Source organism: Acinetobacter sp. 24-47-67, from assembly GCF_056779735.1.
This window is the reverse complement of the sequence record NZ_JBWYIK010000007.1, coordinates 115344-168755: the sequence shown is the minus strand read 5'-3', so window position 1 is coordinate 168755 and position 53412 is coordinate 115344. Positions and strand designations below refer to the sequence as shown.

The following is a 53412-nucleotide window of genomic DNA, read 5'->3' as shown; positions in this document are numbered from 1 at the left end:
GAAACCTCTTAGCGCTGATGGTAGTGTGGGGTTACCCATGTGAGAGTAAGTCATCGCCAGCTCATTATTCTAAACACCCCCTTCAATACAAGGGGGTGTTTTTTTATATATAAAAATTGAAATAAAGATATAAATACAAATATAAAGGGAAATGTATTTTAGAACTCACTGATAAAGATTTTTATATAGTGAGGAACTAATAATAAAAGCCTTCATCAAATCTTCATTGATCTGTCAGAGGAATGACACCATCATGCCGTTTAATCATGAGTCCTTAATTAAGTGATACATATGGATTTATGAACAAGACACTTTTAAGCACAGTACTATTGTCATTTTTAGCCCTTAGCGGTTGTAATGATTCTGATGATAAGATTACCTCAAATCAACAAAATCAGATAAAGGAACCTACACTTGTTTCATTTGCAAAGCTTGATGTGGCTACCTATGCCGATGGACCAGATTCGGGACTTTATGTTAAAGGTGCAAATGGTATTTATCCACCGTTTAAAGGTCAGCCAGTTCAAGGATTTTCTGGGGCATTAAAAAATGCTGATGGAACGTATCTTGTAATGTCTGATAATGGATTTGGGGCACAAGATAACTCAGCAGACTATCTATTACGTCTTTATAATATTTCAGTAGATTTTAGAACTGCTAAGACCAACTCAAATAACGTTAAAGTACTGTCTCATATACAGCTTCGTGATCCGAATAAGTTAGTACCATTCAAAATTGTCAATGAGAGTACGCCAGAACGACTTTTAACAGGTGCTGATTTTGATCCGGAATCTATACAGCGTGATAAAAATGGCGATATTTGGATCGGAGATGAATTCGGTCCATTTTTACTGCATTTTAGTGCTGATGGTGTTTTAAAGAGTGCTCCGATTGCATTGCCTCATCCTGAAAAAGAAGGAGAAGAGCTTCGATCTCCACAAAATCAACTTCATCAAAGTGCGGCTGAAATAGAAAATGCGCTCGTGAAAAGAAGTGGTGGATTTGAAGGCATGGCTATTTCTCCAGATGGTCAATATTTATATCCAATGCTGGAAAAACCATTAAGCAAGAATGTGCAAAGACATTTATTAATTTCAAAATTTGATATTGCTAAAAAAGCATATACAAATGACCATTACTATTTTGAGCTCGACCCTAAAGCAACAGCAATTGGTGATTTCCAGTTATTTAGTCAAAATGAAGGTGTTGTGATTGAGCGTGATGATACTGAAAATAATATTGGTGGTTTTAAGAAATTAGTTCGCATACAACTGAATGAACCGAAGCAGTTGGTTAATAAGACTGACTTGGTCAATTTAATGGATATTGCGAATCCAAATTTATTATATGGTATGCCACGTGAGGGCGATATTATGACGGGTGAGCGTTTCGGTTTTCCATTCTTTACCATTGAAGATATTGTGATTGAAGGACCTGATTTAATCACAGTGTTGAATGACAATAATTTTCCAGGTTCAAGTGGACGTAATGCAAAACTTGCAGATGATAATGAAATTATTCAGATTAAATTAGACAAAAAGTTATATTAATTGTTCGAGACCTCATGGATTTTGATCTATGAGGTTTTTTATTAAATTAAGTGAAAAATATAATAATGAAATAAGTACTTTAATAAATTCGTATTTGAGTGAGATATCATCATTACTCACCAATAAAATGATGGAAAGACTGATTTTCATAAGTCAAACTAACTTTGGTCTAATGCGATATTTAGATAAAAAGCCTAATTTTGATTGGATTTTAGACTAACGTTCAATTTTTATTAACACAGAATTATGTGAAATTTACCTCACAGACTTTAAGCACACGATTTTGATGCGTCGCTCACAACAATTAAATTCAAAGTTGGTTGGATCGTGCTTAAAGATTATTGAAATACGATCTCTCACAGGAGGTGAGGAATGTCACAGCAAGCAATGAACGTCAATAAAATTATTGACCATGCTAAATTCACACCATTTCACTTCAATGTTGTCGCTTGGTGTTTACTCATTATCCTGTTTGATGGTTATGACTTAGCAATTAATGGCGTAGTTTTACCATTATTGATGGATGAATGGGGTTTAAGTGCTGTTCAAGCAGGCATGCTCGCAAGTACTGCACTTGCAGGGATGATGTTTGGCGCAATGATTTTTGGTTCTTTAGCAGATAAGATTGGCCGTAAAAAAGTCATTATGATCTGTATTATTTTATTCAGTGGATTAACCTTTGCGGGTGGTTTTGCATCCAATCCAACTGAGTTCGGTATTTTGCGTTTCTTGGCAGGTTTAGGGATTGGTGGTGTTATGCCAAACCTTGTGGCTTTGACCTCAGAATATGCACCTCAAAAAATGCGTAGCACCTTGGTAACTACTATGTTTAGTGGTTATGCGGTAGGTGGTGTGATGGCTGCATTATTAGGTTCATGGTTTACACCAAGTTTTGGTTGGGAAATCATGTTCTTTATCGCAGGTATTCCATTACTTTTACTTCCAATTATTTGGAAATTCTTACCTGAATCTTTAACTTTCATCGTAAAAGAAAATCGTCAGGAAGAAGCTCGTCAAATCGTGGCGAAGATTGAACCTAAAGTAAAAGTTGAGAAAGATACAACTTTCGAGCTGGATCAAGTAGATGAGCCTGAATCGGCAACTGTTGTCAGTTTGTTCCGTCGAGGACGCGCTGTAAATACATTGTTGTTCTGGGTTGCATTCTTTACATGCTTATTAACCATGTACGCACTCAGCAGCTGGTTGCCAAAATTGATGATGGCTGCGGGCTACTCAATGGATAATAGCTTGATGTTCATGATGGTCATGAATGTTGGTGCGGTAGTGGGGATCGTTGGCGGTGGTATCTTGGCCGACCGTTACCATTTAAAACCAGTATTGATGTTCTTAGGTTTAATGGGTGCGATTGTGATGAGCTTAATGGGCTTCCAGTCGAATATGCTGTTACTTTACATCTTGGTGTTCTTGGCAGGTGCTGCATCGATTGGTTCACAGATGTTGTTATATAGCTACGTAGCTCAGTACTATCCATTGGCAGTTCGTTCAACAGGGATTGGCTGGTCATCTGCGATTGGTCGTATGGGAGCAATTGTAGGTCCAATCTTGATTGGCGGCTTACTTGGGATGAACTTACCAGCGCATTTTAACTTTATGGCAGTAGGTTTACCTGTGTTGATTACCGCAATTGCAGTGGCTCTGATTATGAATGAAAGTGAATCTGAAAAGATTGGTTCAAGTCAGCCAAGTATTGCCAAAGCTTAAATAATTGAATGATTTAAAAGCCTCCGTAAGGGGGCTTTTATTTTTTTAATTTTTCTATTTATGATTAATTGAAAAATTTTTTAAAGATATATGGAGGGGGAGTTGTGAAATTATTTTTGTCATGTATGGAGTGTTTAAAAGAACAAGGCTTCCCATCTAATAACTTTGCAGTTGTAGATTTTACCGAACAAGGTGCTTATTCAATAACTTGTCCCAAAGGCCATGAAACTATAACAGTACTTCAGCAAATGAAATTCGAGGTGTTATATGAAATAGGAGCAAATGCAATTTTAGATGGATATTATCGTGAAGCTGTATCTTCTTTTGCAGCTAGTTTAGAGCGATTTTATGAGTTTACAATTAAAGTGCTTTTAAGTAAGTCTTGTGATGAGCAAGCAATAGATCAAGGCTGGAAAAAAGTGGCTAGCCAATCTGAGAGACAGTTTGGCGCTTTTTTATTTTTATGGATAAATCATTTTAACTCTTTGCCTGTAGTTTTATCAGACAAAATGGTAAATTTTAGGAACTTAGTTATTCATAAAGGAGTCATACCAACAAGAGAAGAAAGTATAAAATATGGAGAAGAGGTACTAAATATTATTAATACTTTGAAGAAAGAGCTTATAGAAAATTATTCATCACAATTAGAGAAAATAGTTTTTAAACATTTATCCAAGTCATATCAGAATACTAATCCTAATTTACCTTTTACTACAATGTGTCTATCTACAATTGTAAGTCTGTCAAATGTGCAAGAGAGTCACAATAAAAAAACATTAGATGAACACTTAAAATGTTTATCCGATAGAAGGGAAATCTACAAAAGTTAATGCTAAGCAATATTTTTTGTTATATAAACATCGTAAGGTAAGAAGGTAAAATTTAATCTTGCATAGTGGAATTATTATGAACTTCAGCTCCATCTCCCCAATCCCTGAAGATAATAGCGAACTTCATCTTCCTGAACTCATCTATTGGGCTTCATTAGGCGAAATCACAGAAGTTGAAACAGCTTTAAATAACGGAGCTGATGTAAACCAAATTGATGATGAAGGTTATAGCGCACTTCAAGCAGCCGCAGAGAACGGGTACTTAGATGTAGTACAACTGCTAGTCGAAAAAGGTGCAAATGTTGCTTACAAAGGTCAATTTACAGCTTTAGAACTCGCTGAAATGGCAGGCGAGCAAGAAATCGTAGATTACTTAAAAAGTCTGTAAAACATGCAAAATAAAACCCCTAAAAAGGGGTTTTAATCGTTTAAGACTGCGTCAATTCTTTATAAATGGCTTCATTAAATGCAGGAATATCATCAGGACAACGTGAAGTGATGAGCGACCAACCGCCCGTATTACAACGATGCACCTCTTCATCGACCCATTTACCGCCTGCATTTTCTAAATCAATTTTTACTGACTTATAAGACGTCAAATTTTTATCTTTGATACGTTGTGCATCAATTAATGTCCAAGGCGCATGACAAATAGCTGCGATTGGTTTTTGATGGTCAGCAAAACTTTGAATCAATTTTTGAACCTGTGGATGAATTCGCAAGTTATCCGCATTCACCGTTCCCCCAGGAATAATCAGGATGTCATAGTCGTTTGCATTGACTTCATCAAAGCTTATGTCAGGTTGAACTTGATCTGAAGGCTCTTGATCCCCAACCACAGTCTGAACAGATTTCTTTTCTTCAGCAGCATGATAGGTTTCAATCCCTTTTAATTTTAAAAATGCTAAGGGTTTGATTAATTCATCTTTTTCAACACCAAAATTTGCAGTAATAAATAAAGCTTTTGCCATGTTCACATCCTCAATCTTTAAAATTTTGTATGTAAGCGGTTTGCACTAGGATATTCCGTCTTGTAGGAACAGCATAAGTCGCTTGCACTTTGGAAATTACAGTCAGAGTTGTTGCGTGACACACTTTAAAATTAACAAATGGAATTCATGAAAGTGTTGTGAAAGCGAAAAAGCATGATGAATAATTGTTTTACAAGCGTGACAACGTGTAGTGTGCTTAAAAAATTCTATGTGTAAGAAAAAGAAAAGCCCATCTTCCTGATGGGCTTTTCTTCGTATCGGCTGCTTGTAGGTATAACTCCTGTCGTACCTCACGTCCTGATGCTCAAACTTATTATTGTTGTTTTTTGTTTGGGAAACTTCCTGTTTCCTGATGGTTTAAGAATAGTGCAGTGACGTTGATATGCATAGCCGACAATAGAAGAGATGATTGTAGGAAAATGCTTACAAAACTGTCTAAGTGATTCATTTATCGCTCAATAGATCAATTTAGCGTTTTATATTTTCACGAATGAATTGATCACTGTATTTTACCAGCTGATCTAATGCAGGTTGCTCAACAGGGTAGTGCCCACCATTTTGTAAAGTCATCACACGATAAGGTACTTTCAACTGTGTCAAAACAGGTTGGCTCAATTTTAAAGGAGTCCATTGATCCTGTTCAGGTTGAGTCAGTAACACAGGTGCTTGATTAAACTGAGTCAAAGGATATGGTTTTTGGTAATGCATATAGCTGTTTAAAAACTCCACGCTCATGCTATTACCTGCGGATGTCTTGTCAGCCAGCATGATGCGTAAGGCTTCAGGGTCATTGGTGAGTTTTGACATCTTTGATACCAAGGACATAGGTAAGGCGATTTGCTTCAAAGGGGTATGTGCTACTGCTTTCATACTCGGCAAAAGAACAGGGCTTAGAGCACTAAAACGCATAGTTCCTTTTTGAACGTCTTTAAATTCTTGATCGAGAAAGGTCATTCCGATGATGCCATCGACATGTTGATTCTGCATGGCCACATGTAGCGTGAGCATTCCACCTGCTGAGAGTCCATAAAGGAAAATAGGACGATCATCTTTTTGCGCTTGTTCGTTCACAAAATCATTGACCAATTTCACCCAATGATCATAACGAATTTCTTTTTTTGAAGGGTATTGCGTCAGACCATAACCGGGTAAATCCAATGCGAAGGTTTCATACCCTTTTTGGGCAAGTGGACGCCCAAGAATTAAACTCATCTGACGACCATTTGTACCTACGCCATGTAATAAAATGACTTTGGCTGGCGCTTTAGTATTGGGATAAGCATCGACATGTACACGGTAATCATTCCAACTCCAGTAGTACTCATGTGGTTTGTTTTGGTCATTGAGTCGAAATTTCGAAGGGAGTCTTTGTTGTAATTGTTGCCAAGCTGCTTGTTGCTGGTAAGACTGTGGAATTTTAGTTTGAGTCCAAGCCAAATTGGAAATTAATAAAGCCATCATGGTGGCAACGGTTGTGAGTATTATTTTGAGCACGATTAAACGCCTTTCGTTTTTTTCAAACACTATAAAAATGAAAAGCAACTTTGTTTATTACCCAAATCATCAATCGTAAAGGAATCGAGTCAATTGCTAAGCTCAAGTTACTGAAATTAAATGCATATTATTTTTTGTTTAGATTTGGTTGTATGTTAAATGTACAGAAATAGGTCTTAGGTCATCAGTGATGAATAGAAAATTTAAGCAGTTGTATTTGATTGTTTTTTAATCAAGCAAGTTGAGTTGAATTCATGGTAAAATGATCGGCTTTCATCTTTGATCTATTTTTTGATCTTCCATCTGCCAGCCGAGAATTGCTAGCCATGTCTACTGCTTATACCGCTCAGACTGCGCCAAAAGCGTTGTTTGATTACGACAAATATTGGGCGTCTTGTTTTGAACCCGCGCCTTTTTTGCCGATGTCACGCGAGGAAATGGACCAACTCGGTTGGGATAGTTGTGACTTTATTTTTGTTTGTGGTGATGCTTATATCGATCATCCATCATTTGTAACCGGTATCATTGGCCGTGTGCTTGAAGCGCAAGGTTTCCGTGTTGGTATTATTGCCCAACCAGACTGGACGAATGTTGAAGCATTCCGTGTACTTGGTAAACCAAATATTGCTTGGGGCGTATCGGCAGGTAACATGGACTCTATGATCAACCGTTATACGGCTGACCGTAAGATCCGTTCAGATGATGCTTATTCTCCAGATAACCAACCGAATAAACGTCCTGACCGTGCAGCAACAGTCTATTGTCAACGTTGTCGTGAAGCGTTCCCTGATGTTCCTGTTCTGCTAGGCGGTATCGAAGGTTCATTACGTCGTATCGCGCATTATGACTATTGGTCTGACAAAGTTCGTCGTTCTATTTTAATGGATTCAAAAGCCGATCTATTGATGTATGGTAATGGTGAACGCTCAATCATTGAAGTGATGCACCGTCTAGCCAAAGGCGAAAAAATTACAGACATTACTGATGTTCGTGGTACTGCATTTATTATTAATAAGCATAACCGTGCAGCGAAAGCTAAATTTGTTGAGATCGCATCAAATGATGTCGATACCATAGGCCGTGTTGATCCAATCATCAATCCATATGTGATGACCGAAGATATTGATGGCTGTGAAATTGAGAAAGACAAAGGCAACAGCTTAACGCAGTATCAGAATTTCCAAAAAGAAGTGGTCAGCAATCCGATTGTTCGTGAAGGCGACAATTTGGATGCAGATACGCAAATCGTGCAGTTACAGCCATCATCTAAGGCGATTAAGCATAAGTTGCCACCACGTGAATTGGCTGTGATTCGTCTACCTTCTTTTGAAGAAGTTGCCAATGATCCAGTGCTTTATGCCCATGCAAACCGTATTTTGCATCTAGAAACCAATCCAGGGAATGCGCGCGCACTCGTGCAGAAGCATGGTGAGCGTGATGTCTGGATTAATCCACCGCCAATCCCACTAACCACAGAAGAAATGGATTATGTGTTCGACTTGCCTTATGCACGTCTACCACATCCATCTTATGGCGATGCGTGTTTCCCAGCGTTTGACATGATCAAGTTCTCTGTGAACATCATGCGTGGTTGTTTCGGTGGTTGTACCTTCTGTTCGATTACGGAGCATGAAGGTCGAATTATTCAAAACCGTTCTGAAGAGTCGATCTTACGTGAAGTTGAAAAGATTCGTGATACGGCGCCGGGCTTTACAGGCATTATTTCGGACTTAGGTGGTCCGACAGCCAATATGTATCGTTTGGCATGTAAAGATCCAGAAATTGAAAAGAACTGTCGTAAGCCATCGTGCGTGTTCCCAGGTGTTTGTCAAAACTTGCATACTGATCACGCACCTCTTACGCAGTTATATCGTAAAGCTCGTGCTTTACCGGGTATTAAAAAGATTTTGATTGGTTCGGGTCTACGTTATGACCTTGCAGTTTTGAACCCTGAATATGTGAAAGAATTAGTCACGCATCATGTCGGTGGCTACTTAAAAATTGCACCTGAACATACCGAAAAAGGCCCGCTCAATAAAATGATGAAGCCGGGTATCGGGACGTATGATCGCTTTAAGCAGATGTTTGATCGTTTCAGTAAAGAAGCAGGTAAGGAACAATATCTTATTCCTTACTTTATTGCGGCGCATCCGGGTACAACCGATTACGACATGATGAACCTTGCAATTTGGTTGAAAAAGAATGGTTTCCGTGCTGACCAAGTACAAACCTTCTATCCATCACCAATGGCAACTGCGACCACCATGTACTACACCGGTAAAAATCCGCTTGCGAAAGTGGCACGTTATACTGAAGATGTCGACATTGTAAAAGGTGAAAAACGCCGCCGTTTACATAAAGCTTTCTTACGTTACCATGATCCAAATAACTGGCCTTTACTGCGTGAAGCTTTGAAAGAAATGGGTCGTCAGGACTTAATTGGTAATTCTAAGCAACATTTGATTCCGACGTATCAGCCTCAGGGCACGGATGGTCAATATCAATCTGCACGTAAGAAAAATTCAACTGTTGCAGGTGATTCACAAAAACGTACGGGTCAAACTGCTAATCGTGGTCAATCACAAGGACAAAATAATCGTCCGAAGAAAGGCCAAATCTTGACACAGCACACTGGTTTGCCACCACGTGAGACTGGAGATCGCAAAAAACCTTTTGGCGAGGGGAAACCTAAGGGTAAATCCAAACCCAAGTCTCGTGCATAAATGATAATTTCTTTTAAAAGGACGCTGCGGCGTCCTTTTTTGAACATTTTCTATACAATATTTTCGATGATGCTCATTTTATCGGAATATTGGGCTTGATTTGGGTAAGTCTCTTTTTTGTTTTAAAATAATCATTTAAATTAGTAGTTTAGTGAGGTTTTGAGTTTTTCATTTCAGGTGATATTGTATTATCTTCAAATGAAATTTTCATCATTGTCCAACAATTATGTAATAGTGTGATGTGGTTCATGTTTTAAACTATAGCCAATAAGTGCAGAACATGTTTAATATAAGCTTGGTCTGAAGCGCTTTTCACTTGGACTATGCGATGTATAACATCAGCATAATGAAACAATAATAAAAGTTGTGTTTTTTGAAGTAGTTTAAAAAAGAAATTAACGATAAGAATTCAAATAAGGATACTAGTCATGGATATCATGATCATCGCGAGTGTGATCATACTCGCTGTGGTGTTGTTCATTGCTTATAAAGGATTAAAGCATCAACAACCCTCTGATAGCATGCTCCGTCAAAGAGCAGTGTTTAGCCCCTATCAGCAAGTAACTTTCAATCGTCTTAAAGAAATCATGCCAAATGCGCATATTTTGGCACATGTCTCTTTTGACGCCTTACTGACCACAAAGTTACCGCGTACACGCCGTAAATATGAGTCAATGTTTGCTGATTTTGTGGTGATGAATAAGGATTGTAAAGTTCTTGCCATTGTCAGTTTAGAAGATAAATTTTCATTCAAACGTGGACATACTTTACAGTTTCAAAATGCATTACTTGAAACAGCGGGATACAAAGTGATCTCTTACCATGCTGTCCCAGAATATGTGCAGTTAAGACGTGATTTTTTGGATGAATACACTGAGGAAATGCCAATTGAATGGGGAGATGAATCCGTGATTGAGCATAAATTAGAAAAGTATAGTGCTGGGCGATTGGCAGATATTCGCGCATTTAGCTAATCATCTTTGAAATAAAAAAGCATGCTCAGGCATGCTTTTTTTTTATCAAGGTTTCGCGGCAATTACCGTTAGCTCAACAAGAACATCGGGATGATACAGTTTAGCCTCTACGCATGTACGCGGTAGAGCTTGAATATCAGAAACCCATGCATCCCAAACTTCATTGAATGCTGCATAATCTTTTTCAATATCTTTTAGATAAATTGTCACAGACATGATATGGCTTTTATCTGTACCTGCTTCAGCCAATAAACGGTCAATAATGTCAAAGGTTTGTTGTGACTGTCCACGAATGTCGAGCGACGTGTCTTCTGCTAACTGACCTGCCAGATGAACGAAGTGACCAAAAATAGCGACCTCAGAAAAACGTTTTTGAACGTGTAAACGTTGAACAGACATAAAACTCATCCCTTATAGATATAAATATAGATTATGAAACGCAGTATAGGATTTAGAAAGTATAGGGGAATTGGAACTATGAATTCGGTTTAATTGCTGTATCTCTGAAAGTTTATTTTTATGGGAGGAGATCAGAAATATTTGGAGAAAAAAGACATTGTACCCATTCAGATTAGAGTGCCCTGTAATATTCGGATGGATTGTCACGCCAATCACAGGACAAATGTGTTAGATATAGGTCTTCTAACAACATCTCAGCAGACACATGGGTAAATGTATTGCACGATTAGATTACTCTAAAAAGAAAAAAAAGGCGAAAAAAATTGACTTAATTTTGTTCTTTTGCATGAAAACTAGACGAAATTTACAATCCGAATAAATTGAGTTGAGTGTCTTGTTGTTTTTCTGAAAGTTGATACACCCCCACACCAATGAGTCTAAACTGATATTCATCAGGAATATTCATTTCCATTAACAATAATTTGAGTGCCAGTTGCAAATCCTGTATGTGATTGAAAGGTTGTTTAAAGCTTTTAGAGTGTTGTAAAACTTGAAAATTTTTAAGTTTGAGTTTGACGCTGATACCTCTAGCGATCATTTCTTTGTTTTGAAGATTTTGCCAAACACGAGAAAGCAGTGAAGTCCAAAATTGATCACATTGGTTTAAAAAAAGATCTTCATCAAACGTGGTTTCTTTAGAAATTTGCTGTCTTTGGCGTTCGCTTTGAACAGGTCGCTCATCGATCCCTTGAGCATAGAGAAATAATTGTTTGCCATATTTTCCGAAATGATGAGTGAGAAAGTTTTCTTCGACCTGCTGTAAATCCCCAAGTGTTTCGAGTTGCAAAGCTTTTAATTTTTCCTGTGTGACCTTTCCTACACCAGGGATTTTTTTGAGTGGAAGATCATAGATAAACTGTTGCACCTGATTGGGTTTGATCACACAAATGCCATTCGGTTTATTCCAATCAGATGCAATTTTGGCTAAAAACTTATTTGGTGCAACGCCTGCTGAAGCGGTCAATCCAGTATACTGAAATATTTCATCACGAATGTACATTGCAACTTCTGTGGCAGTTGGGATCTGTTGTAAGTTTTCAGTGACATCTAAATATGCTTCATCCAGCGATAAGGGTTCGATGATGCTGGTATATTTTTGAAATATCTTATGAATTTGAGCTGACACATGTTGGTATTTAGAAAAATTTGGCTCAATGACGATCACTTGTGGGCAAAGTTTTTTGGCTTGTGTCATCGACATGGCCGAACGTAAGCCATACTCACGAGCTGGGTATGATGCTGCTGCAACGACGGCCCGTGGGTGATGAGATGCAATGACCACAGGTAAGTGTTGTAATTCTGGACGCTCTCTAAGCTCCACAGAAGCGTAAAAAGCATCCATATCGATATGAATTATCTTTCGCAAAATGTTCAATCAATCATGAGATGCCTTAATTTTAACCCATAATTAAGGCATCGTTGAGCTGATTATTGGGTATGCGTAAGGCTCCGTCAGTAAAGTCACCTTTCGACCTTGATGCTGTGCATGATCAATCACGAGTTGTAGGCTTTTCGGAGAATGATCTGCTATTCGTGGTAGAAACTCTAAAGGTTGTGAAAGTGGTTTAAAGAAATTGTCCCAATGAATTGGTATGACTTCTTTCGGTTGTAACTGATCAATGGTTTCAGCGAGATACTGTTGTTGAAACTCGGGTGATTGTTTTGAAAGCTGAGCAATTCCTAAAAACAAGACATCTACATTTAACTTCTGAAATTGATTAGGAAGTGCACCTGTGCTGGCTTTAACTAAAATTTTGTGATTATTGTGCTCAATCAAGTAGTCAAAGCTACCGCCTTCTTTAAACTCATAAAAACGTGCTGGCTGAGGCAGTGGATGCAGAATCTCTTCACCTAAATCATTGTTCACTGCTGTAGGTGGCGTATGTTGTGAGAGAATCGGCGTAATACGAAATGCACCCAATTGTAGTGCTTGAAAAGGCACAGCCAGTTTCAATTGATGCTCAGGCACTTTGCCGCCTCGTGCTATATTTAATGTACTCAACGAACCAATGATGTGAGTTTTGGGGAGTGAACTTCCGAGTACTGAGATATCCAAAGCATGATCATAGTGACTGTGGGTCACCAATATGGCTTTGAGGCGTTTAAGCTCATGGTCCTGAATCATATTGTGAAGCAGTGTTTGATCACTGGAAAGGCGTTGTAAAGCAATGGTCATGAGAGACGGTCGACTAAAAAAACCATCAATTAGAATTTGTGAATTACCATCATCAAATAGCAATGTGGAAACGCCAAAAAAACGAACATTTAATTTTTGTTCACTGACGGGTTGGTCTATTTTAGCCTTCCATTGATTAAATTCGGAGAGCTTTCCTGATGGTTGCCATAAATAAAAAAACGCAGCCATGAGCGTGACAGCCAAAAGACTAACCACCGTTAAAATCCCTTTTTTAAGCGACATCATGTCATCCTTATAAAGCGTAACTCGCTTGCTTGAGCCAAGTTGCACTCTATTTTTTAGTTAGATCTCTTTAGTTGTAACGTACTGACTGCTTAAGATTTATGGCTCAATTTGATTTAATTTTAGAAATTTTATCCAGTCGTTTTGATCGCCATTAAATACATTCAAATCCACTGGTGTAGAAATACCCTTAATTTTACCTTTATTGGTGTATTGCCAAAAGATCCAATCTGGATTGTCTTTTAATTCAGGTTGAGAGGTGTATTCACGTACCCAGAGTGGGGTATTCGTAAAAGCACCCGCAAGTACGATGTTATAGAAGGCTTTAGAAACATAAAAGATAGGTTGTTTGCCATAATGTTGATGCAGCAAATCGTGCATAACATCGATTTCATGTAACAGTTGTTCTTTGCTATAGGTATTGATGCAATTGCTGTCGTATTCCAAATCAATGACTGGGGGAAGGGCATCTTCTTTACGTGGCACAGAATCAATGAAATTTAATGCCTGAACTTTTCCATCACGGCAAAGTCGATAGAAATGATACGCTCCGACTTTAAAACCATGCTCGCGTGCTTTAAGCCAATGATCCTGAAATTTTCGATCTTTAAAGTCGCCACCTTCTGTTGCTTTGAGGTAGACAAATTGATATTCCTTTTTTGGAATTTGCGACCAGCGAATCTCTTTTTGATGATGTGAGACATCAAATCCTTTGATTGGATACTCTTGAGCTGTTGCTGGTTGAAACGGCAAAAAGAAAAAGCTCAATAATCCGACCATGAGTGCGATCAGGGCTGCACCTAAAAGGGAGGTCCACAAGATAATCTTCTGCGAATAGATATGCTGCTTATTTTTTGAATTCATGAGCACTTAAAGATTGGTGCGAAATATGATTAATATCATAACGCGAATAAACGTAAATGGTAGCGACAGTATCTAGAATCCATATTCATTAGTCATCATCCATTTCTTTCGGAATTTTCCAAAAAATAAACATGGTAATAATATTAATTGAGCCCATTAAAATTAATGTCCATTGGAAGGCCTGTTGCATTTGTGCAGTACCAAGATAAGCGGTGAATACATTGACCAGTGTACCTGCAAGCGCTACACCAATACTCATGGACACCATCATAATCATCGAGAGAAAACTGTTACCACTACTAGCATCTTGTTGAGGCAAATCCTTTAAGGTTAGCGTATTCATAGAAACAAATTGCAGTGAGTTCAACATACCAAAAATGAAGAAATGTAATGTTCTTAGCCATAAAGGTGTTTCGGCTGAGGTGAGGGCAAAACTTGCAATACATAAGCCAATAAGGCAGGTATTGACTAATAACACCCGACGATACCCAAATCGTTGAATAATTTGGCGAATGATCGGTTTTGATGCCAGTGAACCCAATACCGTTGGAATCATAAGTAAACCGGTAATAAATGGTTCAAAACCAAAAGCAACTTGTAGCATTAAGGGGATAAGAAAAGGCATCGCATTGCCGCCTAAGCGGGCAAAAAAGTTGCCTACAATACCAATCGCGAAAATTTGATTTTTGAATAGTTTCCCACGAAATAGAGCATTTTGGTGGGTATGGGCATGCACCATGTACCAAGCACTTGCAGATAAACCAAACACAATAAGAACAATACTCCACCATAGTGGAAGATAGGGGCTAGCAAAATTTTCAATCCCTAAACTTAAGCCAACCATCGCGATGACTAATAACAAGAAGCCAAAAAAATCAAATTTAGCAACATGGGTCTCGGTCACATTTGGCATGGCTTTAAATGTGAGAAAAACTCCAATGAGTCCAATAGGAATATTAATTAAGAAAATCCACTCCCAAGTCACGTACTCCACTAGCCATCCGCCAAGAGTAGGACCGATTAAGGGGCCAATCAGACCTGCAAGACTCATCAGAGACATGGCTGCAAGGAATTGGGTTCTAGGAATGATTTTCAACATTGCAAGACGCCCAACTGGAAGCAGTAAAGCACCTCCAATCCCTTGAATCACTCGGAAAAATAAAAGCTCATTTAAATTAGAAGAAAATGCACATCCGAGCGATGCCAAAGTGAAAATGATAATTGCAGAAAAATAAACATTTCGGACACCAAATCGGTCAGCCAGCCAACCACTGAGTGGAATACAGGCTGCGACTGACAATACATAAGCCACCACGACACTATGCATGTGTAGAGGATCTTCATTGAGGTGATGAGCGATTGCAGGAATCGCAGTATTGATGATAGTTGTGTCTAGACCTTGCATAAAAAAGCCGATCGAAACCAAAAACACCAATAATCTAAACTCAGGCTGTAAGGGTTGGTGTGCTGTGCTGCTCATCTTGTAGGATCATATTAGTAAGTTAATATTTTAAAACAGTTTCTCAGTATCACTTGTGGTTTATTTACGAAGGATTTGCAACAAAATTGCAATCTAATGGTCACAGCATTGTCATCGCATGGTCATAGAGTTGTTGCCAACAACATCATAAGACGATTAAAAAAATGAAGCTAAAGTCTAACGCACTTGTGATCGCAATGTGTGCATTGGGGCTAGGGGCATGCAATGATGACACTAACAATATCACATCAGTACCAGATATTACGCCTGAATCGATTGAACTCACCTATCTCAGTCGTACAGACAGTCGTGGTTTTGCGGTCAGCGCAGCAGAGATACCTGCCTATGATGCACAAAGCCAAAGATTGTTTGTTGTAAACGCAAAAGAAGGCGTGGTTGATATTTTTGATTATCGCCAACCTCAGCAACCTAAATGGATTGGCTCTTTAGATGCTAAATCATATTTAACAGACTCAGAAGTAAATAGTGTTGCTGTAAAAAATGGAATTGTTGCCTTGGCTGTACAAGCCAAAGATAAAACAGATCCAGGAATCGTGGCACTTTTTAATGCCAATGATTCGAGCTTTATTGCCCAAGTTCCAGTGGGTTCTCTACCCGATATGCTGACCTTTAGTGCAGATGGTAAAACCTTATTGGTGGCGAATGAAGGAGAGCCATCTCATGATTATGCGATTGATCCCGAAGGTTCGATTTCAATCATTGATCTCTCAAATTTGAACAAACCAGTTGCAAAAACAGCTGACTTCAAAGCCTTTAACAGTCAAGCACAGCTATTACGTAATCAAGGTGTGCGAATTTATGGTCCAAATGCAACAGTAGCGCAAGATTTTGAACCTGAATACATCACACTCAGCGCAGATGGCAAAATTGCATGGGTCGCATTACAGGAAAATAATGCCTTAGCTAAGGTGGATGTTTTAAATGCCAAAGTCATGGCTGTTTATCCGCTCGGTTTTAAAGATCATGGCTTACAAGGTCATGGTTTAGATGTCAGTGATGCCGATGGTGAAAATGGTCTTGCGAAGATCAATATTCAAACTTGGCAGCATGTTCGTGGCTTATATATGCCAGATGCGATCTCAAGTTACGAAGTCAATGGTAAAACGTATATTGTCACTGCCAATGAAGGGGATGCTCGTGCTTGGGGTGAAGATGATCCTGAATATTGGGGAGAAAAATTAAAGGATAATCCGAGTGCTCAAGGTAATATTAAAAAGGGTTTTGTTGAAGAATGGCGTGTGAAGCATCTAGTCCATAAAGATGGTTTCGATAGACGACAAGGGGAAGATCTGCCACCACAATTAAGAGCACTGGCGAAAGGTGCTGAATTGAATCCTCTGCATTTTGCATATTGTGGAGCGATCGATGGAGATGCTAAAGGATGCCGTGAAGACAAGATGCTTGGTCGTTTGAATATCACTTGGACTGAAGGTTATCAAAAGAATACTAATGGCACACCTAAACTCAATGCTCGAGGCAATTTGGTTTATGATCATTTATATAGCTTCGGGGCACGATCTGTCAGTATTTGGACAGAAAATGATGCACAAACAGGATTAGAGCTGGTTTGGGATTCGGGTGATGATTTTGAACAATATATTGCTCAGCACCATCCTGAGATCTTTAATGCAAACCATGAAGAAGCAGGGATCGATAATCGTAGTGACAATAAAGGCCCAGAGCCAGAAGGCGTGGTGATAGGTCAAATCGGTCAGAAAACTTATGCATTTATTGGTTTAGAACGAGCTGGAGGCGTGATGGTATATGACATCTCCAATCCTGCCCAACCCCAATTTGTGCAATATATTCATTCACGAAAACTTGATGCAACCACTGCCGATATCGAGGCAGGTCAGGCAGGAGACTTAGGTCCTGAAGGATTAACCTTTGTTTCAGCAAAAGAATCTCCAACGGGTATGCCTTTACTGATTGTAGGGAATGAAGTCAGTGGTACTACAGCAACGTATCAGATCACGTTGAAATAGAGCCTGATCGTGTAGATGTATGATAAAAGAGCCATATGGCTCTTTTATTTTTTACTCGTCATGCGTAATGCTTTAAAGTCTTGTTGAATTTAGACCACGAATTGTTCAGGGCATTTCAAGTTTGCGATGGCATTGATGATTTGATGTGAATGCTCGCATACGATGATTTTTGCACGATGTTGAGCAGGTAGAAAACCTTCTTGTACTGCATGATCGAGTTGTGCAATCAAGGCATTATAGAATCCATTGACGTTATAAATAATCATTGGTTTTTGGTGTTGATTTAACTGTCCCCAAGTTGCGATTTCTAAGATTTCTTCAAATGTACCTAAACCTCCCGGGAGCGCAACAAAAGCACTAGCACGTTCAGCCATCATGGCTTTGCGTTCATGCATTGTTCTTACCACGTGAAGTTCTGTTAACTGATTATGGGCAACCTCGTAATCAAGCATAAATTCAGGAATAACACCAACAACTTCACCATGGTTTTCAATGACTGTATCTGCGACTTGTCCCATTAATCCGATACTTGCACCACCATATACGATGCCAAATCCTTGCCTTGCAATTTTTTCAGCCAAAGCAATGGCTTTTTGTTGGTAAATAGGATTATTGCCAAAACGAGAACCACAATAAAGTGCAATAAGGCATTGAGTTGCTTTTGATTTAACTGATGTATCGGTCTCTAAGGTGTTATTAAGAATGCTTGTATTCATATTTATTTACTCACCTTTTTTAAATTAACTTCATCATGTAGTTTAATCTAAGCAAGAAAGGTGACAACTGTATAGATAAATAAGATTTTTTTGAAATATTTTGTAGTTTCATTCCAAAATGATTGATAAAGCCAATCTTGATTCACCGAAAAAATAGTGAATTGCAATAAAATCTTTTCTATACTGAAAATCTGTTCGGCAACCAATACATCAATATGAGTAGTGATCGACATCGCTCAATAGAACAAAATATTATTTATTTTCTAAATTTAAATACTGCATTTATAACTTTGCCTCATCACTTTGGTTTAAATGAATCCCATCTTCCTGAAACGTGGGAGTGTAACTCATGATTTTTGAATGGATGTCTGATCCTTCCGCATGGGTGGGACTCTTAACTTTAATTATTTTAGAAATTGTTCTCGGGATTGATAATCTCGTCTTTATCGCGATTTTGGCGGAAAAACTGCCGCCTGAGCAACGCAATAAAGCCAGAATTTTAGGCTTAACGCTCGCGCTTGGCATGCGCCTAATCCTTTTGGCGTCAATCGCTTGGATTATCACGTTAACGAATCCATTATTCCATATCTTTGATCATCCGTTTTCAGCCCGAGATCTTATTTTGATTTTTGGCGGTATTTTCTTGTTAATGAAGGGAACTTTAGAACTACATGAACGTCTAGAAAGTAAAGTTCATGTTAAAGAAGAAAATCCTGTTCATGCTGCATTTTGGATGGTCATTGTACAGATCGTGGTATTGGATGCAGTGTTCTCACTCGACAGTGTGATTACAGCAGTCGGTATGGTCAAAGATCTTTCGGTCATGATGATCGCCGTAATTATTGCGATAGGAATCATGCTATGGGCCTCTAAAGCCCTCATGGACTTTGTGAATAAGCATCCAACTGTGGTGATTCTGTGTCTATGTTTCTTGATGATGATCGGTTTCTCATTGGTTGTCGAAGGCCTAGGCTTCCACATTCCGAAGGGTTATCTATACGCTGCAATTGGTTTCTCTGTCCTGATTGAGTTTTTAAATCAATTGATGCGCCGTAACCAAGAAAAAACGGTAACAACGACTGATTTACGTTTCAAAACAGCATCTGCCGTCATTCGTATGCTTGGTGGTAAGTCAAAAACGGCAGATGCTCAATCGGCAAATACGGATGATGTTTTGGCTACCCAAGCGTTGGTAGAGGAAATGTTCTCGGATGAGAATGCTGTATACCAAAGCGTGATGTTGCAAGGAGTATTAGGTTTATCTGAGCGACCAGTCAAATCATTAATGACCCCACGTCCAGAACTCGAATGGATCGATTTAGATGACGATCCTGAAAGTATTAAATATCAAGTGCTTTCTATGAAACATTCACGTTTGATCGTTGCACATGGCGAGCTAGACAATATTGCTGGGGTGGTGCTCACGCATAACGTTTTGAATGACTATATTGAATCAGGCGATTTTAATTTCGAAAAACACATTCGAGAGCCTGTCATTGTCCATGAAAGCGCTCAAGTCTTAATGGTGATGGATCAATTGCGTCAGGCACCCTTACAAATGGCGATTGTGCTCAATGAATATGGTTCCATTGAGGGTATTGCAACACCGATTGATATTTTAGAAGCGATTGCGGGTGAATTCCCGAACGAAAATGAAATAGAAACTGCAGTTGAAAGCTTAGAGGATGGTTCACTCATGCTCGAGGGTTCAACTGATATTCGTCATATTTCATTATTGCTTGATCGTGATTTAGTTGATGAGTCAGAACAGTATTCTACGCTGTCTGGTTATATCTTATTCCATTTAGGACATTTACCTGAAAATGGAGAAACCTTTGAAGCAGAAGGATATCTATTTGAGGTGGTTACAATGGATGGTCATAAAATCGAAAAAGTACATATTGTACCCATCGTAAAACGAGACCCATCAGAATGATTTAAACTCAGTTAAAATAGCATCTCATTAGGTGCTATTTTTTTGGAATATTGATGTCCGAACTCAATTGTCCTTGCGGGCATGGAATTTATACACACTGTTGTGAACCTTTACATCGTGGTCAGCGTGTTGCAGAAAGTGCTGAACAGCTCATGCGTTCTCGCTATAGTGCATTCGCTAAACATGAAATCGACTATATTGTGAGTACCACAGCATCAGGTCAGCAAAGTCATTTAGACATTGCTGCCATTCGGGATTGGGCGATGAGCAATCAGTGGTTAAAATTAGAGGTTATTCAGCATTTACCTCGTCTGGATAAAACCCATGCTCAAGTTGAATTCAAAGCACATTACCAACATGTCGATCAGGTACATGTCCATCATGAAACCTCAAATTTCGTACTCATCAATAGACAGTGGTATTTTTTAGACCCAACGACAGATCAAACTGTGACGATGAAGCAGACTTGTATTTGTGGATCAGGGAAAAAATTTAAGCAATGTTGTGCGCGATTTCTCTAGAATTAATTTTTAATTAACTTAGAATATTGCGCATTAAAAACCCTCATTTGGAAGTAGGGCAATGTTACTCACCGTTATTTATATTATTGCGATTACTGCGGAAGCGATGACAGGCGCCTTGTCTGCAGGTCGACGAAGTATGGATTGGTTTGGTGTCATTATTATTGCCTGTGTGACTGCTTTGGGCGGAGGATCAGTTCGTGATGTTTTGCTAGGGCACTATCCTTTAACTTGGGTGAAACATCCTGAATATCTAGTACTTACATGTTGTGCAGCATTATTTACGATTTTTATCGCAAAATGGATGCGACATCTACGTTCGGTATTCTTACTTCTAGATGCCTTAGGTCTGATAGGTTTTACCATTATTGGTTGTCAAATTGCGATTCAAATGGAACAGGGTTTCGTGGTTTGTGCAGTGGCAGGTGTATTGACAGGCGTTTCAGGGGGTATTTTACGAGATATCTTATGTAACGATGTGCCTTTAGTCTTCCGTCGCGAACTTTATGCCAGTATTTCTTTTGTTGCGGTCATTTTCTATTGGGGCTGTATCGAAGTCGGTTTTTCACAAGATATCACCATTATTTCTACTCTTGTTTTTGGTTTCACATTGCGTTGTATCGCAATTTACTTTGGCCTTGAAATGCCAAAATTTATTTATAAAGATGATGATGAACAGTCGGCGTCATCAAAAGATGTAAATTAAACTTTTTACACTCATCTTTCAAAATGGCCGATAATGTGATCGGTCATTTTTATATGGTTCTTTAGAAAATAAAAATAAGCAGTGTTGAGAAAACAGCGATTGTCATTGGTTGTATTTAAATCACTCCTCACAGAGAGCATGCTATGGATTTAATCTCACGAATACAGCGTTTACCTATTGGTAAATTTCACTACACCTTGTTGTGGGTGATTGGATTAGGCTGGATGTTTGATGCAATGGATACTGGACTAATTTCCTTTATCTTGGCGAAGATGGCTGAAGACTGGCAAATGACGCCTGCTGAAAAAGGTTGGGTTGTATCCATCGGCTTTGTGGGGATGGCGATAGGTGCGGTGTTCTCTGGTGGACTGGCAGATCGAATCGGACGTAAAGCAGTATTTGCTACAACATTGGTCATCTATAGTATAGCAACAGCTCTTTGTGCTTTCGCACCAAATTTAACATGGTTATTAATCTTTAGATTTATTGTAGGTTTAGGCTTAGGCGGACAGTTACCAGTTGCCGTGACTTTAGTGAGTGAATACATTCCAGCCCATGTTCGTGGGCGCTTTATTGTGTTACTTGAAAGCTTCTGGGGGCTAGGCTGGTTATGTGCTGCACTGGTTTCTTATTTCGTCATCCCTAAATTTGATTGGCATGTTGCATTTTTATTGGGTGGTTTGCCTGCACTTTATGTCTTCGTTATTCTAAAAAAAGTTCCGGAATCTATTCCTTACTTGATCAATCGAGGTCGTATTGATGAAGCGCACGCGATTGTGCAAAAAATCGAGCGACAGTGTGGTGTCGAAGTCATCGAAAAAATTGAAGTGAAACCAGTTTCAACACATTCATATGTCAGTTTTGGTCAGTTATGGTCAAGCGGTTTCGCTAAGCGCAGTTTAATGCTGTGGTTAATTTGGTTTGGGATTGTTTATTCGTATTACGGTATTTTCACGTGGTTACCAAGTCTTTTAGTCAAAGAGGGATATACCATTGTGCAGTCTTTTGAATATGTTCTCGGGATGATTTTAGCACAATTGCCAGGTTATATTGTCGCGGCATGGCTCGTCGAAAAGTTAGGGCGTAAAGCGACGCTTTCAGGCTTTATTGCAATGTGTGCAGTATCAGCATATTTCTTTGGGCAGGCTGATACCGTAGCGATGATCATGTTCTGGGGATGCTTGATGTCATTCTTTAATCTTGGTGCATGGGGCGTTTTATATACCTACACGCCTGAACAATATCCTGCAAATATTCGTGCTTTCGGATCAGGATGGGCAGCAGCAATTGGGCGTATTGGTGGGATTGTTGCACCTTTAGTGGTTACCCATATGATGGTGGCTTCAAATGGATTTAGCCAAGTATTTATGATGTTTACCGCTGTATTATTGGCAGTTGCAGCCGTGATCTTGGTGCTCGGTGAGGAAACCAAAGGTAAGACACTTGAGTCTATGGGGATGTAAATCTGTGAAAAAAGAGGAGCTAAGCTCCTCTTTTTTAGACCCATTTTTGACGTGCTTTAGTTAAGTCAAAATGTAATGTGTTTGACACTTGCTGAAGATTGAATTTTTCTTTATCTTCAGGGAGTTGAATTAAAATAGGCAAAGCTGATACCCCATTGTCGCCATTGACAAAAGCATAGTGACGCTCAGTCTGATTAATTGAAATCAAACTTTCAAACTCAAGGTACACCGTCGTTTCATCATGTTTTTTGGGCACTTTCACGAGATCTAAATATGCAATTCGTCGATTATTAATTCCAGCCAATTTAAGCGCTTCAAGATCCGATTTTAACTTTTCAGTTTTATCAAACATTTTTTGAAAGAATCCTTTGTTTGATTGGCTTTCGAGTTCTCTTTTTTTCTGATTGAAAGCAATTTGATTGACTTTATGTTGGTCTAGAGCATCGGCAATAATTGTTTTAACTTGCTCAATCGCTGCTTGAGATTTGCTATGACTTGCCGCATAAGACTCTGCGTCTAAACTCACAAAAATAGTATGTCGTCTTTTTTCCATCAATTTTAAATAGGATAAAATTTTATATTCGAAAATTTGAGCTTGAGTATTGAAGGCGATAATGGGTTCACTTGAAAAGTCTTTATAAAAACTCGCAATATCAGAGAACAGACGATGCATACTGATAAAACAATAATCAAACTCATCAGGGTGACGAATTGAATGACGCAGTGCATATTGAAAAGGTTGCAAGATCTCAAGAGTTAAAGCTTTTTCGAAATCTAAAAGGCGCTCGTTAATGACTTGTTCGACTGAAAATCCAGAGGCATCGAGCGGTTTTTTGAGTAACGGTAATAACAGATCAAAATTGACGTTATGAAATTTTTCCATCAGATCCAAAATAGGAGTCGTGATCTGTCGTTGAATCGTAATAATTCGACTGACTTGCCATTTAAATTGTTCTAAATAACTTGGATCATTTAAACGTTTCTTATCCAACACCACGCCATTTAGGTAAACTCGATCTTCAAGACCTAGCTTTTCTTCCATTAAAAAGCGGCGGATAGAATATGGGTTCTGTCTAAAGTCATGAATGGTCGCGACCAGATATAAATACTGACTGCTTTCAATGACATCAAAATCACGAATTTTTTGTTCTTGAATAATAAAGTCTTGGAATAATGGATGGCTAATTTGCTTCAGTTGTCTCGGGAGGATGGTTTTGAACCAATAGCCTAAAATTTGATGTTTAATATGAACTTCAAGAATAAAAGTACGAATTTCTTCAGCTGTTAAATGTCGGCAATTATCAGGAACATTTAAGTCGAGTGTTTTGATGATATTTGCAGCATCATATAAAAAAGTTTTTCGTAGGAGTTGTTTGTCTCTAAGAAAACTTTGATCTTCTTCTGTTTCAATACGATCAATTTGATTTTGTACAGTTTCTAAGTAATCGGCGATTTTAATTACGTCTTGATATGATTTAAGCGTTTCTAAAGTGGCTGCGATCTTTTCAGCCAAAGTTCGCATTTTCGGTGAGATTAAATGACTGCTTAAATCCTGAAGACCAACAATGCCCTTAAAAGTGAATGATTGTCGATGTTGATCCCAGTAAATATTCTTCGCAGTCAGGAATTGTTCCTGGATCAGACCTTGTATTGGTGCGGGAACACTATTAAAAATATTTTTTAAACGCGTTTGCCAATGAACATCTAGATTAGGGTCAATTTGAAATAATTTTGAGCGAAGATCATAAGGAATGTAATTATGCATGTTTGTTCCGTTCATACGATGAGCGTATGTAAAAGCATTCGTTATAAAGTTGTGTTTTGATTATTGTATATTCAATAAAATTAATTGGATACAAGAAAAAAGTCCAATTTAAAATGAAATAAAACCAACTGGCCTTTTTTTTGTTATTTTATCTTTACAAAGTGTCCAACCTTGCTTGTTCTTCGCAGTTTGGGAGACTAGCATACACCCTTAAACTATTCATTCATTAGGATTTCACGATTCAATGACAAGCCTTGCGCACCAAGCGACAGAGAATCGTTCTGTAGCAGAATTTACAGAACAAGCTTACCTAAACTATGCGATGTACGTGATTATGGATCGTGCATTGCCTCATATTAGTGATGGATTAAAACCTGTACAACGCCGTATCGTATATGCGATGAGCGAGCTTGGTCTAAAGCATAGTGGTAAACCCAAAAAATCAGCACGTACAGTTGGTGATGTTTTAGGTAAATATCATCCGCATGGTGATTCTGCTTGTTATGAAGCAATGGTCTTAATGGCACAGCCATTTAGTTATCGTTATCCATTTATTGAAGGGCAGGGCAACTGGGGATCACCAGATGATCCAAAGTCGTTTGCTGCAATGCGATATACCGAGGCCAAACTATCACAATATAGTGAAGTCCTGCTCTCTGAGTTAGGTCAAGGAACTGTCGACTGGCAAGATAACTTTGATGGTTCATTAAAAGAGCCTGTAAATTTACCAGCACGCGTACCGAATATTCTTTTAAATGGTACGACGGGAATTGCGGTGGGAATGGCAACAGATATTCCACCACACAATTTACGGGAAGTTGTTAAGGGTACCATTGCACTGATTCGTAACCCGAATTTGTCTGATGAAAAAGTTGCTGAATATATTCCTGGTCCAGACTTACCGACTCAAGCAGAAATTATTACACCTGCTGATGAATTACTGAAATTACAAAGCACTGGGCGCGGCAGTTATCGCATGCGTGCGGTATATTCGGTTGAAAAAAATGAAATTGTCATCAGTGAATTACCATATCAGGTTTCTGGCTCTAAAATTATCAGCCAAATTGCTGATCAAATGCAGGCAAAAAAATTACCGTTGGTAAGTGATGTACGAGATGAATCAGATCATCAATGTCCAACACGTTTGGTAATTGTCTTGCGTTCAAATCGTATCGATGCAGATGCGGTCATGAGCCATTTATTTGCCACGACCGATCTTGAGTCGAGCTACCGCGTCAATATGAACATGATTGGTGCTGATGGTCGTCCACAAGTAAAATCAATCCGTCGTATTTTATTGGAATGGATTGAAATTCGTAAAACGACTGTGACGAGACGTTTGCAATACCATTTGAATAAAATTGAAAAACGTCTACATATTCTGGCGGGACTTTTAATTGCGTATTTAGATATTGATACGGTAATTCGCATTATTCGTGAGGAAGATCATCCGAAAGAAGTGTTAATGTCACATTTCGGTATTGATGAAATTCAAGCCGAAGCCATTCTAGAGCTTAAATTACGTCATTTGGCGCGTCTCGAAGAAATGGAAATTCGCCGTGAACAAGAAGAGCTTGAAGGTCGAGCAGCCGTGATTCGAGAGCAATTGGCGAATCCTGAATCTTTAAAAAATCTGATCATTTCAGAATTAAAAGAAGATGCGAAAAAGTTTGGTGATGATCGCCGATCTCCAATTGTTCAGCGTGAAGAAGCGATCGCGATTAGTGAACAAGATTTGATGCCAGCTGATCCTGTCACTGTCATTTTATCGGAAGCGGGTTGGATTCGTTGTGCGAAAGGACATGAGATCGATCTAGATAAAGTCAATTTCCGTGTAGGAGATCAATATTTAAGTCATGCACAAGGTAAATCTAATCAAAAAGTGTATGTATTAGATCAATCCGGTCGAAGTTACGCATTACCAATTACAGGATTACCTTCAGCGCGCGGCTTAGGTGAACCATTAAGCTCGAAATTATCGCCAGCAAATGGAGTAAATTTCCAACAAATTCTGATTGCTGAAGATGAGGTGGAAATATTAGCGATCAGCTCCAAAGGATATGGTTTTAAAACACAAGCGAAACAATTGGACACCAATGCTAAAGCGGGTAAAGCGTTTTTAACGCTTGCAGATGATGCAAGCGCAATGCCATTGCAACAAATTGATGGTACACATATCGCTGTACTCAGCAGTTCTGGACGATTATTACTGACAGAGCTGACAGAATTACCAATGCTCAATAAAGGAAAAGGTAATAAATTGATGCAGTTGGATGCAAAGGAACGCATTGTGTCTATGACAACACTTAACTTGGATGATGTGCTTCAGGTCGTTGCTGGACAACAACAATTGAAATTAAAAGGTGATGATCTGCTGAAATACATCGGTAAACGTGCTTCAAAAGGGCAGGTATTACCACGAGGTTATCAAAAAGCAAATAAACTCTTCATTCAAAGATAAAGCTAGCATCTAGTCGACAAAATACGTTATATATGAAATGTATTTATGGCTATGGATGCTTTATTGAGCAATAAATTAAATAAGATGCTCAATACATTATCGAAAATAAGAGTTTAAAACCAAGTATTACTAATTGGAGAATATGGCATTATGGAAAAGATTTGGTTCGCTGAATACCAAAAAACTGGAATTCCACAAACAGTAGAATTACCACCAGAAAATACCTCTCTTGTTGATATTTTTGAGAGAAACTTCCAGAAATTTGGTTCGCGTGATGCTTTTATCTTTATGGATAAAACATTAACGTTCAATGAACTTGATACGGCGAGCCGTCAATTTGCAGCCTATCTTCAAAGCCTTGGTTTAGCAAAAGGTTCTCGCGTAGCGGTCATGATGCCAAACGTACTGCAATATCCAGTGGTGGCACTTGGTGTATTCCGTGCGGGCTTAGTCCTTGTCAACGTGAACCCACTTTACACAGCTCGTGAACTTGAGCATCAACTGAATGACTCAGGCACTGAAGCGCTTGTGATTATTGAAAACTTCGCTTCTGTTTATCAATCAATTCTTGGTAAAACGCCAGTTAAGCATGTGATCGTGGCGACAGTAGGTGATATGTTAGGTACCTTAAAAGGTACACTCGTGAATTTTGTTTTACGTAAAGTGCGTAAGCAAATTCCAGCTTGGAGTATCCCAGGACATGTGAAATTCACGACTGCGATGTCTAAAGGCAGTTCTGCAAATTATAAGCGCCCAGCAACAACGTTGAGCGACACTGCTGTATTGCAATATACAGGTGGTACAACAGGCGTATCAAAAGGTGCGGAATTAACACATCGCAACCTTGTTGCAAACTTAATGCAAGCAGATGGTATTTTCCAATCTAAATTTGGTGCTCAAGATGGTGCGAGCGACGATCGCATTTTCTGTGCATTACCGCTATATCATATCTTTGCATTCATGGTTTGTGCACTTTATGGTATGTACAAGGGTCAAGCAAACGTATTGATTCCTAACCCTCGTGATCTCCCTGCAGTCATTAAAGAGCTACGCAAATATCAGCCTGGTTTCTTCCCAGCAGTGAATACTTTATTCAACGCACTCGTTCATAATGAAGAATTCAAACAACTTGACCATAGCAAATTAAAAATGGCGATGGGTGGTGGTATGGCTGTATTGCCTTCAACTGCTGCAGCTTGGAAAAAAATCACAGGTACAAATATTATTGAAGGCTATGGTCTTTCTGAAACTTCACCTATTGCAACGGCAAACCCACCGGCATCTGAAGAGTTTAGCGGTACGATTGGTATCCCATTACCTTTAACGGATGTCGCTGTCTTGGATGACGATGGCAATGAAGTTCCACAAGGTGAGCAAGGTGAGATTTCAATCCGTGGTCCTCAAGTCATGAAAGGCTATTGGAACCGACCAGATGAAACAGCTAAGGTGATGACCGCAGATGGTTTCTTCCGTACTGGTGATATCGGTATCATGGATGCTCGTGGTTACTTCAAGATTGTTGATCGTAAGAAAGATATGATCTTGGTATCAGGCTTTAACGTATACCCATCTGAAATCGAGGAAGTGATTGCAACACATCCTAAAGTACTCGAGGTTGCAGCGATTGGTGTAGCTGATGAAAAATCAGGTGAAGTGCCTAAGCTGTTTGTTGTGAAGAAAGATCCATCATTAACAACAGAAGAAGTATTAGCTTTTGCGAAAGAAAACTTAACAGGATATAAGCGTCCTCGTTATGTTGAATTCATGGATGAATTGCCAAAATCGAATGTCGGTAAAATCCTTCGTAAAGATTTACGCAAATAATTCAAATTCAGAAAAGCGCCGTAAGGCGCTTTTTTTAATTTATTCTTTCATTAGCCAACGGTCGATATAAGGTCGCGCTGTTGCAATAATAAATGTGAATGTCAGCATTGTACCTAAATGACGCCCTACAGCAGAACTCGGTAACTGTCCTGAATAACTGAAGTAAATATCAACTAAGCTATATACTGAAATAATGCTCAGCCAGATCCATTTATTTGCTCGTTTAATCCCTACCGCGATAAAGGCGATGATGAGAACCAGTAATGTGCCGAGAGTCGATTGCCAATTCATATTGGCACAAATTACGCTGATCAAGAAAGCCATAATCGGAAGAACGATATAAAGCACACGATCGACACGTTTTTGATGTTGCTTTTGTAACTCGAGAACATCAAATAACTTATTTTGGTCAGAATTGGTCATGCCATTACTCAGAATTTTAATAAACAAAATAATTTAACTAAAATTATCGCACAAACATCATGCTAAGATAAAACCAGCTTAAATCATTGGACTGAAATCCATGCACGGTATTGACGGTGTTATTTACCTTATTTTAATTGCTTGTTTACTCCCTTATTTATTTACAGTCATTGCTAAAATTGCAGGTGGTTTCAAAGGGCAGGATAATCAAAATCCGCGTGAATTCATGTCTAAAACCACAGGCTTAGCGGCTCGAGCGAATGCTGCTCAGCAAAATAGCTTTGAAAGTTTGCCATTATTTATTGCGGCAGTTTTGATGGCTGAGTATATGGTTGTTCAACAACAATTGGTGATTTTATTAGGTTCGGCGTATATCGTCTTACGAATCATCTATGGGATTTGTTATTTATGTAATTGGGCGACCCTTAGATCAATTGTTTGGTTCTTATCAATGCTTTGTCCGATCTTATTGCTTTTATTAATTATTCGATTGCTCTAAGAAAAACAGACTAACACCATACCTAAAATACATCTTCAGCTTGTATAATCGAATGATGATTGCTGAATAAAGCGTTATAATCAACCCCATTTTAATGAACACTGACAGTAAAGAGTTTGCTATGAGCTACAGTAATATCCCTGCAGGTAAAGATGCACCAAACGATATCTATGTAATTATCGAAATCCCTGCAAATGCAGCACCAATTAAATATGAAATTGATAAAGATTCAGATGCACTTTTCGTAGATCGTTTCATGGGTACTGCAATGTTCTACCCAGCAAACTACGGTTATGTACCAAATACATTATCTCTTGATGGCGATCCATTAGACGTATTAGTTGTTACACCACATCCTGTAGAACCAGGTTCGGTTATCCGTTGCCGTCCAGTGGGTAAATTAAATATGGAAGATGATGGTGGTGTTGATGCGAAACTTGTCGCTGTACCACACGATAAATTAACGCCAATCTATAAAGATGTTCAAGAATATACTGACCTTCCTCCTTTATTGATTAGTCAAATTGAACATTTCTTCCAACACTACAAAGACTTAGAGCCAGGTAAGTGGGTCAAGTTAAGCGGTTGGGAAGGTGCAGATGTTGCTAAACAAGAAGTGTTAAGCTCAATTGCTGCTTATGCAGAAGCAAACAAATAATTTGCCTGATGTATAAATAAAGCTACAAACTTTGATCTTGTAGCTTTTATAAAAAACCTGCACAAAGTGCAGGTTTTTTTATTGATCTTTTTAGTTGAAAATTAGAATAATTTCACGGGAATGTCTAACCAAATACGCCATTCGTTGGTGTCGCCGATATAAGCGCTTTGATATTCATCACTTGCACGGTAGTAAGAGTGACGAACACGTAAGCTTGCATCTTTAGCAAAACCAGATTGAACTGTATATTTCACTTGGTTAAAGAATTCACGTTCCTGTGCATCATTGGTCAGCAGGATTGAACGGTCAGCATCACCTGCAGAAACATCGATATCCCAACCATAGACGAATGCTGAAGTCCACGATAGCCCTGGAACATTTAATGCGCTAAAATCATAGGTATATTGCAGCTGTACAGATTTTTCATCATTACCAATAAAATCAGATAAATATGAGTTAGGCATATAAATCGTTTGATGGCCATCACCAACACCTTTGCCCAAACCATAGTCATAACCTGTATTACCTGTATTTTGTTGGTAAGCAAGCATTACATTGTGTGGACCAGTATTGTAAGTTGTTGAAATTGCCCAAATATTATTACTTAAATTATTGAAATCATTTGAAGTATGAGAATAAGTATATGCCGTATTATTTGGTGCAGCATCCCATTCAGTACGATATGCACTGAAATCGTGAGTCAACTTACCTTTGGCCACGGCATAACTATAGTTGGCATTTACATAGTGACGATCTAAACGGTCTTTTATATCCGTACCATAATAAGACGCGTTGAGAGCATCACCAAAGTTATATTTAGCGCCCCAAACAACCGCGCGATCTAATTCATTTCCATCGGTACTGATTTGACTAGAACGTTGGTTTTCAGTAAATTTACCAGCAACCAAAGTCAAATTATCGATTTCATTACTTTGGATTAACAAGCCAGTGTAATATTCAGGTACCAAACGAGCTGTATTACTTGCAAGAACAGGTAAATCTAAAATCTGAGTCCCATAAGTAGCTGTGGTGTTCGACATACGAGCTTTGATGAAAGCACCACCTCTTGCCCAATGATCATAAGCATGACCATTATTATCGACTGGAATCATGTCATTACCGGTATGGGCATTATCACCTAATTTGAAAGACCCATCACCAATAACACCAACACCGAAACCAACGATACCTTTCGTGAAACCAGACTCAATTTTAACCATGGCTGTTTGAGCTGCTGAGCTGGTATCTTCGACACCGTTCTTTTTATCACGATGCAAGAAACCTGTACGGAATAATACTGATCCTTCCGCGTCAGCGACTAGGCCCTTTGATTCACTTTGCTCACTCGCAAATGCAGTAGAAATTAAAGCAGCTTGAATAATAACTGCTAAGCTTAGTTTTTGGAATTTTTGCATTGGGAGAGAGCCTCATACAAAATGATTATGGTTAAATGTTTAGTATTTGTATACGTAATGTATAACAAAATTGGCTCTATTATTCACAATTTCGCACCTAAAGTCATAAGCAAAAAGTATATAAATTGAACTAAGTTGTGAATTATTAAAGATTAAAAGTATTATAAAATTAAATTTAACTATTAATAACATATATTTATTTTTAACCTGATATTCTTTTTTTTATTTAATTTAGTCAATCTGGCACGTTTTTTTTTGTAACTCTAGAAGCAGACAAGGATGAATAAAGGATTTTAAATAAGAATGATAGTTATTCAGTTCATTTTTATTTAATTGTAATGTGCTTCAGAGATCACTTGCTTTTTGTGACGCACTAAATTGATACTCCAACTGTAAGGTTGATTAAAAAATAGCCTTAAAATGAGGCAAGTTGTAAATGAATGTGTGATCTAAAAAGATATGTCTTTAACTCAGGTAAATCGTCAAAAAAAATTTCTTTGAATATTTTTAAAAATAAGAAATTTAAACAAATATAATAATAAAATCATTAATTTAAATTATTTTATCTCGTTATTTTAATTCCTTTGTATCTAAACACCTTTAACTTTGGCATAGCTATTGCTAATTCACATATGAGTTCAACAAATAAACCGAAAAAGCATCTAATCATGATGTGGGGGAACATAAATATGAAATTAGCAATTCAAGCATTGGGTCTAGCAGTTGTAGCATCTGCATCAACATTTAGTTTTGCTGAGGTACCAACTTCACCGCATTCTGTATCGGGTAATATCAGTGTTTTATCAAGTTATATATTGCGTGGTAATACGGCAGCTCCTGAAAATACTGAAGCTACATTACAAGGTGGATTAGACTATAGCCATAGTTCTGGATTGTACGCAGGGTGGTGGACATCTACGTTAGGTACAGATGCTTACGGTACTACCAATCCAATGGAAAATAATTTTTATGTGGGTTACAACGGTTCAATCAATGAAAACACTGGTTTTACTGTAGGTACAACTTATTACTATTATTATGACGTTGAAACGTCAGTTTATGATGGCTTTGAATTATTACTTGGTCTGAATTACAAAGATGTTGGAGTAACTGCTCAAACTTTGTTGGAAGATACAGGTTGGGGGAACGCTGGAGACACATATTTAAAAGCTACATATAGTTATCCTCTACCAAACGATTTTAGCTTGGACACAGCTTTGGGTTTATATGTTTATGAAAAAAACGGTAAGTATGTTGCAGAAACACCAGAGTCAGAAAGTTTTAATTTCCGTCACTTTGATATTGGTCTAAGTAAAGCTTTAGGGGAAACAGGTGTCACAGCAAGCATGAATTATATTATTGGTGGTGATGATCGTTATGGAAACAATTTAAAGAATAAAATGGTATTAGCATTGGGTTATAGCTTCTAAACTCAACTCAAATAAAAAAAGCGACTCAACTGAGTCGCTTTTTTTATTCCTGTTTACGATAAGAGAGTGCTTCGGTTAAGTGAGCTGTTTGTATATGTTCAGAACTCGCTAAGTCAGCAATTGTACGAGCGACACGTAAGATTCGGTGGTAAGAACGTGCTGATAAATTCAAACGTTGCTGAGCCATAGCGATAATCTTTTTTGCAGAATCATCTAGTTGAGCCACTTGATCAAGCTGTTGAGAACTTAGATTTTGATTTGTCACACCTTGTCGTTGAATTTGCAACTCATAGGCCTGAATCACCCGTTTTCTGACTGTTTCAGAATTCTCCATCGGTGTAGTGCTTTGCATGTCTTGGGGAGGTAAAGGTGGCACATCAATATGTAAGTCAATCCGATCTAGTAAAGGGCCAGAAATTCGATTTTGATAGCGCTTAATTGATTCAGGTGAACATTGACAACGACTGTCTTGATTGAAGGCATATCCACATGGACATGGATTCATTGCAGCGACAAATTGAAAATTAGCCGGGAAAGTAATTTGTCTTGATGCTCTGGAAATGACGATTTCTTTCGACTCAAGAGGCTGCCTCAATACTTCTAAGACTTTTCGGTCAAACTCAGGTAATTCATCGAGAAAAAGTACACCTAAATGGGCTAAGGTGATCTCACCTGGTCGAGGGTGTGATCCACCACCAACCAAGGCCACAGCGGATGCCGTATGATGTGGCGCTCTAAAGGGGCGATGACCAAATTGATAAGGTGTATTTGCAATGGAGTAAATACTTGCGACCTCTAAGTGTTCTTGATTGGTTAATGGGGGCAAGATGCCAGACAATCTTGAGGCAAGCAGTGTTTTACCAGTGCCTGGCGGACCTTTAAATAAAATCGAATGTCCACCAGCTGCTGCAATTTCTAAGGCGCGTCTTGGACGTAATTGACCTTTGACATCAGCTAGATCAAATCGATTTATTTGAGGTTGGATCGTTTTATTCGCTAATATGGGTTGAATTGGACTCGATTGATCAAAGTGTTGGCAAACATCTTTTAATGACTTGGCTGTATACACCTCAAAATTGGGAAGAAGGGCTGCATCATCCAAATTACTCACAGGAATCATTAACTCATGACCTGCGGTTTGACATGCCATTGCGATAGTCAAAGTTCCAGTTACAGGTCTTAACAGACCATCGAGTGCCAATTCACCTATGAATTCAAAACGGTCAATATTTTGATCATGTAGTTGCCCTGAAGCGATTAAAATCCCCAAAGCAATAGGTAAATCAAGCCTTGAACTATCTTTGGGTAAATCAGCTGGGGCTAGATTGATCGTCAGCCGTTTGGTTGGAAATTGAAAACCGCTATTAATGATTGCAGAACGGACACGATCCTTACTTTCTCGAACAGCAGCTTCTGGAAGACCTACAATAGTGAGTGAAGGTAATCCTTGGCTGACATGAACCTCGACTTCAATCAGTGGTGCATGTAAACCAAGAAGACCTCGGGTATAAATTTTGGCAAATGACATAAAATTGAACCATTATTATATTATTTTTCGAATTGCTTTATTTTTAATCGCTAACTTTGTGTTTAAGCACTGTATTGGTGCAATGTTGCTTATTTTTGATCGGAAATTAAGCTTTCTAATGATTTTAATTGCGTTTGAAGTTCTGTTAAACGCAAATTGGCATTGTTTAGTGCAGTTTTCTGACGCTCAATTTCTTCTTTAGAAACCAAATCCATTTTACTAATCGCTTCGTTTAACAACGCTCTCACATTTTTTTCTAAATCTTTCTTGGGTTGGTCAACCTGTTCTAAGATTGCCTGTAATAAAGTTTCAATCATAGTTCTTCCGAATAATAAGTCATCAACATTGAAGTTTAACATCCGTTTTAGATTGACCCTAGTGTTAACTACATTTCATAGGTTAAACCAATAAGAACATAAAAAAAATCCATCAAAATTCCCAATATTTTTAGAACATAAGACCGTGTAGGCGTATAAAATAGGTTATAAATAAGTTCATGCTGGCTGATTAATATCCCCAACCATTATGAAGTTTGGCATGAAATTTGAACATAAAACCTTACTGGTGAAAAAAGCCGAAGGAAAACAACATGAAACTCGTAACAGCAATTGTAAAACCATTCAAATTAGATGACGTGCGTGAAGCACTCTCTGAAATTGGCGTTCAAGGGATCACCGTAACTGAAGTAAAAGGTTTTGGTCGTCAAAAAGGTCATACTGAACTTTATCGTGGTGCTGAATATGTGGTTGATTTTTTACCTAAAGTAAAAATTGAAATCGCAATCAGTGACGAAATGGTTGATTCAGTGATTGAATCAATTACACGTGTAGCTAGTACTGGCAAAATTGGTGACGGAAAAATTTTCGTGACGAATCTAGAACAAGTTATCCGTATCCGTACTGGTGAGACTGGTGCTGACGCAGTTTAATTTGGCATGAAGTTTGCTGAGTAGCGAATAACTCACAAAAACTAGGTTGGGGGATACGAATGAAAAAAATGCTAATGGCGCTGAGCTTGTCTGGCGCACTCTTAGGTGGTTCTGTCGCATGGGCTGAAGAAGCAGTGTCAGAACCAACTTCTACTGAAGTTGCAGTTGTTGAAACTGAGGCTTCATCTACAGATTCTAATTTGGTTGAAACATTACCAGCAGCTCCAGAAGAAGCTCCTGCTGAAGAAGGGGCAGTTCTTGATACGGGTGACACTGCCTGGATTTTAGTTTCAACTGCACTCGTTTTACTCATGACCATTCCTGGTTTAGCGCTGTTTTACGGCGGTATGGTACGTAAAAAAAATGTCTTAAGTACCATGGCACACAGCTTTGTCGCTGCTGCGGTGGTCAGTATCGCTTGGGTAGTGGTTGGCTACACACTTGCTTTTGGTGAAGGTAATGCCTTTATTGGAAGTCTAGATAAATTTATGTTGTCTGGTATCACTACAGAAGCATTGAGTGGAACAATTCCAGAAATTTTATTTGTCATCTTCCAGATGACATTTGCAATCATTACCGTTGCCATTATCAGTGGTTCTATTGCTGAGCGTATGAAATTCAGTGCTTTTGTTGCGTTTATCGCAATTTGGGTGGTGGTTGTCTATGCTCCTATTACACATTGGGTATGGGGTGGTGGTTGGTTAGGTAACGATGGTGCACTTGATTTTGCTGGTGGTACTGTTGTTCATATTAACTCAGGTGTTGCTGGTTTAGTTGCGGCGTATATGCTTGGTAAGCGTATGGGGCTAGGCAAAGAATCAATGGCACCACATAACCTTACATTGACTGTCATTGGTGCGAGTTTAATTTGGGTCGGCTGGTTTGGTTTCAATGGTGGTTCTGCATTAGGTGCAAATGGTTCAGCAGGTTATGCATTGGTGGTAACTCAAGTTGCTGCTGCCGCTGCTGCCATCTCATGGTTAATCACTGAAAAAGTGGTTCGTGGCAAAGCTTCTGTGTTGGGTGCCGCATCAGGTGCGGTAGCTGGCCTGGTTGTGATTACGCCAGCTGCTGGATTCGTGACAGTAGGTGGTGCTTTAGCGATGGGCTTAATTGGTGGTGTCGTATGCTTCTGGGGTATTACAGCATTAAAACGTGCATTGAAAGCGGATGACTCATTAGATGCCTTTGGACTTCACGGTGTTGGTGGTATCGTTGGCGCAATTCTAACCGCATTCTTTGCAAGTGAGTTCATCATGGGCGATGCAGCACCTACAAACGTATTAAGCCAATTATGGGTACAAGTTGAAGGTGTTCTTGCAACAATCGCTTATTCAGCAATCCTGACATTCATCATCTTAAAAGTCATTGATTTAATCATCGGTATTCGTGTTGAGTCAGACGATGAGCGTATGGGTCTGGATTTAAGTCAACATGGTGAGCGTGTTGAATAACGATTAAACACAACAATCAATATATAGTGTGAAACAGCCCTTTGGGGCTGTTTTTTTTCTATATATTGATGAAAGCTCAACATGAGCAGAATTTTTTGATACACTTGGTGCAAATAGAATTTGTTCAATTAAACTGCTATGCATTGTCCATTTTGCAACGCCGCTGATAGTAAGGTGATTGATTCACGTTTAGCTGCTGAAGGCTGCCAAATTCGCCGTCGTCGTGAATGTATTAGTTGTAATGAGCGTTTTACAACTTTTGAAAGTTTTGAAGTGGTGATGCCTCGTGTCACCAAGTCTGATGGCAAAAATGAACCTTATGATGAAGCGAAACTTCGTCGTTCACTCATGCATGCTTTACAAAAACGTCCCGTGACACAAGAACAAATTGAAACGGTGGTCAGTGATATTCAACTTCAAATTCGTCGACTAGGTGAACGTGATGTTCGTTCTCGTACAATAGGCGAAATTGTAATGAAGGCTTTATTTGCCCTTGATCATGTCGCATACGTACGTTTTGCCTCTGTATATCAAGATTTCCAAGATGTAGAAGCGTTCCGCCGTCAAATCGAACAAATGCAACACCGAGATCAAGAACATTAATCTCGCCCCAAATTCAACTTCAAGGTTATGAATGTCTGAGTTCTCGCAACAAAAGATCGATCAAGATCAAATGTGGATGCGTCGTGCAATAGTATTGGCGAAGCAAGGTCAATATTCGACAAAACCAAATCCTAATGTAGGTTGTGTCATTGTCAAAGACGGACAGATTATTGGTGAAGGCTTTCACCCCCAAGCTGGGCAACCACATGCCGAAGTATTTGCACTTCGTCAAGCAGGGGAGCAAGCACAGGGTGCAACCGCGTATGTCACATTAGAACCTTGTGCGCATTATGGTCGTACTCCTCCTTGTGCTAAAGGTTTGGTCGAAGCGGGCATTGCAAAAGTGATAGTGGCTTGTTCAGACCCTAATCCATTGGTTGCTGGTAAAGGTGTGGCTATCCTACAACAAGCAGGCATAGACGTTGAAGTCGGGATCTGTGAGTTGGAAGCGCGTCCTTTGAACTTAGGCTTCTTTAAAGCTATGTCTAAGGGATTACCTTATGTACGTTTAAAGGTCGCATCGAGTCTCGATGGTCGTACAGCAATGGCTTCAGGGGAGTCGAAGTGGATTACAGGTGAATTGGCACGTCAGGATGTTCAACATTGGCGTGCAATTTCTGGTGCAGTGATCACGGGTATTGAAACAGTGTTGGCTGATGATTGTCAGTTGAATGTCCGAACTTTACCGAATATTCAATTAGAACGAGTTGTGCAGCCTAAACGCGTGATTTTAGATCGTCAAGGTCGCTTACCTTTAGATGCTAAAGTGTTAGAGAATCCTGATACTGTCATGGTCATGGGGCCATTTCGAGCAGAGCTTGCACAACTTGGCGTGATTCAACTCGAAGTTCAGTCCTTAGCTGAATTGCTAAAAGTCTTAAAAGATTTTCAAATCTATGATGTGATGGTGGAAGCTGGTGCAACCCTATCTACTGCATTTTTGCAGGAAAATTTGGTAGACGAATTGATTAGTTATATTGCGCCTACACTATTAGGTCAATCAGCTCGTCCAATGTTTAATGCTGAATTTAATCTAATGACAGAACAACTCCGTTTTAAACTTCAAGATGTAACTCAGTTAGGTGATGACATCCGTTTAAAATTAATCCCTGATCAAGAGTCGCTATGAGTACAGAGTCAACGGTTTATCATAAACGTCGCCATGCAGCACGTACGACAGATGAGTATTTGTTTAATCAACTTGTGCCTTATTTAGGCAACAAGCGTCGTTTATTACATTTGATTCTTGAGGCATTAGAAAGCACTGGAACTTTGAATATGAGTTCAGGTCGAGCGCCTATCTTTGCGGACTTCTTTGCTGGGAGCGGTGTGGTTTCTCGTTTGGCTCGTCAAAATGGCTACCGAGTGATAGCGAACGATTGGGAGCCTTACAGCCACGCACTTAATCATGCCATATTGTCATGTACTGAAGCTCCTGTTTTTAAAGAATTAGGCGGATATCAGAAAGCAATTGATTATCTTAATCGCTTGCCTGAGGTCAAAGGATGGGTAACACACAATCTCTGTCCTCGTAATGATGAGATCTATGATCCTTCACGAGACCGTTTATTCTTCAAACGTCGAAATGGCATGCGCATTGATGCAATTCGTCAACAAATTGCAACCTGGCAAGCTCAAGGTGCAATTGATGATGTGGAAATGAGCGCTTTACTTGCACCTTTATTGTATTCAGCAAGTTTTGTGAGTAATACGTCAGGCGTATTTAAGAGTTTCCATCACGGCTGGGGCGGTAAAACTCAGACGGCTTTAGAGCGAATTGAATCATTACTATGGCTGACCCCCAGTCGTTTTTGTGAAAATTCAAATCTGACAGGCCCAGCAGCTGAAATGTGGTGTGTGGATGCTCAACACTTAGCAAACCAAATGAGTGGTTTCGAAGTCGATGTGGCATATTTGGATCCACCCTATAATCAGCATGCGTATAGTAGCAACTATCATGTATTGAATGCTTTGACTTTATGGGATCAGGTAGATTTACCAAGTCCAGATACTAAGGGTTTCAAGAGTGGAATCGACCGTGCTTGGCGTAAAGAACGACCAAGCCCATACAATTCTTCTAAACATGCCAAAGAAGCGTATGAAAAGCTTTTGCAAACCATTAATGCACGCTATATTTTGACCAGTTATTCAACGGATGGAAATATTGAGGCTGGCGATTTACTTAAAGCGAATTTAGAGCGTGGACGAGTCACAATTTTGACTCAAGATGTTCCAAGATATCGTGTGAGTAAGCAGCGTCAGTCTGAGCGTGCGCGCGTTCTTGAGTTTATCGTCATTACCGACACGCACGCAAAATCAGGACCGCCAATTCGACAGTTACTTGGTCAGTTACACCACTATGCTGAATTGGGTGGAGTTGATACTACAGGCGTCGCTGAACAATTGGATTTATGGTAAAAATAGAACAAATTTAAGAGTACCCATTATGTTTACAGGCATTGTAGAAAGTTTAGGAAAAGTCGAAAGTTTACAAAATGTAGGTGGTGATATCCGCTTGCGTATACAGACTGATCTTGATATGTCTGATGTTCACTTGGGTGATTCTATTGCGACTAATGGCATCTGCTTAACTGTTATTGCATGGGGCAATCAATGGTACGAAGCAGATGTGTCACTTGAAAGTATTCATCGTACAACTTTATCGAGTTGGAAGGTTGGGCAAACCGTCAATGTAGAAAAAGCGATGTTACCAACAACTCGCTTTGGTGGTCATATTGTTAGTGGACATGTAGATGTAGTTGGTGAAATTACGGTGCAACGTCAAGATGCACGTTCACTCTATTTTGAGGTAACGGCCCCGCCTGAAATTGCAAAATATTTAGCGGAGAAAGGTTCCATCACAGTTGATGGAATTAGTCTTACAATCAATCATCTACGTGGCAATGTGTTGAGTTTAAATCTTATTCCTCATACTGCAGAGCGGACCAATATTAGTACGTGGAAAGTCGGGACTAAAGTAAACTTAGAAGTCGATGTACTTGCACGATATATTGAACGTTTATTGCTTGGGGATAAGGCTGCTGAACATAAACCTGAGTCTAAATTAAGCATGGAATTTTTAGCACAGAATGGCTTTTTACGTTAAAAAATGATTAAAATAGAAAACAGCCTAAATTTTTAGGCTGTTTTTTTGTTTAAATAAATTAGGTATACAATCTATCTAAAGGAGAAAGCAACATGCTCAGAGAACTTCAGAATGATTGATTTTTTACTGCATTTAGAGCAGCTTTTACCTAGTTTATTAGAGCAATATGGCGTATGGATTTACGCAATTTTATTTTTAGTGATATTTGCGGAAAATGGTTCCGTTTTCATGTTTTTTTTACCCGGGGACAGTTTGCTCATCGCCATCGGTGCTTTATGCTCGACCACTGAGTTGATTCATTTGCACTATATGGGATTGTTATTATTTATCGCCTCAGTCCTTGGTTATATTCTCAATTTCTATACAGGGCGATGGCTTGGTATTAAATATTTTAGCGAGCACTCACGTTGGTTAAAACCTGAGTATATTGCCAAAACCAATGCTTATTTCGAAAAACATGGTGGTAAGACCATTTTAATTGCGCGCTTTATCCCTTTTGTACGTTCTTTTGCTCCATTCGCTGCTGGCTCTGGATATATGAGCTATAGCAGTTTCATGTTTTACAATATTATTGGTGCTTGGATTTGGATCGCACTTTTACTGGGTATGGGGTATGGCATGGGAAATATATTCTCAGCCGTTTTAGATTTTTTTGCTTAAATTGATACTTCAAACCTGTTAAAAAAAGCCCTCAGTGGGCTCTTTTAAATTTTATTAATGGTGAGTGATGTGCGATCAAACCAATTCTCTACCAAAGCTTCATCTTGAATTAAAAAGTCACCTTTTTTAGACTCATGTTTTAGATACACCAAAACGGATTGAAAATCTGCTCGACTAATCAATAGTTCTTGAGCACTTATCGTGACATGCTCGCCAGATTTCAAATGAGTGATTCGTTCAGAGATGTTGTTTAAAAGATCCATGGTGATACTTTCCTCATGTCCGTCAAATCGCAGAGTGCATTTAAATCACATTCATGGTGTGACAAATATGTTTCATTTTGATGACACTAAGCATCCACCGTTTGAGCCTCTAAGAGGGTAGAGATATATTTTTTAAAATAAGTTCGATCTCTTCTTTTGCTGCTGCTTGGAGTTTTGATTTAAAAATTTGTACGGCATCTTCAATCATGGTTTCAGCTTCAAGCTCGAGACGTAAACGAATCGTATCTAAATCTTGATGAATTGATAAATGCGCAGAAGAGTTTCCTGAAAAGTCCCGATGGGGTGTAGTCACTTTTTGGTATTTTTCAGTATATTCACCGATCTCTGCATCAATCACTTGTCGTAACTGTACGAGCGAATCGGTTTGTTGTTGAAATTTTAGATATTCGTCTTGTAGAAGCTTTTGATTATAAGCCTCTTGCAGTGCACGTTTTTCTGCTAATGATTTTTCTAAAGCCAATTGCTTACGAATACGAGCTTCTTCAATTAATCGTGCTTTTTCATCCGCATAAGCCTGTTCAACCTTTAACTGAGCCACTTGCTGGGCACGATTATCATGGTCTAACCATTGCTCTGGTTGAGTTTGAGGTTCGAGTAAATCACTGATGCGATTAAGGTCGTCGATAAAAGCTTGGCGAACCGCTTCTGGCGCTTTCAACCAACGTTTTTTAAAATCTTGACCGACATTAATGGCCACCGTGATTCTCCTTTTTCCAATGACAACGCGCTAAAGTTTATGTGTTTGAGGTGAGATACCTAATTTTCGATAGGTTTTATATTTCTCTCGTCCAATTTCTTTGGCAGCTTCGTTGTTTTCAATAATTTCGATAATGTGACTGAAACGTGAAGGATCTTCAAGTGCATGAATGTGAAAATTAAACACGATCCATTCCTGAGTTTCAGGGAGCTTAGACGAAATACAAATAGCTGCTGATTGATCATCAATGCCATGTGTCAAAAAACTCTGTGGATCGAAACTCCAAAGTAAATCATCGAGTTCGTTTTGAATGCTCAATTCTGGACAATGAATCCATATTTTTGCAGGGTGACGCAGAATTTTTCGACATAAACGACAGGCACTTTGGACCTGTCGTTCTGGACTCTTTTCAAATAAGTAGAAGCTGATTTTAGACATTAATTTACGCGATTTGCGAGAAATTGAACCAATAATGGAACTGGGCGACCAGTTGCACCTTTTGCTGCGCCAGATGTCCAAGCTGTACCAGCAACATCTAAATGTGCCCAACGATATTCACGTGTGAAGCGTTGCAAGAAACAAGCAGCTGTAACAGCACCAGCTTTTGGACCACCAATATTGGCAATATCAGCAAATGGAGAGTCAAGCTGTTCTTGGTAGTCATCATAGACAGGCATACGCCATACACGGTCAAATGATTGTTCACCAGCTTGAGAAAGTTCATGTGCCAGTTCATCATCTGGTGTGAACATACCTGTTAAAACAGAGCCTAAAGCAACAACACAAGCGCCTGTTAATGTTGCGATATCAATCACAAGTTCTGGGTTAAAGCGTTTGACATAGGTCAGCGTGTCACAGAGGACTAAGCGACCTTCGGCATCTGTATTTAGAATTTCAACAGTTTGACCACTCATCGTGGTGACGATATCACCTGGTCGAGTTGCATGACCTGATGGCATGTTCTCAGCCGCCGCAATTGCACCTACAACATGAATCGGAATGCGAGCTTCACAGAGTGAGCGCATGGTTCCTAAAACTGAAGCTGCACCACCCATATCGTATTTCATTTCATCCATACCTAAACCTGGTTTTAATGAAATACCGCCCGTATCGAAAGTGATCCCTTTACCCACGAGGACGATAGGAGCTTGTTCAAGTTGACCTTGATATTCAAGAGTAATGATACGTCCAGGGCGATCTGAACCTTTGCTGACTGCAAGAAATGCATTCATGCCAAGATCAGCAATTTGCTGTTCATCTAGCACGGTTACTTTCAATAAATCTGGGAATTCTGCTGCTAATGCAACTGCATGATCCGCTAAATATTCAGGAAAACAAATATTTCCTGGACGATTTGCTAAATCACGTGCAACGTTTTGACCGCTTTCAATTGCTTGAATTAAGTTGAGTTGATTTGAAGTTAGCGTAGAGTTTGATGCAATTAGATGAACTTGTTCGAGTATAAAGTCATTTTTTTTCGACTTAAACTCGTCAAAAGCATAAGCAGATTGAGTGAGTTTAAGTGCAAATAAGTAGTGCAATTCATTCGGCAAAGCTGAAATATCAACACTGATTTGTTTGAATTTTTTTTGTGAAGCTTTGATAATAGTTTGTGCAATTTTTGCTAATTTTGCAGCTTTAACTTCTTGTGCATGACCTAAGCCAAGTAAAATGCTATTCGGTTGATTTTCAATTTGACCCAATAACGATAAAGACTCATTGAAACCTGCTTTGAATTGAGCTGCTTCAGTTAGGCTGTCTAAATTGTTGATTTGATAGTTGCTTTTAACTGCATGGGTGTTTTCAGAGTCGACTAAAATAACCAAATGTTGGCTTTCTGAAATTTGTGCTAATGATGTATTAATTGAAAGTTTCATATGCTTGTTGTGTGCCTATTGAGACCGTTTAAATCATTAAACCATTGAAACACTACCAATGATAGAATTTCAATGAGGTTTTATATTTTTAACATTCGGGTAAACTAGCGCTAGCCGATTTAACCTAATTTTGGAAGATTACTTTGATTATAAGACGTTACCTCGTCAAACAAGTGGTATCTACCTCTGTGGTTGTGATTTCATTGCTTACACTCATCATGTTGGGTGGGCGTTTGATCAAGTATTTTGGCGTGGCAGCTCAGGGTCGAATGGATGCAAGTATTTTATTTAGCATCATTGGCTACCGTCTTCCAGAATTTTTGACATTGATCTTACCTTTAGGTTTTTTCATTGGTCTCATGTTGGTGTTTGGCCGACTGTATGTAGATCATGAAATGGCGGTTCTCAATGGCAGTGGTGTTAGTCGTAATCAATTGGCTCGTTTATTGTTACCTCTCACAGCCATTTATTTGGCCATTCAAACGGTATTAATGGTATGGATGTCTCCATGGGGTATACGTGAATTTGAAAAGCTTACGACGACCCAAGCGGTTCGATCAGGCTTTGATTTGGTACGTCCAAAAGAGTTTATCTCCTCAGGTCCTTATACCATTTATGCTGGTGCACTTTCAGAAGATCGTAAAAACTTAAAAGAAATTTTCTTCTATCAGCGAGCAGATAAGCCTGAAAAACCTGACATCATGATTTTAGCGAAAGAAGCGACACGTGTTGAAATGGTCGGTGAAACAGCGAGTGTTGTTGATTTAACCCAAGGTCGCCGTTACGAAATTTATCAAGATAGTCCGAAATATAGTCATACTGAATTTGCTTCATATCGTTTGCGTCTTGAAAGTGATAAAGAGGCGAAATTTGAAAGTGGTGATGTAGAAGCGTTACCAATTTCGAAGTTAATTGAAACTCGTGAAGATCCTGTAGTAGCCAGTGAATTGGGCTGGAGAATATTTGTGCCATTTACATTGATTGTGGCATTGATGTTAGCAACGGCATTGTCTGAGGTTACTCCACGCCAAGGACGATATTTAAAATTATTTCCTGCACTCTTAATTTTTGCCAGTTTGATTGTGGCATTAATGGCGATTAAAACCAGAATTAGTAAAGATGAGATTGGTATTTGGGCTTATCCCGCTATCTTGATTGTTTATGCAGTGGGTGCGGCGATTTTTTCGCGTAAACAAAAACTAGCACCTAAGTTAAAAAAACGAATTGAGCAGGTGAAATCATAATGTTGGCACGTCGAATTGTCGCAAAACATGTGACGAAAACCACAGCGCTGGCGATGTTGGGTGCTACAGCGATTTTATCAGCCCTTCAAATTCTTTTTACCTATATGGGTGAATTAGGCAGCCTGAAAGAAGGATATGGAGCTTGGCAAGCGCTTATTCATGTTCTATGGGCTTCACCGCAATATTTATATGAAATTTTACCTATTTCAGCATTGATTGGTGCAGTGCTCGGTTTGGGTTCAATGGCTTCAAATAGTGAGCTGATTGTCATGCGCGCTTCAGGGATTAGCCTGTGGCGTATTGTGGGTTGGGTCATGCGCTCAGCAATGCTCTTGGTATTGCTTTCATTTTTACTCAGTGAATATGTTATTCCTTACACCAATGAGCGGGCGGAAAGTATTAAAGACCGTCGTTCTGTTGCTGAGCTTGGCGAAGTCAAAGGGTATTGGACTAGAGAAGGTCAACGATTTATTTATATTGACTATGCAAATGCGCAAGGGCAGTTACGTCAAGTTGAGATGATGGACTTTGATCAAGATTATCGTCTGAAGTCAGTCTTGACTGCGAATCAAGGTCAATTTGTACAAAATGGACAATGGTCTTTAATTGAAGCCAGTCAGATGGATATTTTTCCTGAAGGCTATTCGAGACTGATTCAAACTCCTCAGCAGGATGTTGCTTTAGCGCTTCAACCTAAATATGTTCATATGGTGACGATTGATCCTGAAGATTTAGCTCCAAGTCAATTGATCAGTTTTATGCGCTATATGGATGAATATAGTCAAGTTCCTAAAACGTATTTACTTGCATTCTGGCAAAAAGTGGCTTCGCCATTTGCATTGTTGGCACTTGTACTGATTGCTTGCTCATTTATTTTTGGCCCTTTACGTCAACAATCCATGGGATTTCGTTTAGTAATTGCGTTATTTGTAGGGCTTGGTTTTTACTACCTACAAGACTTCTTAGGGTACGCGAGTTTGGTGTATTCACCATCTCCCGCTTGGTTTGTTTTTCTGCCAATTGTGCTTATCTTTGCGGTAGGTAGCTATTTGCTATATCGAGCGCGCTAGAGAATTTTTAAATTGAAAAATAGATGGTCTAGATCAATCAAAGCCATCGTGTTCAGATAGAGTCTTAATGAAAAATTCGTTAAGATACGTTGATTAATTTGTAAACAGAAAAGAGTGTATATCATGACGGATGCAACTGCTGGCAAAATCCCTCACGTTTTAGTCATTATGGATGGTGTGGGTCATCGTGAAGCGGTCGAAGATAATGCTTTTCTTGCAGCGAAAACACCTAATTTAACTGCAATAAAACAGAATCATCCACATGGTCTGATTTCAGGTTCAGGTGAAGATGTTGGTCTTCCAGATGGCCAAATGGGGAATTCAGAAGTTGGTCATATGAATCTTGGTGCTGGACGCGTGTTGTATCAAGATTTCACTCGTATTACCAAAGATATCCGTACTGGTGATTTCTACAAACATGAAGTATTGGTTGATGCTGTAGAAAAAGCAAAAGAAAATCAAAAAGCAGTACATATTTTTGGATTGTTGTCTGAAGGTGGTGTTCACTCTCATGAAGACCACATTGTTGCTATGGCAGAGTTGGCACTAAAAAAAGGTGCTCAAGTCTATTTACATGCTTTCTTAGATGGTCGTGATACTCCGCCAAAAAGTGCACAGCCGTCTTTAGAGAAATTAGATGCACTATTTGCCCAATATCCAGGTCAGGGTCGAATCGCAACGATGATCGGTCGCTATTTCGCAATGGATCGTGACAATCGTTGGGATCGTGTCGAACAAGCATATCGTTTATTAACAGAAGGTGAGGCTGTTCGCGTAGTTGAGTCTGCTGTGGAAGGTCTCGAACAAGCGTATGCTGCTGAAGAGTCAGATGAGTTTGTGAAAGCAACACGTATTGGGGATGTAGCCGCAGTACAAGATGGTGATGCTGTTGTTTTTATGAATTTCCGTGCAGATCGTGCTCGCGAATTGACAAAAGCATTTGTTGAACAAGGCTTCGATGGTTTCGAGCGTAAAGTTGTGCCTCAGCTTGCGAAATTTGTCATGTTAACGCGCTATCAAGCGACAATTAATGCGCCGGTGGCATATATGCCAGAACCGTTGGTCAATTCAATTGGTGAATACCTGTCTAATTTAGGTAAAACTCAATTACGTATCGCGGAAACTGAGAAATATGCCCATGTGACTTTCTTCTTCAGTGGTGGTCGTGAAGATGAGTATCCAGGTGAAAAACGTATTTTGATTCCATCACCAAATGTTGCAACCTATGATTTAAAACCAGAAATGAGTGCTTATGAAGTCACTGATGAGTTAGTGAATGCAATTAATTCAGGTGAATTTGACTTACTCGTTGTGAACTATGCAAATGGCGATATGGTTGGACATACAGGGGTATTCGATGCTGCCGTTAAAGCAGTAGAAGCAGTGGATGTCAGCTTAGGTCGTGTCTATGATGCAGTGATGGCGAAGAAAGGTCATATGTTGATCACTGCGGATCACGGTAATGTTGAACAAATGCAGGACTATGAAAGTGGTCAAGTCCATACTCAACATACAACTGAGCATGTGCCATTTATTTATGTAGGTCCAACTCAAGCAAAAATTGCAGAGGGTGGGGTGCTTGCAGACGTTGCACCGACATTATTGAATTTAATGCAGTTGCCTGTTCCTGCTGAAATGAAAGGTCGCAATTTAGTGACTTTAGTTTAAAAAATAAGAAGGAACTCAGTATGAATCCATTGTTATTCAAACTCATGTTAGGTCTAGCTTTAAGTTTGAATGGGGTTCATGCTTTCGCTGCTGGATCTAAGGGTCCAGCAGTTGATCCTTTAGAAGAAGACTGGTCATCAAACAGTTCAGAAGTTCCGATTGAATCTATACAGCAGTTTGTTCAGATTTACGGTACAGTAAAAGAAAACTATGTCACTGAAGTCACTGACGATCAGTTATTTTTACAAGCGATCCAAGGTTTGGTGAGTGGGCTAGATCGTTACTCTCGCTATTTATCTCCAGAAGATTATCGCCAACTCCTCAAATATACCGAGGAGGATTTAGCGAGTATCGATTTTGATCTTAGCTTTGATACCTCACGAGGTTTATGGCAGATCGAAAATTTAGATCCCGATAGTGACTCGGCAAAATTAGGATTGGCCAACGGCGTTACACTTTACAAAATTGATGGACAAGAGCTTAGATTGTTAAACCAAGATCAAGTCAAAGACTTGCTCAGCGGCTCGATTGGATCAACCATCAGTTTACAAAGATCACCGAACTCATCTCCAATTATTTTAGTGAGAAATCAAAAACTAGATGTTGCCGATATACAAGCACATATGCTGAGTAATCAAGTTTTACTATTAAAGGTGAAAGTTTTTCAGCAAGATACTGCGAATGAAATAAAACGTTATATCGATGAGCATCATAGCCAACAACTCAAAGCTGTTTTAATAGATCTAAGAAATAATCCGGGTGGATTATTATCTTCTGCTGTGGAAACGGCAGATTTATTTTTAAATCAGGGTTTGATTGTATCTACACGTAGCCGTTCAGAAGGTGATCAACAATTCCAAGCTTTACCTGGACATGAATTTACAGGGCTTAAAGTCGGAGTATTGATTAATCAACGTTCGGCTTCTGCAGCAGAAGTATTTACGGCAGCAATGAAAGATCATCAACGCGCCGTAATCATTGGTGAAAAGAGTTATGGTAAAGGTGTTGTGCAAAAACTCTTTCCACTTGAAAATGGTGCGGCACTACAAATGACAGTATCTCATTACTTAACACCCAATGGTGTCGAGATTGATGGGCAAGGCATAGCCCCTAATATCGAATATCCTTGGCCGCAGGATATGAAAGAAGAGGTTTACCTCCAACACGCAGCTGATTTGTTGTTAAGAAGCCGTTAAATATCATCAATATTGGGGTGATGCTAAGTTATTCATCTTCAGTATCTAAACCAAATTTTTTTAAACGATATCGTAATGAGCGGAATGTCATTCCTAATTTTTTGGCGGCTAGGGTTCTGTTCCAATGCGTTGAGTTTAACGCATTAATTAAAACTTCTTTTTCTACTTTCTCAAGGTATTGTTCTAATCCCTCTTCGGGCAAACCTTTGGGTGTCTGAGAAGGTAAATCAGTAGTTGCTTCAATTTGACTATTTGGTTGTTGTGCTAAAGGTGGGGATGTTAAGCCTAATGAAGGGCTTTTAACATGCTCGACGGCTATGAGCTTATCATCGCAAAGTGTAAGTGCACGCTCGATGATATTTTTAAGTTCGCGTACATTACCTGTAAATGGTTGTTGTTTAAGAAATTGTATCGCGTCTTGAGATAGTTGAGGGGCTTCAATACGCCATTCACTACTGATTTTATCAATAAAATGTTGAGCTAGAACGGGAATATCTTTGGGTCTATCGCGGAGTGGGGTAAGACGTAAATCCATCACATGAATTCTAAAAAATAGATCTTGTCTAAATTTGCCTTGCTGAACCAATTGCTCAAGATTTTGATGGCTTGCACTGACAATTCTAAAATCAACATCAAGCTCTTTATCACTGCCAATCGGACGTATTTTCTTTTCTTGAACTGCTCGTAGCAATTTAGCTTGCATGGCGAGTGAAAGCTCTGCAATTTCATCTAAAAATAATGTTCCACCGTCAGCTGTTTGAATTAACCCTTGTTTGTCTTGGTCAGCACCCACAAAACTGCCTTTGATATGACCAAATAATTCACTTTCCATCAGGTCTTCATTCATCGCACCACAATTGATCGCGACAAAGGCATGATCATGACGATTACTGAGTTGATGAATAAGATTCGCAACGATTTCTTTACCAGTCCCTGATTCACCTGTAATAAAGACGGGTGCTTGTGATCGAGCTATTTTTTTGATTGCTGTACGAAGCTGTTGAGTTTGTTCTGAGACACCAATCAGCAGTTGTTCCTCAAGTGGAAGCTGATTGAGATCATCATCCACTGCAGGGGTATGTAATGCTTTCTTAAGCAATTGATGCAAATGTTGTTGATTAATGGGCTTACTGACGAAATCGAAAGCGCCTGCTTTTAAAGCGGAGATTGCCAACTCCATATTGGCATAGGCGGTCAGTACCGCGATGGGCGTCTTCGGATAGTGCTGGGTGACGTATTTAACTAAATCGATGCCATTGCCATCTGGTAAATTGAAATCGGTGATACACGCATCGTATTTATATTCTCTTAGAAAATGTAGCGCTTGTTTCAAATGATGTGCCATATGCGTTTTAATGCCCATCCGAGAAAGGGTCATTTGCATCAACATACATAAATCAGGTTCATCATCGACTAAAAGTACTAAAGGTTGTTGCTTTACCATAACCTGATCTTATCCATCTAAACGTCTGTCTTATGGCATGTAATACGAAAACATGCACCTTGCTGTTCTTGCTCGATATAACTCAATTTTGCTTGGTTAGCTTCACAAATACTTTGTGATAAATATAATCCTAAACCCGTTCCATTGGTTTCAGTACTAAAAAATGGTTGAAATAATTGAGATAAATCATGTTGTTGGATGCCTTTGCCAAAATCGATAACATCAATAAAAATTTGATTTTCTGAACAACTGCTTCTGACAAAAATGTACTCTGCGGTCGGATCATTATGACGAATAGCATTGCGAATTAAATTAATCAGAACTTGTCGCAGTTGGATTTCATCAAAATAAACTTCAATATTGGCTTCAAGCTGTAATTGGATATGAGAACTGATATCTGCTAAATCTTGTTGAATAAGATCATGCATAAACTGCTCAAAATGAATCAGTACACCGGCAGTTTTTTTATTCTTTGCCATATCCAATGTGTCTTTGATGATTTTATCAATACGTTTTGCTTGCTTAGCAATCATTTGATTGAGCATACGTTTTTGTTCTTCATCCGAATCATCATTAAGTTCATTGGCTTGTACGATTGCTGCTAAAGGATTACGTATTTCATGTGCAATACTGGCTGATAATTGACCAAGAGAAGCTAATTTCATTTGTTGAACTTTCTGATTAAGTTTTTGCGCATCTTCCAAAATTAATAGCGTGAGCGCTTGTTGAGGCGTAACCAGTTTTTGAACACGAATATCAACTGTATAGGATGATTGATGAGATTCAAACTGAAAGCGCTCTCCATGAGCAACCAATGTGTTTTTTAGAATTTCATAGAGATCTGGTTGGAAGTTGGCAAGATTATATTGTTCATGAGCGTACAGGGGCGAAATACCAAGTAAGGAATATGCAGCAGGATTGCAGACGATAATTTTACAGTGATCATCTAAGACCAGATAACCGACTTCGATTTGCTCAAGAATATAGCGATTAATATTTTGTAGTTTAAAGAGTTCATTGGCTTGATGTGTATTGACGGATTCGAGTACTTGAAACCGTTGTATTGATACTTGACCAATGCCATGAACCACAAAAAATAAAAAAGCAAGAAAGGCACTGTCACCAATATTATTTAGACTTTCAATGGAGAATAAACTGCCAAAAAACTGTTGATATACGACCCCAATCACCGCGACTAATGTGATGAATAAGGCTTGGTTTTTACTGAGTAAAAAGTTTGCTGCAAAGACGGAAATGACAAACAATAACCCAATTGCGATATTGGGACCACCGAGTGCAAAAGTAAGGGTATTTAGAAAGAGCAGGTCAACTGCAAATAAGGTGATAATTTGTTTAGAAATAGCTTGTGGTAAGTATTTTAAAACGATCGTTTGTACGATGCTACTTGCAACATAAAGGAGTAAAGCGTAAAAATAGATTGATTCATATTGATAAAAATAACGTTCAGAATCAATCGTCAGTAGGAATATGAGCGTTAAGCTTAGGGCGATAATGACACGATAACTTGAATATAGTGTTCCAAGACGGTAGATCGTTTGGTAAATAGAAATTGAAGCAGCAGACGTCATTGGAATACTCAGATCAAATTAAGGCTTAATCAAACCATAACGAATTGCCAAATGAGTCAGTTTGACATCACTATCGATTCCTAATTTTTCAAATATACGATACCGATAAGTATTCACTGTTTTTACGCTAACGAAAAGTTTGTCTGAAATTTCTTGGGCACTAATACAATTCACAACCATCATCGCGACTTGCATTTCACGTTCAGAAAGTGCGTCAAAAGGAGAGGTTTGTGTATCAGATAAATAAGAACTCGCAAGCTGTTCAGCAATATCTGCACTGAAGTATTTACCACCTTGCATGACTTTATTAATTGCACGCACCATTTCTGTGATCGGAGCTCCCTTCGTGATATAACCACGAGCCCCCGCTTTTAACAGTAGTGATGGATAGGGTTCTTCCGCTAGGCCACTGACGGCGAGAACTTTGGTGTCAGGTGCTGTTTGTAATAAACGGCGAGTGGTTTCTACGCCACCGATACCAGGCATATTCACATCGAGCAAGACGACATTAGGGTGGTGTTGACGAACAAGACTAATGGCTTCTTCACCGGACTCTGCTTGACCAATGACTTGAATATCTGCTTGATCTTCAAGCATACGACAAATACCTGTACGAACTAACTCATGGTCATCTACCACTAATACCGTGATCACAAACACCTCCTCTGAAATCTATTCTTACTTTTTTGTTACATGATGCAAAAATTGCTTGCATTGGACTAACAAAAATAGCA

At 39.0% G+C, this 53412-nt stretch carries 46 protein-coding genes and 2 pseudogenes; 27 read left to right on the top strand and 21 right to left on the bottom strand.

The window, feature by feature from the left end:
* Positions 1-299 precede the first annotated feature (299 nt).
* The 4 genes from AC1M9K_RS10200 to AC1M9K_RS10185 all read left to right on the top strand — a co-directional run bounded on the left by AC1M9K_RS10200 (position 300) and on the right by AC1M9K_RS10185 (position 4490).
* A complete protein-coding gene (locus AC1M9K_RS10200) occupies positions 300-1550 on the top strand; it encodes an esterase-like activity of phytase family protein (protein WP_481589198.1) in 1251 nt (416 codons plus the stop codon).
* 372 nt (positions 1551-1922) lie between these two features.
* A complete protein-coding gene (locus tag AC1M9K_RS10195; protein WP_092767403.1) occupies positions 1923-3272 on the top strand; it encodes an aromatic acid/H+ symport family MFS transporter in 1350 nt (449 codons plus the stop codon).
* A gap of 104 nt (positions 3273-3376) precedes the next feature.
* Positions 3377-4102, top strand: a complete 726-nt coding sequence (locus AC1M9K_RS10190) for a hypothetical protein (protein ID WP_481589197.1) — start codon at positions 3377-3379, stop codon at positions 4100-4102.
* Between the two features lie 76 nt (positions 4103-4178).
* Positions 4179-4490: an ankyrin repeat domain-containing protein gene (locus tag AC1M9K_RS10185; RefSeq protein ID WP_481589196.1), complete on the top strand. Its 312-nt coding sequence runs from the start codon at positions 4179-4181 to the stop codon at positions 4488-4490.
* Positions 4491-4530: 40 nt separating this feature from the next.
* On the opposite strand, the gene AC1M9K_RS10180 is transcribed toward AC1M9K_RS10185, so the two are convergent.
* Complete coding sequence (locus AC1M9K_RS10180) at positions 4531-5073, bottom strand: type 1 glutamine amidotransferase domain-containing protein (RefSeq protein WP_481589195.1); 543 nt, start codon at positions 5071-5073, stop codon at positions 4531-4533.
* Between the two features lie 489 nt (positions 5074-5562).
* Complete coding sequence (locus AC1M9K_RS10175; RefSeq protein ID WP_481589194.1) at positions 5563-6588, bottom strand: alpha/beta hydrolase; 1026 nt, start codon at positions 6586-6588, stop codon at positions 5563-5565.
* Between the two features lie 326 nt (positions 6589-6914).
* On the opposite strand from AC1M9K_RS10175, the gene AC1M9K_RS10170 reads away from it, so the two are divergent.
* Both AC1M9K_RS10170 and AC1M9K_RS10165 read left to right on the top strand, forming a co-directional pair.
* Entirely contained in the window at positions 6915-9311 is a 2397-nt protein-coding gene (locus tag AC1M9K_RS10170) for a YgiQ family radical SAM protein (RefSeq protein ID WP_481589193.1), read from the top strand.
* 428 nt (positions 9312-9739) lie between these two features.
* A complete protein-coding gene (locus AC1M9K_RS10165) occupies positions 9740-10285 on the top strand; it encodes a DUF2726 domain-containing protein (protein WP_179998914.1) in 546 nt (181 codons plus the stop codon).
* A gap of 45 nt (positions 10286-10330) precedes the next feature.
* On the opposite strand, the gene AC1M9K_RS10160 is transcribed toward AC1M9K_RS10165, so the two are convergent.
* From AC1M9K_RS10160 to mdtD, 5 genes are all read right to left on the bottom strand, one after another.
* Positions 10331-10684, bottom strand: a complete 354-nt coding sequence (locus AC1M9K_RS10160; protein WP_481589192.1) for a RidA family protein — start codon at positions 10682-10684, stop codon at positions 10331-10333.
* A 364-nt stretch (positions 10685-11048) separates the two neighbouring features.
* Positions 11049-12110: a DNA polymerase IV gene (gene dinB / locus AC1M9K_RS10155; protein ID WP_481589191.1), complete on the bottom strand. Its 1062-nt coding sequence runs from the start codon at positions 12108-12110 to the stop codon at positions 11049-11051.
* Positions 12111-12152: 42 nt separating this feature from the next.
* Positions 12153-13163: an MBL fold metallo-hydrolase gene (locus AC1M9K_RS10150; protein WP_481589190.1), complete on the bottom strand. Its 1011-nt coding sequence runs from the start codon at positions 13161-13163 to the stop codon at positions 12153-12155.
* 99 nt (positions 13164-13262) lie between these two features.
* Positions 13263-14027: a glycoside hydrolase family 25 protein gene (locus AC1M9K_RS10145; RefSeq protein ID WP_481589189.1), complete on the bottom strand. Its 765-nt coding sequence runs from the start codon at positions 14025-14027 to the stop codon at positions 13263-13265.
* 88 nt (positions 14028-14115) lie between these two features.
* Positions 14116-15507 carry a multidrug transporter subunit MdtD gene (gene mdtD, locus AC1M9K_RS10140; RefSeq protein ID WP_179998909.1) on the bottom strand — a complete coding sequence of 464 codons (1392 nt, stop codon included), beginning with the start codon at positions 15505-15507 and terminating at the stop codon, positions 14116-14118.
* Between the two features lie 164 nt (positions 15508-15671).
* On the opposite strand from mdtD, the gene AC1M9K_RS10135 reads away from it, so the two are divergent.
* The gene (locus tag AC1M9K_RS10135; RefSeq protein WP_481589188.1) at positions 15672-17513 is read left to right on the top strand and encodes a choice-of-anchor I family protein; all 1842 of its coding nucleotides are present in this window, start codon (positions 15672-15674) and stop codon (positions 17511-17513) included.
* A gap of 89 nt (positions 17514-17602) precedes the next feature.
* Here the strand turns inward: AC1M9K_RS10135 and AC1M9K_RS10130 are convergent, their stop codons facing one another.
* Complete coding sequence (locus AC1M9K_RS10130; RefSeq protein ID WP_481589187.1) at positions 17603-18229, bottom strand: LOG family protein; 627 nt, start codon at positions 18227-18229, stop codon at positions 17603-17605.
* 349 nt (positions 18230-18578) lie between these two features.
* On the opposite strand from AC1M9K_RS10130, the gene AC1M9K_RS10125 reads away from it, so the two are divergent.
* The 4 genes from AC1M9K_RS10125 (at position 18579) to niaP (ending at position 22855) form a co-directional block, all read left to right on the top strand.
* Complete coding sequence (locus AC1M9K_RS10125) at positions 18579-20165, top strand: TerC family protein (RefSeq protein ID WP_481589186.1); 1587 nt, start codon at positions 18579-18581, stop codon at positions 20163-20165.
* Between the two features lie 53 nt (positions 20166-20218).
* A complete protein-coding gene (locus AC1M9K_RS10120) occupies positions 20219-20686 on the top strand; it encodes a YchJ family protein (RefSeq protein ID WP_481589185.1) in 468 nt (155 codons plus the stop codon).
* Positions 20687-20747: 61 nt separating this feature from the next.
* The gene (locus tag AC1M9K_RS10115; RefSeq protein ID WP_035268119.1) at positions 20748-21392 is read left to right on the top strand and encodes a trimeric intracellular cation channel family protein; all 645 of its coding nucleotides are present in this window, start codon (positions 20748-20750) and stop codon (positions 21390-21392) included.
* 143 nt (positions 21393-21535) lie between these two features.
* Positions 21536-22855 (top strand): niacin transporter NiaP, encoded by a 1320-nt coding sequence (gene niaP / locus AC1M9K_RS10110; RefSeq protein ID WP_481589184.1) that lies wholly within the window; start codon positions 21536-21538, stop codon positions 22853-22855.
* 34 nt (positions 22856-22889) lie between these two features.
* Here niaP and AC1M9K_RS10105 read toward each other — a convergent pair whose 3' ends face one another.
* Positions 22890-24620, bottom strand: a complete 1731-nt coding sequence (locus tag AC1M9K_RS10105) for a hypothetical protein (protein WP_092767373.1) — start codon at positions 24618-24620, stop codon at positions 22890-22892.
* A gap of 244 nt (positions 24621-24864) precedes the next feature.
* Here AC1M9K_RS10105 and parC point away from each other — a divergent pair, with 244 nt between their 5' ends.
* Together parC and AC1M9K_RS10095 are read left to right on the top strand one after the other, a co-directional pair.
* Positions 24865-27081 (top strand): DNA topoisomerase IV subunit A, encoded by a 2217-nt coding sequence (parC, locus tag AC1M9K_RS10100; RefSeq protein ID WP_481589183.1) that lies wholly within the window; start codon positions 24865-24867, stop codon positions 27079-27081.
* Between the two features lie 150 nt (positions 27082-27231).
* Complete coding sequence (locus AC1M9K_RS10095; RefSeq protein WP_179998903.1) at positions 27232-28905, top strand: long-chain-fatty-acid--CoA ligase; 1674 nt, start codon at positions 27232-27234, stop codon at positions 28903-28905.
* Positions 28906-28944: 39 nt separating this feature from the next.
* Here AC1M9K_RS10095 and AC1M9K_RS10090 read toward each other — a convergent pair whose 3' ends face one another.
* Entirely contained in the window at positions 28945-29328 is a 384-nt protein-coding gene (locus AC1M9K_RS10090) for a hypothetical protein (protein ID WP_481589182.1), read from the bottom strand.
* A 100-nt stretch (positions 29329-29428) separates the two neighbouring features.
* On the opposite strand from AC1M9K_RS10090, the gene AC1M9K_RS10085 reads away from it, so the two are divergent.
* Both AC1M9K_RS10085 and ppa read left to right on the top strand, forming a co-directional pair.
* Positions 29429-29827 (top strand): MAPEG family protein, encoded by a 399-nt coding sequence (locus AC1M9K_RS10085; RefSeq protein ID WP_481589181.1) that lies wholly within the window; start codon positions 29429-29431, stop codon positions 29825-29827.
* A 121-nt stretch (positions 29828-29948) separates the two neighbouring features.
* Positions 29949-30485, top strand: a complete 537-nt coding sequence (gene ppa, locus AC1M9K_RS10080; protein ID WP_005233448.1) for an inorganic diphosphatase — start codon at positions 29949-29951, stop codon at positions 30483-30485.
* Between the two features lie 101 nt (positions 30486-30586).
* On the opposite strand, the gene AC1M9K_RS10075 is transcribed toward ppa, so the two are convergent.
* Entirely contained in the window at positions 30587-31900 is a 1314-nt protein-coding gene (locus tag AC1M9K_RS10075; RefSeq protein ID WP_481589180.1) for an OprD family outer membrane porin, read from the bottom strand.
* Between the two features lie 689 nt (positions 31901-32589).
* Here AC1M9K_RS10075 and AC1M9K_RS10070 point away from each other — a divergent pair.
* Positions 32590-33330, top strand: a complete 741-nt coding sequence (locus AC1M9K_RS10070) for a TorF family putative porin (RefSeq protein ID WP_481589179.1) — start codon at positions 32590-32592, stop codon at positions 33328-33330.
* A gap of 43 nt (positions 33331-33373) precedes the next feature.
* On the opposite strand, the gene AC1M9K_RS10065 is transcribed toward AC1M9K_RS10070, so the two are convergent.
* Both AC1M9K_RS10065 and AC1M9K_RS10060 read right to left on the bottom strand, forming a co-directional pair.
* On the bottom strand, positions 33374-34858 hold the full coding sequence (locus tag AC1M9K_RS10065; protein WP_092767363.1) for a YifB family Mg chelatase-like AAA ATPase: 1485 nt from the start codon (positions 34856-34858) through the stop codon (positions 33374-33376).
* Between the two features lie 89 nt (positions 34859-34947).
* Positions 34948-35175, bottom strand: coding sequence for an accessory factor UbiK family protein (locus AC1M9K_RS10060; RefSeq protein ID WP_092767430.1), 228 nt, complete (start codon positions 35173-35175; stop codon positions 34948-34950).
* A gap of 272 nt (positions 35176-35447) precedes the next feature.
* Here AC1M9K_RS10060 and glnK point away from each other — a divergent pair, with 272 nt between their 5' ends.
* From glnK to AC1M9K_RS10025, 7 genes are all read left to right on the top strand, one after another.
* Positions 35448-35786: a P-II family nitrogen regulator gene (gene glnK, locus AC1M9K_RS10055; RefSeq protein WP_004650081.1), complete on the top strand. Its 339-nt coding sequence runs from the start codon at positions 35448-35450 to the stop codon at positions 35784-35786.
* Positions 35787-35845: 59 nt separating this feature from the next.
* Positions 35846-37240: an ammonium transporter gene (locus AC1M9K_RS10050; protein ID WP_092767361.1), complete on the top strand. Its 1395-nt coding sequence runs from the start codon at positions 35846-35848 to the stop codon at positions 37238-37240.
* Between the two features lie 138 nt (positions 37241-37378).
* Complete coding sequence (nrdR, locus tag AC1M9K_RS10045) at positions 37379-37843, top strand: transcriptional regulator NrdR (protein WP_035263879.1); 465 nt, start codon at positions 37379-37381, stop codon at positions 37841-37843.
* A 31-nt stretch (positions 37844-37874) separates the two neighbouring features.
* On the top strand, positions 37875-38972 hold the full coding sequence (ribD, locus tag AC1M9K_RS10040) for a bifunctional diaminohydroxyphosphoribosylaminopyrimidine deaminase/5-amino-6-(5-phosphoribosylamino)uracil reductase RibD (protein WP_092767357.1): 1098 nt from the start codon (positions 37875-37877) through the stop codon (positions 38970-38972).
* Entirely contained in the window at positions 38969-40261 is a 1293-nt protein-coding gene (locus AC1M9K_RS10035; RefSeq protein ID WP_092767355.1) for a DNA adenine methylase, read from the top strand. Before ribD ends, AC1M9K_RS10035 begins: the two co-directional genes overlap by 4 nt.
* A 28-nt stretch (positions 40262-40289) precedes the next feature.
* Positions 40290-40949 carry a riboflavin synthase gene (locus AC1M9K_RS10030; RefSeq protein WP_092767353.1) on the top strand — a complete coding sequence of 220 codons (660 nt, stop codon included), beginning with the start codon at positions 40290-40292 and terminating at the stop codon, positions 40947-40949.
* A 111-nt stretch (positions 40950-41060) separates the two neighbouring features.
* Positions 41061-41609, top strand: coding sequence for a VTT domain-containing protein (locus AC1M9K_RS10025; protein WP_092767351.1), 549 nt, complete (start codon positions 41061-41063; stop codon positions 41607-41609).
* Positions 41610-41653: 44 nt separating this feature from the next.
* On the opposite strand, the gene AC1M9K_RS10020 is transcribed toward AC1M9K_RS10025, so the two are convergent.
* The 4 genes from AC1M9K_RS10020 to AC1M9K_RS10005 all read right to left on the bottom strand — a co-directional run bounded on the left by AC1M9K_RS10020 (position 41654) and on the right by AC1M9K_RS10005 (position 44467).
* Positions 41654-41872, bottom strand: coding sequence for a hypothetical protein (locus AC1M9K_RS10020; protein WP_035263886.1), 219 nt, complete (start codon positions 41870-41872; stop codon positions 41654-41656).
* A 109-nt stretch (positions 41873-41981) separates the two neighbouring features.
* Positions 41982-42590, bottom strand: coding sequence for a cell division protein BlhA (gene blhA, locus AC1M9K_RS10015; protein WP_092767349.1), 609 nt, complete (start codon positions 42588-42590; stop codon positions 41982-41984).
* 30 nt (positions 42591-42620) lie between these two features.
* Positions 42621-43028 carry a DNA polymerase III subunit chi gene (locus AC1M9K_RS10010; protein ID WP_092767347.1) on the bottom strand — a complete coding sequence of 136 codons (408 nt, stop codon included), beginning with the start codon at positions 43026-43028 and terminating at the stop codon, positions 42621-42623.
* On the bottom strand, positions 43028-44467 hold the full coding sequence (locus tag AC1M9K_RS10005; RefSeq protein WP_481589178.1) for a leucyl aminopeptidase: 1440 nt from the start codon (positions 44465-44467) through the stop codon (positions 43028-43030). The genes AC1M9K_RS10010 and AC1M9K_RS10005 overlap by 1 nt, the downstream gene beginning before the upstream one ends.
* Before the next feature lie 143 nt (positions 44468-44610).
* Here AC1M9K_RS10005 and lptF point away from each other — a divergent pair, with 143 nt between their 5' ends.
* The 4 genes from lptF (at position 44611) to AC1M9K_RS09985 (ending at position 49645) form a co-directional block, all read left to right on the top strand.
* Entirely contained in the window at positions 44611-45711 is a 1101-nt protein-coding gene (lptF, locus tag AC1M9K_RS10000; RefSeq protein ID WP_035263893.1) for an LPS export ABC transporter permease LptF, read from the top strand.
* Complete coding sequence (gene lptG, locus AC1M9K_RS09995) at positions 45711-46781, top strand: LPS export ABC transporter permease LptG (RefSeq protein ID WP_035263894.1); 1071 nt, start codon at positions 45711-45713, stop codon at positions 46779-46781. The genes lptF and lptG overlap by 1 nt, the downstream gene beginning before the upstream one ends.
* Positions 46782-46904: 123 nt before the next feature.
* On the top strand, positions 46905-48449 hold the full coding sequence (gene gpmI, locus AC1M9K_RS09990; protein WP_481589177.1) for a 2,3-bisphosphoglycerate-independent phosphoglycerate mutase: 1545 nt from the start codon (positions 46905-46907) through the stop codon (positions 48447-48449).
* 20 nt (positions 48450-48469) lie between these two features.
* A complete protein-coding gene (locus AC1M9K_RS09985) occupies positions 48470-49645 on the top strand; it encodes a S41 family peptidase (RefSeq protein ID WP_228143113.1) in 1176 nt (391 codons plus the stop codon).
* Positions 49646-49673: 28 nt separating this feature from the next.
* Here AC1M9K_RS09985 and AC1M9K_RS09980 read toward each other — a convergent pair.
* The 4 genes and pseudogenes from AC1M9K_RS09980 to gacA form a co-directional block, all read right to left on the bottom strand.
* Positions 49674-49853, bottom strand: a pseudogene (locus AC1M9K_RS09980) (helix-turn-helix domain-containing protein); the annotation flags it as partial.
* Between the two features lie 107 nt (positions 49854-49960).
* Positions 49961-51089: pseudogene (locus AC1M9K_RS09975) on the bottom strand (sigma-54-dependent transcriptional regulator); the annotation flags it as partial.
* A gap of 17 nt (positions 51090-51106) precedes the next feature.
* Complete coding sequence (locus AC1M9K_RS09970; RefSeq protein WP_481589176.1) at positions 51107-52678, bottom strand: sensor histidine kinase; 1572 nt, start codon at positions 52676-52678, stop codon at positions 51107-51109.
* A gap of 18 nt (positions 52679-52696) precedes the next feature.
* The gene (gene gacA / locus AC1M9K_RS09965) at positions 52697-53332 is read right to left on the bottom strand and encodes a response regulator transcription factor GacA (protein ID WP_092767334.1); all 636 of its coding nucleotides are present in this window, start codon (positions 53330-53332) and stop codon (positions 52697-52699) included.
* Positions 53333-53412 lie beyond the last annotated feature (80 nt).

Excerpts from the sequence above, each read along its gene's own strand:
- AC1M9K_RS10005 (WP_481589178.1), bottom strand. The coding sequence starts at position 44,467 with ATGAAACTTTCAATTAATACATCATTAGCACAAATTTCAGAAAGCCAA.
- mdtD (WP_179998909.1), bottom strand. The coding sequence starts at position 15,507 with ATGAGCAGCACAGCACACCAACCCTTACAGCCTGAGTTTAGATTATTG.
- ppa (WP_005233448.1), top strand. The coding sequence starts at position 29,949 with ATGAGCTACAGTAATATCCCTGCAGGTAAAGATGCACCAAACGATATC.
- AC1M9K_RS10130 (WP_481589187.1), bottom strand. The coding sequence starts at position 18,229 with ATGAATACAAGCATTCTTAATAACACCTTAGAGACCGATACATCAGTT.
- AC1M9K_RS10085 (WP_481589181.1), top strand. The coding sequence starts at position 29,429 with ATGCACGGTATTGACGGTGTTATTTACCTTATTTTAATTGCTTGTTTA.
- AC1M9K_RS10025 (WP_092767351.1), top strand. The coding sequence starts at position 41,061 with ATGATTGATTTTTTACTGCATTTAGAGCAGCTTTTACCTAGTTTATTA.
- lptG (WP_035263894.1), top strand. The coding sequence starts at position 45,711 with ATGTTGGCACGTCGAATTGTCGCAAAACATGTGACGAAAACCACAGCG.
- AC1M9K_RS10075 (WP_481589180.1), bottom strand. The coding sequence starts at position 31,900 with ATGCAAAAATTCCAAAAACTAAGCTTAGCAGTTATTATTCAAGCTGCT.
- niaP (WP_481589184.1), top strand. The coding sequence starts at position 21,536 with ATGGATTTAATCTCACGAATACAGCGTTTACCTATTGGTAAATTTCAC.
- glnK (WP_004650081.1), top strand. The coding sequence starts at position 35,448 with ATGAAACTCGTAACAGCAATTGTAAAACCATTCAAATTAGATGACGTG.
- AC1M9K_RS10145 (WP_481589189.1), bottom strand. The coding sequence starts at position 14,027 with ATGAATTCAAAAAATAAGCAGCATATCTATTCGCAGAAGATTATCTTG.
- ribD (WP_092767357.1), top strand. The coding sequence starts at position 37,875 with ATGTCTGAGTTCTCGCAACAAAAGATCGATCAAGATCAAATGTGGATG.
- AC1M9K_RS10180 (WP_481589195.1), bottom strand. The coding sequence starts at position 5,073 with ATGGCAAAAGCTTTATTTATTACTGCAAATTTTGGTGTTGAAAAAGAT.
- AC1M9K_RS10095 (WP_179998903.1), top strand. The coding sequence starts at position 27,232 with ATGGAAAAGATTTGGTTCGCTGAATACCAAAAAACTGGAATTCCACAA.
- nrdR (WP_035263879.1), top strand. The coding sequence starts at position 37,379 with ATGCATTGTCCATTTTGCAACGCCGCTGATAGTAAGGTGATTGATTCA.
- AC1M9K_RS10090 (WP_481589182.1), bottom strand. The coding sequence starts at position 29,328 with ATGACCAATTCTGACCAAAATAAGTTATTTGATGTTCTCGAGTTACAA.
- AC1M9K_RS10165 (WP_179998914.1), top strand. The coding sequence starts at position 9,740 with ATGGATATCATGATCATCGCGAGTGTGATCATACTCGCTGTGGTGTTG.
- gpmI (WP_481589177.1), top strand. The coding sequence starts at position 46,905 with ATGACGGATGCAACTGCTGGCAAAATCCCTCACGTTTTAGTCATTATG.
- AC1M9K_RS10195 (WP_092767403.1), top strand. The coding sequence starts at position 1,923 with ATGTCACAGCAAGCAATGAACGTCAATAAAATTATTGACCATGCTAAA.
- AC1M9K_RS10170 (WP_481589193.1), top strand. The coding sequence starts at position 6,915 with ATGTCTACTGCTTATACCGCTCAGACTGCGCCAAAAGCGTTGTTTGAT.
- AC1M9K_RS10135 (WP_481589188.1), top strand. The coding sequence starts at position 15,672 with ATGAAGCTAAAGTCTAACGCACTTGTGATCGCAATGTGTGCATTGGGG.
- parC (WP_481589183.1), top strand. The coding sequence starts at position 24,865 with ATGACAAGCCTTGCGCACCAAGCGACAGAGAATCGTTCTGTAGCAGAA.
- AC1M9K_RS10050 (WP_092767361.1), top strand. The coding sequence starts at position 35,846 with ATGAAAAAAATGCTAATGGCGCTGAGCTTGTCTGGCGCACTCTTAGGT.
- AC1M9K_RS10185 (WP_481589196.1), top strand. The coding sequence starts at position 4,179 with ATGAACTTCAGCTCCATCTCCCCAATCCCTGAAGATAATAGCGAACTT.
- AC1M9K_RS10160 (WP_481589192.1), bottom strand. The coding sequence starts at position 10,684 with ATGTCTGTTCAACGTTTACACGTTCAAAAACGTTTTTCTGAGGTCGCT.
- AC1M9K_RS10115 (WP_035268119.1), top strand. The coding sequence starts at position 20,748 with ATGTTACTCACCGTTATTTATATTATTGCGATTACTGCGGAAGCGATG.
- AC1M9K_RS10120 (WP_481589185.1), top strand. The coding sequence starts at position 20,219 with ATGTCCGAACTCAATTGTCCTTGCGGGCATGGAATTTATACACACTGT.
- AC1M9K_RS10035 (WP_092767355.1), top strand. The coding sequence starts at position 38,969 with ATGAGTACAGAGTCAACGGTTTATCATAAACGTCGCCATGCAGCACGT.
- AC1M9K_RS10150 (WP_481589190.1), bottom strand. The coding sequence starts at position 13,163 with ATGTCGCTTAAAAAAGGGATTTTAACGGTGGTTAGTCTTTTGGCTGTC.
- AC1M9K_RS10070 (WP_481589179.1), top strand. The coding sequence starts at position 32,590 with ATGAAATTAGCAATTCAAGCATTGGGTCTAGCAGTTGTAGCATCTGCA.
- AC1M9K_RS09985 (WP_228143113.1), top strand. The coding sequence starts at position 48,470 with ATGAATCCATTGTTATTCAAACTCATGTTAGGTCTAGCTTTAAGTTTG.
- AC1M9K_RS10105 (WP_092767373.1), bottom strand. The coding sequence starts at position 24,620 with ATGCATAATTACATTCCTTATGATCTTCGCTCAAAATTATTTCAAATT.
- AC1M9K_RS10065 (WP_092767363.1), bottom strand. The coding sequence starts at position 34,858 with ATGTCATTTGCCAAAATTTATACCCGAGGTCTTCTTGGTTTACATGCA.
- AC1M9K_RS10060 (WP_092767430.1), bottom strand. The coding sequence starts at position 35,175 with ATGATTGAAACTTTATTACAGGCAATCTTAGAACAGGTTGACCAACCC.
- AC1M9K_RS09970 (WP_481589176.1), bottom strand. The coding sequence starts at position 52,678 with ATGACGTCTGCTGCTTCAATTTCTATTTACCAAACGATCTACCGTCTT.
- AC1M9K_RS10200 (WP_481589198.1), top strand. The coding sequence starts at position 300 with ATGAACAAGACACTTTTAAGCACAGTACTATTGTCATTTTTAGCCCTT.
- AC1M9K_RS10125 (WP_481589186.1), top strand. The coding sequence starts at position 18,579 with ATGATTTTTGAATGGATGTCTGATCCTTCCGCATGGGTGGGACTCTTA.
- AC1M9K_RS10030 (WP_092767353.1), top strand. The coding sequence starts at position 40,290 with ATGTTTACAGGCATTGTAGAAAGTTTAGGAAAAGTCGAAAGTTTACAA.
- AC1M9K_RS10010 (WP_092767347.1), bottom strand. The coding sequence starts at position 43,028 with ATGTCTAAAATCAGCTTCTACTTATTTGAAAAGAGTCCAGAACGACAG.
- AC1M9K_RS10020 (WP_035263886.1), bottom strand. The coding sequence starts at position 41,872 with ATGGATCTTTTAAACAACATCTCTGAACGAATCACTCATTTGAAATCT.